Raw genomic sequence first — 57,671 nt, forward strand, 5'->3', positions numbered from 1 at the left:
GACATTCCTCACCTTCTTCTACGATCCCTCGATGGCCGAGACGCACTACGAGGGCAGCTACCTGCCCCTCCGCGGTGTCGAGATGTCCGTCGCCTACGCGTCCTCCCTGGATATCTCCTTCGATATCCGCGGCGGTCTGTTCATGCGGCAGATCCACCACTGGGCCGCACTCCTGTTCGTGGCCTCCGTGGCCGTGCACATGCTCCGGGTCTTCTTCACCGGCGCCTTCCGCCGCCCCCGTGAGTTCAACTGGGTCGTGGGCTGCACCCTCCTGATCCTGAGCCTTGCCGCCGGCTTCACCGGCTACTCGCTCCCCGACGACCTGCTCTCCGGCAACGGACTGCGCATCATCGACGGCGTCATGAAGGCCATCCCGGTGGTCGGTACCTACCTGAGCTTCTTCCTCTTCGGCGGCGAGTTCCCGGGGACCATGATCATCGGCCGCCTGTATGTCCTGCACATCCTGCTGATCCCCGCGGTGATCCTGCTCCTGATCGGTATCCACCTGTTCATGGTCGTGCTGCACAAGCACTCGCAGTTCCCCGGCCCCGGCCGGACCAACACGAATGTGGTCGGCTACCCCGTGGGCCCCGTGTACGCCGCGAAGGCCGGTGGGTTCTTCTTCATCGTGTTCGGTGTCCTGGCAGCCATTGCGGCCGCCTTCACCATCAACCCGATCTGGAACTACGGTCCGTACGACCCGTCACCCGTATCCGCCGGAACCCAGCCCGACTGGTACATCGGTTGGGTCGACGGCGCGCTGCGGCTGATGCCGGGGACGCTCGGGGACAATTTCACCTTCGAGTTCCTGCTTCCCTTCCCCTGGGGCGTCAACACGCTCTCGCTGAACGTCCTCATTCCCGCCCTGGTCCCCGCGATCATCGTGTTCACCGCGATGTTCGCCTGGCCGTGGATCGAGTCCTGGGTGACGAAGGACAAGCGTGAGCACCACCTGCTCGACCGTCCCCGCAACGCACCGACCCGCACCGCGGTCGGCGTCGCAGGAGTCACGTTCTACTGCGTCATGTGGGCGGCTGCGAGCTCCGACCTCATCGCCACGCACTTCATGGTGTCGCTGAACGATGTCACCTACTGGCTGCGCTTCCTCGTGATCTTCGGTCCGATCCTCGCCTTCATGGCGTCGCGCCGGATCTCCCTGGCCCTGCAGCGCAAGGATCGGGAGATCGCACTCCACGGCCGCGAGACCGGACGCATCGTGCGCCTGCCGCACGGCGAGTTCATCGAGGTCCACGAGCCGGTCGACGACTACAGCCGCTACAAGCTGGTTGCGTTCGAGTCACCCGAGGTCACCGTGCCGAGGCCGGACGAGAACGGCAAGATCTCGCTCCTGGACAAGGCCCACGGCCGAGTCTCCCGCTTCTTCTTCGAGGACCGCGTCGCGCCCGTGACGCCGAAGGAGCTCGAGGCGTCGCACGGCGATCACCATGATGAGGTCGCCGGAGCGAAGGACCGCGAGTCCATCGCCAGCCACTAGGGACCATATCCCCGCACGCTGAAAGGAGGGGCCCGGACGAGTAATCGTCCGGGCCCCTCCTTTTTGCCCTGCCCGGTCCGGGTACGCGGCCCGCTGCCGGCCGCGGTCCGGTGACGACCCTGGGGCACCTCCTGCTGCGGGGTGCTGCCCGCGCGGGCCCCGAAGGGCCCCAGGGGCTATCGGAGCCGATTGGCGCTGTAGGCGCGGGGCGTGCGGATGCCGGGGCGCTGCAGGGGCACCCACAGCTTGTACCGGTCGGCGCGATAGTAGGAGACGGAGTAGTCGACCATGCTGCGGGCCACGTACGCGTGCCGCTGGATCTTCAGCAGGGGCGCGCTCATCTCCACGTTGAGCAGGCGCGCGATCGACGGTGAAGCGGCAGTTGCCTCGATGGTGTCCTCCCCCCACTCCATGACCAGGCCGTACCGCTCACTCAGCACGTTGTAGAGCGACGTCGGAGGAGGATCGTCGAGGATTCCGGGCACGCAGTGGGCGGGGATGAAATTCTCGTCGACGCTCATGGGCTCACCGTCGGCGAGGAGCTGGCGTCGGAAACGCACCACGGGTTGGCCCAGCTCTATCTGGAGTTCCCTCGCGACAAGGGGCGAGGCCCCCTGCTGTTCGAAGCTGAGGACCCGTGCGTCGGGGACCATCCCCCGGCGGATCATCTCCTCGGTGTAGGACGTCATCTTCATGTGCAGGTCCATCTTGCTGCGCGCGACGAAGGTCCCGAGCCCCACGATGCGCTCCAGCACGTCCTCCGCCACGAGGGCGTCGATCGCGTGCCGGACCGTCATCCTGGCGACGCCGTAGTAGCTGCCCAGCTGCCGCTCGGACGGTATCCCGGCTCCGGGCTCACCGAACTGACGGATGTAGCGGCGCAGGCTCTCGCGTAGCTGGACGTGCTTCGGTGTTGCCGATGCGTCGTCGAGCGGTTCGGCGTCGAAGCGTCGCGGTACCACGGCCATGGATTCCCTCTCCTGTGATCGGGGCGTCGGACGACACTGCCTCTGTGTGACCGTACGACTGTACGATGCCGGACACACGAAAGGGAGCCCGCACGTGGCGGACTCCCTCTGCGTCGGATGAGCGGGTGGATCAGTGGGCGTGGTACCCACGGCTGTACTCGTAGACCCAGCCGATCAGGGCGATCGCTGCGAGCCCCATGCCGATGTAGAGGATCCAGAAGCCGACCGCCAGCCCGGCGAAGCTGGTGGCGGCGGCCAGGCCGAGCACCAGGGGCCACCAGCTCCAGGGGCTGAAGTGCCCCTGCTCGCCGGAACCCTCATGGATCTCCGCATCGAGGCGGTCCTCGGGGCGGTCACCGACGCGCTTGCCGGTGAAGCCGAGGTAGAAACCGATCATCCCGGAGAGGCCGGCCGTGAGGTAGAGGGCGAGGAACCCGACCGGTTCCATCCACTCCACCAGGAACCCGTACACCGTGCCCACCAGCAGGAAGAACGGCGTCAGGTAGGTGAAGAGCTTCGTCTCGATCCTCATGCGTCGGCGTCCTTTCGGTCAGCGGCACCCATGAAGCTGGCGGCGCTGTCATCGGGCGTGTGCGTCTGCTGCAGCTCGGGGTGGTGCAGGTCGAGCGCGGGGCGCTCGGACCGGATGCGCGGCAGGGAGGTGAAGTTGTGTCGCGGCGGCGGGCAGGACGTCGCCCACTCGAGGGAGGCGCCGAAGCCCCACGGGTCGTCGACCTCCACCTTCTTGCCGGTCCGCCAGGTGATGTACACGTTCCAGAAGAACGGGATCAGCGACGCGCCGAGTACGAAGGACCCGATGGTGGAGAACTGGTTCATCGCGGTGAAGCCGTCTTCGGGCAGGTAGTCCGCGTAACGGCGGGGCATGCCCTCGACGCCGAGCCAGTGCTGGATGAGGAAGGTGGCGTGGAAGCCGAGGAACAGCATCCAGAAGTGGATCTTGCCGAGGCGCTCGTTGAGCATCTTGCCCGTGAACTTCGGCCACCAGAAGTAGAAGCCGGCGAACATCGCGAACACCACGGTCCCGAAGACCACGTAGTGGAAGTGGGCGACGACGAAGTAGGTGTCGGAGACGTGGAAGTCCAGCGGCGGCGAGGCCAGGATGATGCCGGTGAGGCCTCCGAAGAGGAACGTCACCAGGAAGCCGAGGCTCCAGAGCATCGGGGTCTCGAAGGTGATCGAGCCGCGCCACATGGTGCCGATCCAGTTGAAGAACTTCACGCCGGTGGGGACTGCGATGAGCATGGTCATGAAGGCGAAGAACGGCAGGAGCACGGCTCCGGTGACGTACATGTGGTGGGCCCAGACGGTCACGGACAGGGCTGCGATGGCGATGGTCGCGTAGACGATGCCCTTGTAGCCGAAGATCGGCTTGCGGCTGAAGACCGGGAAGATCTCGGAGACGATGCCGAAGAACGGCAGCGCGATGATGTAGACCTCGGGGTGGCCGAAGAACCAGAAGAGGTGCTGCCAGAGGATGGCCCCACCGGCTTCCGGATCGAAGATGTGGGCGCCGAAGCGGCGGTCGGCGCCGAGCGCGAACAGTGCCGCGGCCAGCGGCGGGAAGGCCATCAGGACCAGGATCGCCGTGATCAGGGTGTTCCAGGTGAAGATGGGCATGCGCCACATCGTCATGCCCGGGGCGCGCATGCAGATGATCGTGGTGATGAAGTTGACGGCACCGAGGATGGTACCGAACCCGGAGAGCGCGAGCCCGAAGACCCACAGGTCCCCACCCACGCCCGGTGAGAACGTCGTGCTGGACAGCGGCGCATACGCGAACCAGCCGAACGACGCAGCGCCCTGCGGGGTGATGAAGCCGGAGACGGCGATGGTGCTGCCGAAGAGGAAGAACCAGAAGGCCAGGGCGTTCAGCCGCGGGAAGGCGACGTCGGGGGCGCCGATCTGCAGGGGCATGATCACGTTCGCGAAGCCCGCGAACAGCGGGGTGGCGAACATCAGGAGCATCACGGTGCCGTGCATCGTGAACAGCTGGTTGTACTGCTCCTTCGTCTGCAGGACCTGCATGCCGGGCTCGAACAGCTCCGCCCGGATGATCAGGGCCATCACGCCGGCGAAGCAGAAGAACACGAACGAGGCGATCAGGTACATGTACCCGATGGTCTTGTGGTCGGTGGAGGTGATCCAGTTGACGACGATGCGTCCCTTGGACCTCGGAACCACACGCGGAGCCGCGACGGTGCCGGCTTCCTCAAGGGTGTATTCGAAGGTGGACATCAGCTGCTGCTCCTGGCTGGGTCGGTATCGGGATCGTCCTCGGGGTAGGAGTCGCGGTCGTAGTCGTCGCCGAGCTGACCGTCCTCCAGCTGCTCCATCTGTGCGTCGAACTCCTCCTGCGAGACGACCTCCACGTTGAAGAGCATCTCGGAGTGGTATTGGCCGCACAGCTCCGCACACTTGCCGACGAACACACCCTCCTTCGTCGGAGTGAGGTTGATGTAGTTGGTGCGGCCCGGGTACAGGTCGCGCTTCATCAGGAATCCGGGGACGAAGAACGAGTGCTGCACGTCGCGTGCATTGAGCTGGAACTCGACGCTCCGGTTCACGGGGAGGTACAGCGTCGGGAGGTTCTCCGGCACGCCCTCCTCACCGTTCAGGTTGCCCTGGACGCCCGCCGAGTACTTGTCCTGCTTGACGTAGTTGAAGTCCCACGACCACTGCTTGCCGCGGACGTCCACGATGACGTCGGGATCCTCGACGCGCGCGTCGATGGTCGCGATGTCGCGCTCCGTGAAGTAGAAGAACACGAGCACCATGAACAGCGGGATGGTCAAGTAGAAGATCTCGAGCGGCAGGTTGTAGCTGATCTGCCGGGGGTAGCCGGTGTCGTTCTTGCGGCGACGGTACGCGACCATGCACCAGATGATCAGGCCCCACGTGATGATGCCGACGACCATGGCCGCGATCCACGAGTTGACCCACAGATCGGTGATGGCGCCGGTGTGGTTGGTGTTGTTCCGGTCTGCCGGAAGCCATCCATTTTGGGCTTCTGCTGAACAGCCGGTCAGTAGGAGGGCGCCGGCCAGCGAGATGCTGGAGATCTTCGTGATCCTGACGCGCTTGCTACCGGTTCGGTCCTGCGAACTCACAGACGGACCTTCCTTTTCTACGTGCGTTGCCACCCGCCCGTGAAGCGGCCCGGGGTGCACATCCAGTTTTACTACTCACTGTAGAGCTTACCCGGAAGACCCGCGATCCGGTGACACGCAAAAGGCCCGGAACACACCTCGTCGGTGACGTTCCGGGCCCTGCCGGCGTGCTAGTGGAAGGAGTCCCCGCAGGCGCAGGATCCGCCCGCATTGGGGTTGTCGATGGTGAACCCCTGCTTCGAGATGGTGTCCTCGAAGTCGATCGATGCTCCCGACAGGTACGGGACGCTCATCTTGTCCACGATGACCTCGACGCCGTCGAAGTCGCGGACGGCGTCGCCGTCGAGGACCCGCTCGTCGAAGTACAACTGGTAGATCAGGCCCGAGCAGCCGCCGGGCTGGACCGCGACGCGCAACCGGAGGTCGGTCCGGCCTTCCTGCTCGAGGAGGCTGCGCACCTTTCCTGCCGCGACGTCGGACAGGTTGACCTCGTGGGCGGTGAGTTCCGCGGCATCCTGGCCGGATCCGGTCTCGGTGGTCGATGTGCTCATGGTGTATCTCCTCGCTCGGACCTCACCGTGGTGTGTCCGCTCTCAGTGCCGTCCGCGGTATGGCGCGCACGGCTTTCCTTCATCGTACGCCGGGCCCGCACCAGTGATAACGGACGGCGGGGCTGAAACATTTCCGCCCCGCCGTCCCGTTCGCACTTCAGCCGCGGGTGAGTCCGCCGTCGTTGATGCGGGCGAGGAGGATCGCCTCGGCCAGGACCGCCTTCCGGAACTCGTCGAGGTGCAGTGATTCGTTCGCGCTGTGCGCGCGGGAGTCGGGGTCCTCCACACCGGTGATGAGGATCTGGGCGGACGGGAAGAGCTCGGTGAGGTCGGCGATGAAGGGGATGGAGCCGCCCATGCCCGCCTCCACGGGCCGCACGCCCCAGGCCTCCTCGAGCGCCGACAGCGCGAGCCGGGAGGCGGGTTCCGTGGTGTCGGTCCGGAAGGGACTCCCCGTCTCCCCCGGCGTGAACGTCACCCGGGCGCCGAACGGCGCGTGGGCTGCGACGTGGGACCGGACGGCGTCCATCGCGGCCAGAGGGTCCTGTCCGGGGGCGAGGCGCAGGCTGAACTTGGCGCGGGCACGGGGAAGGAGCGTGTTCGAGGACAGCGCGACCGACGGGATGTCCATGCCGATGATGGACAGCGCGGGCTTGTGCCACAGGCGCGAGGCGATGGACCCGGTGCCGGCGAGGCGTACGCCGTCGAGCACGGAGGCATCCGCCCGGAAGTCGTCCTCGTCGTAGTCCACGGTTGCGTGGTCCCCGCCGTGCAGTCCCGCGATGGCGACGTCGCCGGCGTCGTCGTGCAGTGTGGCGATCAGCCGGGACAGGAGCGTCGGGGCGTCCAGCACGGGGCCGCCGAACATGCCCGAGTGGACGGCGTGGTCGAGGACCTGCACCTCGATGGTGCCGTCCACGAGTCCCCGCAGGCTCGTCGTCAGGGCGGGCACGCCCACCTTCCAGTTGCTGGAGTCCGCGACCACGATGACGTCGGCCTGGAGGTCGTCCCGATAGGTCTCGAGGAAGGACCGGAAGGTCGGCGAACCGGCTTCCTCCTCCCCCTCGATGAACAGGGTCACGCCGACACCGAACGCGTCGCCGAGCACCTCGGTCAGGGCCCCGAAGGCGCCGATGTGCGCCATGATGCCCGCCTTGTCGTCGGCCGCGCCGCGGCCGTACAGCCGGCCGTTGCGCTCCGTCGCGACGAACGGCTCGGACTCCCAGAGCGCCGGGTCCCCGGGCGGCTGCACGTCGTGGTGGGCGTAGAGGAGGACGGTCGGCTGCCCGTCGGCCGCGGCGCGGCGGGCGACGACGGCGGGACCGCCCGGCGTGCCGTCGTTGTCGACGCGCAGGATGCGGACGTCGTCGATCCCCACGCCGCGGATCAGGTCCGCGACCGCCTCGGCGCTGCGGTCGAGCTCGTGGGCGTCGAATGCGTCCCAGGCGATGCCCTGGATGGCGACGAGGCTCGAGAGCTGCTCGACGATACGGGGGAAGGACGCGTCGACACTGGCGCGGAGGTCGTCGCCGACACGCGACGGATCGTACGGACGGTCGATCGAGGGGTTCACGGAAGTCATGCCAGAACCCTACACACGCCGCACTCCGGAGGCCGGAGGCCGCGCACCGGCGCGACCCGGTGGGTGGGGTCCGGTCTCCCGGCGGCGTGGACCCGGTATCCTGAAGGGGTGTTCGGACGAAACAAAGAAGCCCCCTCTGCCCAGGAAGCCGTTGACAGCGCTTCACGCACCCCCGAGGCGCAGCGCGCGCAGGGCAAGGGCGCTCCCACGCCCAAGCGCAGCGTGCAGCAGGCCGCCCGCAAGCGGCCCCTCGTGCCCAACGACCGCAAGGCGGCGCGCGACCAGAGCCGCACCACGGTGAGGGACGAGCGCGCGAAGATGCGGCGGGCGCTCGACACCGACGACGAACGCTACCTCCCGCTGCGCGACAAGGGCCCGAACCGCCGGTACATCCGCCAGTTCGTCGACGCCCGCGTCAACATCGGCGAGTTCCTCATGATCGCCGCCCTCGTGTTCGTGATCCTGAGCTTCTTCCAGTCCCTCGCGGTGCAGAGCGCCGTGCTGATGGCGTTCTGGGTCCTGATCGTCGCGGTGATCCTGGACTGCGTCCTGCTGCGCCGGAAGCTGAGGAAGAAGCTGAACGAGAAGTTCGGCTCCCCCAACCAGGGCGACCTCTGGTACGGCATCACCCGTGCCCTGCAGCTCCGGCGCCTCCGCCTGCCCAAGCCGCAGGTCCGCCGGGGCCAGTACCCCGACTGACCCGTCCGCTCGTTCCCGGCACCGGTCCAGGTGCTCCGAGCGTCGAAGGAGCCGGGCCCGAGGGCCCGGCTCCTTCGCGTCGACCCGCCGCTCAGGCGGCCGGGGTACGCCGGGACCGCAGGAGCCCGCGGTTGATGCGGTACGCCCAGAACGGCCCCTCGTAGAGGAAGCCCGTGTAGCCCTGGACGAGGGTGGCGCCGGCATCGAGCCGCTCGAGGACGTCCTCGGGCGTCTCGATGCCGCCGACGGCGATGATGGCCAGCTGATCCCCGACCGCCGACCGCAGCCGTGTGAGGACCTCCAGTGCGCGGGCCTTCAGCGGTGCTCCGCTCAGTCCGCCGACCCCCTTCGCCATGACGTCCTCGGGATCCGTGACGAGGTTCTCGCGCGTGATGGTGGTGTTGGTGGCGACGATGCCGTCCAGACCCAGGGCGAGGGCGAGGGCGCCGACGTCGTCGATGTCCTGATCGGTCAGGTCCGGCGCGATCTTGACCAGGAGCGGCACGTGCCGGCCCGCCGCGGCGTCCGCGGTACGGCGGACGGCTTCGAGGAGCGGGCGGAGCGACTCGACGCTCTGGAGCAGCCGGAGGCCCGGGGTGTTCGGGGAGGACACGTTGACCACGAGGTAGTCCGCGACGGCCGCCAGCTGCTCGGCGCTGACGAGGTAGTCGGCGACTGCGTCGACGAGGTCCACCTTCTTGGTCTTGCCGATGTTGACGCCGACCACGGGTCGTGGTCGTGACAGGTAACGGCGTGCCAGCCTGCGGCGCGCCGACCGGAGGCGGGGAGCGACGGCGGCTGCGCCGTCGTTGTTGAAGCCCATCCGGTTGATCACGGCCCGGTCCTCGACGAGCCGGAACAGGCGCGGCGCGGGGTTGCCCGGCTGGGCCTGGCCCGTGATGGTGCCGATCTCCACGTGGCCGAACCCCAGCGCGGTGAGGGCGAGCACCCCCTTGCCGCCCTTGTCGAAGCCCGCGGCGAGCCCGAACGGTGAGGGGAACTCGACACCGAAGGCGGTCGTGGCGAGGCTCGGGTCGGGTGCGCAGAAACGGCGCAGCGCCCAGCCGACCGGCGTGAGGTCGACCGCCCGGATCAGGCCGAAGCCGATGCGGTGGGCCCTTTCGGCGTCCATCCCGGAGAAGACGATCCGGAAGAAGGTCGGGTAGAAGCGCATGCCACCAGAATTCCACGCTCCCGCGGCGGGCACCAATCGGACGGGACCGGCCATGGGCGTCGGGAGGCGTGCGCCGGTAGGGTCGGGGCATGGACGAGAGCTGGTCGGAGGACATCCTCGGGGATCCCTTCCGTGCCCTGACCCTCCCGCTGGAATCCGACGACGAGGGCCCACGGGTGGCGACCCTGGTGGCCTACGAGCCGGACACTCCCCCGGATGCCGGCGGTGAGGCGCCGGGACCCGCCCGGGCCGTCCTCTACGTCCACGGGTTCAGCGACTACTTCTTCCACACGGAGCTCGCCGAAGCGCTCGCCGCGAAGGGCTGGGCGTTCTTCGCGCTGGACCTCCACAAGTACGGCCGCAGCCTGCTGCCGGGCCAGACTCCCGGCTTCGCGGTGTCCCTCGAGGAGTACGACACCGACATCGAGGCGGCACTGGCCGCGCTGCGGGCGCGGCTGGCGGCGCGCAGGGGGACGGCGACCGATCCGGAGGTGGTGCTCATGGCGCACTCGACGGGCGGGCTCACGGCGACGCTGTGGGCGGCGCGCCATCCGGGGCGGATCGCGGCCCTCGTCCTCAACAGTCCGTGGCTCGATACCCAGGGCAGTGCCCTCCTGCGCAGCGCCGCACAGGGCATCCTCGACACCCTCTCGCGCCGTCGGCCCAAGGCGCGCCTGCGCCTTCCCGCACTGGGGTTCTACTTCAGGAGCATCAGCGACACGCTCGACGGCGAATGGCCGATCGACCCGGCGTGGCGGCCGGAGACGGGATTCCCCATCCGGGCCGGGTGGCTCGCGGCCGTCCTCGCCGGCCATGCAGCCCTGTCCCGCGGCGTGACGGTCGACGTGCCCGTCCTCGTCCTGTGTTCCGCGGCGTCCTCGATCAGCGCCACCTGGAGCGAGTCGATGCTGGAGTCCGACAGCATCCTCGATGTGGTGCCGATGGTGCGCCGTGCGGCGGAACTCGGGCACCATGTCACCATCCGGCGCCTGCCCGGCGCCCTGCACGATGTCTTCCTGTCCCGACCAGGGGTCCGCGACGCGGCGGTCCGTGCGGCCACCGCGTGGATGGACGCGCAGGTCCCGGCGCGGTCCCGGCCGCCGGTCTCCCGGTCGGCCCCGTCCCGGCCCGGTCCGCCGCCCCGCTAGGAGGACACCCGGTCCGCCGTCTGGTCCACCGCTCCCCCGTACCGGCGGTCGCGGGAGGCGTACTCCTCGATGGCGCGCCACAGGGTGCGGCGATCGACGTCCGGCCACAGGGTGTCCATGAAGACCATCTCGGCGTAGGCGGACTGCCACAGCATGAAGTTGGACAACCGCTGCTCGCCGGAGGTGCGCAGGAACAGGTCCACGTCGGGGAGGTCCGGTTCGTCGAGGTAGCGCTGCACGGTCTTCTCGCTGACCGAGGAGGCCTTGAGGGTGCCGGCCGCGACGTCCTCGGCGATGGCCCGCGCGGCGTCGGCGATCTCCGCGCGCCCACCGTAGTTGACGCACATCGTCAGGGTGCAGGTCGTGTTGTCGACGGTGTACCGCTCGGCGTCCTCCAGCTCCCGGATGACCGACTGCCAGAGCTTCGGCCGGCGTCCCGACCAGCGGATCCGGACCCCCCACTGGTCGAGCTGGTCGCGCTGGCGCCTCAGCACGTCCTTGTTGAACCCCATCAGGAACCGCACTTCCTCCGGGGACCGCTTCCAGTTCTCCGTGCTGAAGGCGTACACGGAGACGTGCCGGACGCCGATCTCGATCGCCCCGGCCATGACGTCGAGCAGGGCCGCTTCACCGGCCCGGTGCCCCTCGGTGCGGGGCAGGCCGCGCTCGTTGGCCCAGCGGCCGTTGCCGTCCATCACGATCGCGACGTGCCGGGGGACGAACTGGCGCGGGATGGACGGGGCCTGCTCGCCGCTCGGGTGGGGCCAGGGCGCTGCGGGTCGGGCGGGGTTGTTCATACACGCTCCACGTGTTTGAGGGAGGCGACCCCGCGTTCGAGGTGCCACTGGAGGTAAGCGGCCACCAGGCCGGCGGCCTCACGCCGCGCACCGGTCTCCGAGGCATCCGCGACCGTCCAGTCGCCCGTGAGCAGCGCCCCGAGCAGTTCCATGGTCGCGGACGACGGCGACGCCGAGCCGGGCGGCCGGCAGACCGGGCAGACCGCGCCACCGAGCGGCGCGGAGAAGGCGGAGTGGGGGCCGGGCGCACCGCAGCGGGCGCACGCCGTGAAGCTCGGGGCCCACCCCGCCGTCGCCAGCGCGCGCAGCAGGTAGGAATCGAGGATGAGCTCCGAGGCGTGCAGGTCGCGGCTGAGGGCGGAGAACGCCCCGGCGACGAGCGCGTACTGCGCTCCCCCGGCCTCGCCGATGTCCGTGAGGCGCTCGGCGGTCTCGGCGATGGCGGTCGCGGCGGTGTACCGGCCGTAGTCGGAGGCGATGCCGTGACCGTAGGCACCCTTGGTCTGCGCCTGCGTGACCACGTCGAGGTTCCGCCCGTGCGCGAGCAGGAGATCCACGGCCATGAACGGCTCCAGGCGCGAACCGAACTTGCTGCTGGTCCGGCGCACACCCTTGGCGACGGCACGGACCTGCCCGTGCTCACGGGTCAGCAGGACGATGATGCGATCCGCCTCACCGAGCTTGTAGGTGCGCAGCACGACGCCCTCGGTGCGGTAGGTGCGGGATGCTGACGAGGAAGGCACTGGACCATTCTCCCACCTGCCACCCCCGCCGGACCGCTCGGAGCGGCACGGCGGGGGTGGCGGGCCGGGGGTCGGCGGGGCTCAGACGGCGTCGCGGATGGCCCGGTTGACCGCCGAGACGACGGCCTTGAGCGCGGCCATGGTGGTGTTCGCGTCGATACCGACGCCCCAGAGCACCCGTTCGCCGACGGCGCACTCCACGTACGCGGCGGCGCGCGCGTTGCCGCCGGAGGACAGGGCGTGCTCGGTGTAGTCGAGGACACGGACGTCCACGCCGTCCTGGCCGAGGATGGTGAGCAGGGCATCGATCGGGCCGTTGCCCTGGGCCGCCTTCCGCTGCTGCAGGCCGTCCACCAGGAGCGTCATGACCAGCTTGAACGAGCCGTCCTCGGCCGTATCCGTGTTGACGGAGGTGAGTTCGTAGTGGCCCCAGGCCTCCGCGCCGCCCTCGGTGCGCGTGGGCAGGTACTCGTCCTGGAAGACCGACCACAGCTGGGCACCGCTGACCTCGCCACCCTGGGTCTCCGTACGGCGCTGGATGACGCCGGAGAACTCGATCTGCGCGCGGCGCGGCAGGTCGAGGCTGTGCTCGTGCTTGAGCAGGTACGCCACACCGCCCTTGCCGGACTGCGAGTTCACCCGGATGACGGCCTCGTAGGACCGGCCGATGTCCTTCGGGTCGATCGGCAGGTACGGGACGGCCCACGGGAGGTCGTCGACACCGACGCCGGCCGCCGCGGCGTCGCGCTCCATGCTCTCGAAGCCCTTCTTGATGGCGTCCTGGTGGGAGCCGGAGAAGGCGGTGAAGACGAGGTCCCCACCGTAGGGGGAACGCTCGGGCACGCTGAGCTGGTTGCAGTACTCTGCGGTGCGGCGGATCGAGTCCATGTCGGAGAAGTCGATCTCCGGGTCGATCCCCTGGCTGAAGAGGTTCATCCCGAGCGTCACCAGGTCCACGTTGCCGGTCCGCTCGCCGTTGCCGAAGAGGCATCCCTCGATGCGGTCGGCGCCGGCCAGGTAGCCGAGCTCCGCCGCGGCCACCCCGGTGCCGCGATCGTTGTGGGGGTGCAGCGACAGGATGATGCTGTCCCGGTCCGTGAGGTTGCGGCTCATCCACTCGATGGAGTCCGCGTACACGTTCGGCGTCGCCATCTCGACGGTGGCCGGCAGGTTGAGGATCATCTGCCGGTCGGCGGAGGCCTCGAACACGGCCGACACCTCGTTGCTGATGCGGGCGGCGAATTCGAGCTCCGTCCCCGTGAACGATTCCGGGGAGTACTCGTAGGTGATCGCCGTGCTGCCCATGTTCTCCTCGAACTTGCGGCACAGCCGGGCGCCCTGGAGGGCGAGGTCGATGATGCCGTCCTGGTCCTGGTCGAACACGACGCGCCGCTGCAGCACGGACGTCGAGTTGTAGAGGTGCACGATCGCGCGGTCCGCCCCCTCGAGGGACGCGTAGGTCCGCTCGATCAGGTGTTCACGCGACTGCGTCAGGACCTGGATGGTGACGTCGTCGGGGATGCGGTCGCCTTCGACGAGCTGGCGGACGAAGTCGAAGTCGGTCTGCGACGCCGACGGGAAGCCCACCTCGATCTCCTTGAAGCCCATCCGGACGAGGAGGTCGAACATCTTGTGCTTGCGCTCGGGGTTCATCGGGTCGATCAGGGCCTGGTTGCCGTCCCGGAGGTCGACGGCGCACCAGCGGGGCGCCGTCGTGATGACGCGGTCCGGCCACGTCCGGTCGGGGAGCTCGACGGTGATCTGGTCCTGGAAGGGACGGTACTTGCCGAACGGCATACCGGAGGTCTTCTGTGCGTTTCGCATGGGGGGATCGGCCTTGTCTATGGGAACTGAGTGTGCCGGCGGCCGGGCGACGCGAACACCGCGGCGAGGGGTGGCCAATGGCTCTGAGTCCTAGATGGCCTCGCCGCGGCACCGAAGAAGAGTTCTCTGTGCACGCACATTTCCACGATAGCACGGCACATAGGATGGCTTCCGGGGGCGCTCGGACGAGTGCAGGCCCCGGAAGCACCACGAGGAATCAGGAAGCCACCATGACGATCAGCACCTTCGATCCGACCACTCTCGACACGACGATCCGGCCCCAGGACGACCTCTTCCGGCACGCGAACGGCGTGTGGCTGAGGGACACGGCCATTCCCGACGACCGAGCGCTCACGGGCTCGTTCACCGGCCTGCGCGATGCCTCCGAGCTCGCCGTGCGGACCATCATCGAGGAGGCCGCGGCGGAGGCGGCCGGCGGTTCCACCGACGGGCTCGACACGAAGATCGGCACCCTGTACGCGGACTTCATGGACACGGCACGCATCGAGGCCGCAGGGGCCGCGCCGATCAGGCCCCTGCTCGACCGCATCAGGGCGGTAACCACGGTCGAGGACCTCGTGGACCTCAGCGCCGGCCTCACCCGCTCGGGCATCCAGGGCTTCGTGGCGCCGTACGTGAGCAACGATGCCGGCAACCCCGAGCGCTACCTGCTGCACCTGTACCAGTCGGGCCTAGGCCTGCCCGACGAGTCCTACTACCGCGAGGAGGGCTTCGCCGAGACGCGCGACAGGTACCGGGAGCTCCTCGCGCGGCTCTTCGACCTCGCCGGGACGGCCGACCCGGCCGGCGCAGCGGCCCGTGTCCTCGCACTCGAGACGCGCCTCGCGGCGTCGTCGATGGGGTCCGTGGAGCGCAGGGACCCGCAGAAGACGTACAACCTGGTGCAGCACGACGCCGTCGCCGGGCTCTCGGACCATCTCGTCCCATGGCTGCGCATCGTCACCGACACCCCGGACCAGGCCGCGGAGCTCGTGGTCAACCAGCCCGGGTTCGTGCGCGGGCTCGACGGCGCGCTGCGCTCCGAGGACCTCGGCACCTGGCGGGAGTGGCTCGAGAGCCGGGTCCTGCTGCATGCGTCCGACTACCTGGACGAGCGGTTCGTCGACGCCGCCTTCGCGTTCTACGGCACGCACCTCGCGGGCACTCCCCGCATCAAGGACCGCTGGAAGCGCGGCGTCGCCCTGGTCGAGGGTGCGGTGGGCGAGGCGATCGGGCAGCGGTACGTCGAACGGCATTTCCCGGCCACGCACAAGGCCGCCATGCTCGACCTCGTCGGCAACCTCATCGCGGCGTACGAAGCGAGCATCACGTCCCTGGCGTGGATGACGGACGAGACCCGGGAGCGCGCCCTCGAGAAGCTGTCCCAGTTCACGACGAAGATCGGCTACCCGGAGACGTGGATCGACTACGGCCCGCTCGAGGTGCAGGCGTCCGACCTCCACGGCAACGTGCTGCGCGCCGCCGAGTTCGAACACCGCCGGCAGCTCGACAGGCTGGGTGGACCGATCGACCGGGGCACCTGGCTCATGACGCCGCAGACCGTCAATGCCTATTACATGCCCACCATGAACGAGATCGTCTTCCCGGCGGCCATCCTCCAGCCGCCCTTCTTCGACATCGAGGCCGACGACGCCGTCAACTACGGCGCGATCGGCGCGGTCATCGGCCACGAGATCGGTCACGGGTTCGACGACAAGGGGTCCCAGTTCGACGGCACCGGGCGCCTGCGGAACTGGTGGAGCGAGACGGACAGGACCGCCTTCGACGCGCTGACCGGGCGCCTCGTCGCCCAGTATGCCGCGCTGGAACCGTCCGAGGTGGCCGGACAGACCGTGAACGGCGAGCTCACCCTCGGCGAGAACATCGGCGACCTCGGCGGGCTCGGCATCAGCTACCGGGCCTACCTGCTGAGCCTCGGCGGCGCGGAGGCTCCGGTGATCGACGGGCTGACAGGGACCCAGCGTTTCTTCCTCTCCTGGGCCACGTGCTGGCAGCAGAAGATCCGACCGGAGGAGGCGAAGCGGCGGCTGACCGTCGACCCGCACTCCCCCAACGAGTTCCGCTGCAATCAGGTGGTCCGCAACCTGGACGAGTTCCATGCGGCGTTCGGCCTCGGCGCGGAGGACCGGCTGTGGCTGGAGCCCGAGGACCGCGTGCGCATCTGGTAGGCCGCGTCGCCGACAGGCCGGCCCCCCGTCTCAGGACGCGGGGGCCGGCCTGCGTCCCGGGACCCCTCCTAGAGGCCCGACGACGCCTGGCAGGTCACCTCGTCGGCCGTCTGGCCCTCCAGCGCGCTGCCGAGCGGCGGCACGACGACCCTGGAGCCGGTGGCCAGGTCCGCCCCGACGAGCAGCTGGACGCCGGCCGCCGACTCGTCGAGCGTGACCCGGCTCTGCGGCACACCGAACCGGTCGGCGACATCCGCGGCGGCCGCCTCGTACCCGGAACTGAAATAGACCTGTGACATCTCCGCCGGCACGGACGCGAAGGGCACGGCCTGCGTGTATCCGTCGGTGACGAGCAGCTCCTGCAGCTCGGCCGCCCGCTCAGGGTCCGAGGTGGCATTCACGACGAGGACGGGGACCGTCCCGGGTTCGGCCGCCGGGGCCTCGGGGGTGGCGGACGCGGCGGGCGCCTGCGTGGCGGGAGCTGCCGTCGCCGACGGTTCGGGCTCGTCCTCGGTGAGGCCGCGGTCCTCGCGCAGGGCGTCGAAGAGCGGCGCGGCCGCATCCTCGTCGAGCACCAGGCGGTTGGGATCCTCGACCCACTGCTCGGTGGGGACCGTCACGAAGGCGATGTTGCCGAGGTCGACGTCCTTCATGCGGTCCGCGATCTTCAGCAGCTCCGTGGGTCGCGACAGGTCTTCGTCCACCGTGAGGTTGCGCGTGACCGTGTCGGCGATCGAGTAGAGCCTGGGCAGGTTGGTCAGGGTGCCTTCGGCGCGCACCTTGCGCGCCATGGACGCCAGGAACGACTGCTGCGCCGCGATGCGCCCCGTATCGCCGCCATCGCCGAAGCTGTGGCGCGTCCGCAGGAAGGCCAGCGCCTGGTCACCCTCGACCTCGCTGGTCCCCGCGGGCAGGGTCAGACCGGAATACTCGTCGTCGACGGGTTCCTCGACGCAGACCTCGACGCCGCCGAGGGTGGAGGACAGCTCCTTGACCGCGTTGAAGTCCGCCATCATGAAGTGGTCGATCGACAGTCCGGTGAGGTTGTTGATCGCCGCGACCGTGCACCCGGGCCCTCCCTCACCGAGCGCGCCGTTCAGCTGGCCCAGGTCCATCGCCTGGGAGGCCTCGCCGGTCTCGGGGTTCACGCAGCTGGGCAGGGGAACGAGCAGGTCGCGGGGGAAGGAGACGACGGTGACGTCCTCCCGGTCGGCCGAGAGCGTCAGGAGCATCATGACGTCCGAGTTGCCGTCCCCGGCCGAATCGTCCTCGCTGCCGAAGAACTCCCCCGCGTTGCCTGTGCGCGTGTCCGTGCCGAGGACGAGGATCTGGAGCGGATCGGTGCGGGAGTCCACGGGGAGCGCCGTTTCCCCGTTCTCGCCCAGGTTCAGCGGGGAGGTCGCGACGTTCGCCTGCAGGCGGAACACCTGGACCGCGACGAACGCCACGGCGGCGACGAGGACGGTGGCCATGACCATGGCGGCGATCACGAGCCCCCGGTGCCGGCCCCCGCGGCCGAGATGCCGTCCTGCCGGGGCCGCATCGCCGTGCGCATCGGTGGTGACTGCCGCAGCGGCGTCGCCGGCGTTCTGCGCGCCATCACTGGACGGTCGGCGGGTCATGCCCGGGCTCCTTCGGGTGGTCGGACGTGGATACTGCCGGCGGCATCGGGGACGGCGCGTCGGTACCCGGTGGCGGGTGAGGACGTGGGGCGACCGGCTGGGCGGCTGGTGGGCGTGTCCCGGCGGTCCAACGAACGGTGCCGGGAAGTAGTGCCTGCTAGAACCCTAGCTTGACCAGCTGCTTGGGGTCGCGCTGCCAGTCCTTGGCCACCTTGACGTGGAGGTCGAGGTAGATGCGGGTGCCGAGCAGGGCCTCGATGCCCCGGCGTGCGTTCGTCCCCACGTCCCGGAGCCGCGCCCCGCCCTTGCCGATGATGATGGCCTTCTGGGAAGGACGTTCGACATACAGGTTCACATGGACGTCGAGCATCGGATTGTCCTCGCTGCGCCCCTCCCTCGGGATCATCTCCTCCACCACGACGGCGAGGGAGTGCGGGAGCTCGTCACGGACGCCCTCCAGGGCGGCTTCGCGGACCAGCTCGGCCACCATGACGGCCTCCGGTTCATCCGTGAGCTGCCCGTCGGGGTACAGGACGGGAGATTCCGGCATGTGCCTGCTGAAGACCTCGGCGACGGTGGCCACCTGGAAACCGTCCGCGGCGGAGACGGGCACGATGTCGGCCCACCCGTCCTCACCCGCCACCTCGGTGCCGAGCCTCGCGACGGCCAGGAGCTGCTCCGTGAGGGCCTGCCGGTCCACGAGGTCGGTCTTGGTGACCACCGCGATCAGGGGCTTGCGGTTCAGCCGGGCGAGCTGCTCGGCGATGAAGCGGTCCCCGGGGCCGATCTTCTCGTTCGCGGGCAGGCAGAACCCGACGGCGTCCACCTCGGAGAGGGTGTCGGCGACGAGGTCGTTGAGCCGCTGGCCCAGCAGGGTGCGGGGGCGGTGGAGCCCGGGGGTGTCGACGAGGACGATCTGCGAGTCCTCGCGGTTCACGATGCCCCGGATGGTGTGGCGTGTGGTCTGCGGCTTGGCCGACGTGATGGCGACCTTCTGCCCCACGAGGGCGTTCGTCAGGGTCGACTTGCCCGCGTTCGGCCGTCCGACGAGCGAGACGAATCCTGCCCTGTGCTTAGCGTCGCTCATTGTCAGCCTCTATCGTCTCTCGTTCGTCGTGCGCTGCATGCCCTGTCGGCAGGCGGTAGGTGATCACGTGGGAGACCCTGTTGCGGCGGCCCTCCACGCGTTCGGCCCGCAGGCCGATACCGTCAATTGTGACCTCTGATCCGACGATCGGCACCCTGCCCAGGGTCTTGGCCAGCAGGCCGCCGACCGTGTCCACCTCCTCGTCGTCGAGGTCGAGACCGAACAGCTCCCCGAGGTCGTCGATCCCCATGCGGGCGCTCACCCGATACTCGCCGCCGGCGAGCTGTTCCTGCTCCGGTACCTCGGAGTCGTACTCGTCCACGATCTCGCCGACGATCTCCTCGATGAGGTCCTCGAGCGTGACGAGGCCCGCCGTGCCACCGTATTCGTCGATGACGATGGCCACATGGGTCGACTCGCGCTGGAGCTCCCGGAGCAGGTCGCCGACCGGCTTCGACTCCGGGACGTACCGTGCGGGCCGGCATTCGGCGTCGACGGGGCGGGCCAGGTTCGACGCCGGCCGGCCGTGGAGGCTCGCCACGACGTCCTTCAGGTACAGGAGCCCGCGGATGTCGTCCGAGCTCTCGCCGATGACGGGGATGCGGGAGTAGCCCGAGCGGAGGAAGAGGGACATGGCCTGGCTGAGCGTCGAGCCGGACTCGATCGTGACCATGTCGGTGCGCGGGACCATGACCGAGCGGACCTTGGTGTCGCCGAGTTCGAACACCGAGTGGATCAGCTCCGCCTCGTTGTCCTCGATCATCTCGGCGTCGGAGGCGCGGGAGAGGAGCTCACGGAACTCCTCCTGCGTGAAGAACGCTGCCTCGTCGCGCGCTGCGCCCGGCGTGATGGAGCTGCCGATGCGCACGAGCCACCGCGGAATCGGGCCGAGGACCGTGCACAGGAAGGACACGAGTCCTGCGGTCAGGCGGACCACGCCGGGAGCGTGGGTGCGCCCGAGCTGCCGGGGCGACACGCCCACGATCACGAAGCCGACGCCGGCCATCACCGCGGTGGCGAGGAGGCCGGCCAGCCAGACGCTGTCGAGGAGGTCGTGGAAGAGGATCGCGACGGCGACGGCCCCGGCCATCTCGAACCACACCCGCCAGAACCGGAGCGCGTGCATATGGGCGACGGGCGCATCGAGGATGCGCCGGATCGAGTGCGTCCGGGACTCGGCCACGAGGGCCTCGCCCTCCTGGCGCGGCAGGTAGCTGAAGGCCGCCTCGGCGGCCGTGACGAGGGCGGCCGTGAGGGCGAAGAGCAATCCCATCAGCGCGAGGAGCCAGATGGTCAAGCGCGCGTCTCCTGGGGGGCGTCCCCGCCGAGGAAGTCGGAGAGGAGCTGGCGCTGCAGGCCGAACATCTCCTTCTCGTCCTCGGGCTCCGCGTGGTCGTACCCGAGGAGGTGGAGGACCCCGTGCGTGGTCAGCAGCAGCAGCTCGTCCTTCGTGCCGTGCCCTGCGGCGGCGCCCTGGGATGCCGCGACGTCCGGGCACAGGACGATGTCGCCGAGGAGACCGGCAGGTGTCACGCGGCCGGGCGTTCCCGGCCGCAGCTCGTCCATGGGGAAGGAGAGCACGTCGGTGGGACCGGGCTCGTCCATCCACTCGATGTGCAGCCTCTCCATCGCGGCGGTGTCCACGAGGATGATCGACAGTTCGGCCTCGGGGTGGACGAAGAGCGATTCGAGCAGGAAGTTCGCCAGGCGGACGAGGGAGGCCTCATCGACGTCGTGCCCGGATTCGTTGTTGACCTCGACGCTCATCGGGCGGCCGCCGGCCGACCGGTACGGGCCTGCGCGGCACGCTGGGTCTCGTCCCAGTCGCCGTAGGCGCTCACGATGTCCCCGACGAGGCGGTGCCGCACGACATCGGTGGCGTCGAGCTCGCTGAAGTACACGTCGTCGACGTCGCGGAGGATCTCGCTGACGACGCGCAGGCCCGAGCTCGTGCCGCTGGGCAGGTCGACCTGCGTGACATCGCCCGTCACGACCATCTTCGAGCCGAAGCCGAGGCGCGTGAGGAACATCTTCATCTGCTCGGGGGTGGTGTTCTGGGCCTCGTCCAGAATGATGAACGCGTCATTGAGCGTCCGGCCGCGCATGTAGGCCAGCGGGGCCACCTCGATCGTCCCGGCCGCCATCAGGCGCGGGATGGAATCGGGATCCATCATGTCGTGCAGGGCGTCGTACAGGGGGCGCAGGTACGGGTCGATCTTGTCGTTGAGTGTGCCGGGCAGGAAGCCCAGGCGCTCCCCCGCCTCGACGGCGGGCCGGGTCAGGATGATCCGGTTGACTTCCTTGTGCTGCAGCGCCTGCACGGCCTTGGCCATTGCGAGGTAGGTCTTGCCGGTACCCGCCGGGCCGATGCCGAACACGATGGTGTTGCGGTCGATCGCGTCGACGTACGTGCTCTGGTTGAGGGTCTTGGGGCGGATCGTCCTGCCGCGCGAGGAGAGGATGTTGACGGACAGCACCTCCGCCGGACGGGCCGCGCTCTGCGTCTTCAGCATGGTGACCAGCTGCTCCAGCACCTGGGGCGAGACGGGCGCGTTGTTGGCGGCCATGGAGCGGACCTCGGCGACGAGCCGCTCGGTCCGTAGCACGTCGGCCGAGGGGCCGGTGATGGTCAGCTCGTTGCCGCGGGCGTGGAGGCCCACGCCGGGGAAGGACTCCTCGATCAGCCGCAGCGCCTCGTCGTTGGATCCCAGCGCCTGCACCATCTGCTCCGTCGAGTCGAAGAGGAACACCCTGGTGTCGAGTCCTGCCGCGTTGATGCCTGTTGAAGTTTCGCTCATACCTCGGCCGTCCGGCCTTCGATCGCCCCTCATCCGAATTCTCGTACTGGTGGTGTTGTCCCGCATCCGCCCATGAGGCAGGGATGTCAATGGTACGCCATCCCGCCTGTCCCGGCCCTTTCGTCAACACGCCCAGCGGGGCCTTGATTCCCCGGAATCGGCCGGAACGCAAGCGATTTCTCGGACCCCCGTCCCCGCTCTCCGTGCGTCGCGGAATTCGTAGCGAATCGGCCACGGCTTCGTATCGATCAGGTTTCAGTCATCCCCCGCGTCGATATTCGGCCGGGCAGCGCTGCCGCATTGTGCCAAGCTGAAATACGTCCGCCCTGAGCGATCCGCCCGGCGGCCGCGCCGGGGTCGGCGCCGCCGGTGCCATGCTCCGGGGACCGGACGACACCACCCATCGCCGGGCACCACTGATCGTCCCGCGCGCACCGAGGAAAGGAGGAGAGCATGAACCACCAGGACCCGCTGAAGAAGAGCCGGCTGGGACTCGGCGGAATCCTCCTCGTCTCCGGTGGCGTGCTGGTGGGCAGCGGCGCCTTCCTCCTCCCCGATCTGGGGCGCCTGGCGGGCAGTGCGCAGATGGCCCCCCTTCCTGATCCCCGCGCCACGACGGCGACCGACGGCGCCACCACCGATCCGGCCGATGCCGCGCTCCGGCGGGGCCCCGCCGCGGGCCCCTCGGATGCCGCCCGGCCGCTGGTGCCCGTCTACTGGCTCGGTGGCGACGACGGCGCCGAGCGGCTCTTCCGCGAGTACCTGACGACGCCGGAGGAGTCCGCGGGCGATCCGATCGCGGATGCCGTCCGGCTGATGACCTCCGGCCGCCCGCTCGATCCCGACTACCACTCGTCCTGGCGGGCGGCATCGAGCATCAGCTCGTCCGTCTCGACGAAGAACGTGATCACCCTCGACATCTCCTCCGATGCCTTCGCGCAGCGCCTCGACGAGGAGCAGGCGCGCCTCGCCCTGCAGCAACTGGTGTACACGGCCACGGCGGCGGCCTCGGATGCGGGGCTCATCGCGGGCGGTGAGGCGAGTTCCGTCGTCGTCCTGGTGGACGGCGCGGCGGACCACCGGGCCTTCGGGTCCGTGGACCTGGGCGGTGAGTGGACCCGGGATGCCGCGACCCTCGCCCCGCTGTGGATCATCGATCCGCAGGAGGGCACGCGGACCGACCCCGGGAGCCTGACCGTCCACGGGATCGGCCCGGCGTCCGAGGACGAACTGGCCTGGCGCATCGAACGCAGCATCGACGGCTCGGCGGAGGGCGGCACGGAACTCTACCGGGACGGCTCGGTGGCCATCGCACGCCAGGACGGTGCGCCGGGGGCCTACTCGTTCCCGGTGACGCTGCCTCCGGGCCGGTACGAGATCACCGTCTCCGTCCCCTCCGATGACGGCGACTCCGTCGACTCGAAGACCGTCGTCGTCGGCTAGGTGTCCTGCCGGCAGAGGCGTGCGTCGGCCGGCCGTCGAACGCCCGGGAGGCGGACTACCAGCGTCCGAGCAGGTGGTTCAGCAGCGCCAGGGCCGCCGGGCCGGCCGTCGAGGAGCGTAGGACATGCGGGCCCAGACGCGCGGTCCCGGCGCCCGCGGCGCTCAGCTTTCCCAGTTCCGCGTCGCTGATCCCGCCCTCCGGTCCGACGACGACGGCCGTCGACGTCGCACCCGACGGAGCGCCCGCGAGCAGCGCGGACACCTGGTCGGCGAGCGGGAGGTCGGCGTCCTCGTGCAGGACGATCATGCTCTCGACGGTCTCCGCCCACGCGGCCAGGCGGGAGGTGTCCATCACGGCGTGCACCTCCGGCACGAACGAGCGGCGCGACTGCTTCGCCGCGGCGCCGACGAGCGACACCCACTTCTGCCGGCCCTTCTCGGCCTTGTCGCCGCGCCAGCGCACGATGCTCCGCTCCGCATGCCAGGGCACGACGGCGTCGATCCCGAGTTCGGTCGCCGCCTCCACGGCCTGCTCGTCGCGGCCGCCCTTGGCCAGGGCCTGCACGAGGATCAGCCGGTGCCGCGGTGCGGGCTCCTGGCCGGCTGTCTCCACCGTGATCTCCACGGTGCCGTTCCCGACCGCGCTGATGGTGCCGCCGATGCGGTAGCCCGCACCGTCGGAGACGTCGAGGCGCTCGCCCTCGCCGAGGCGGCGGACGGTGGCGGCATGGCGCCCCTCGTCACCGCCGAGCACGAAGACGCCGCCGGGGGTCGCCGCACGGACCGCCTCGCCCGGCCCGAAGAACAGGGGACGCGTCATGGTCAGCGGTTTCCGAGCCGCTCCCGCAGGCGGGCGAAGACGCCGGAGCCGCTGCTGGCGAGCTGGCCGTCCGTGTACTCCTCGTTGCGCAGTTCGGCCAGCTTCCGCAGGAGCTCTTCCTGCTGAGGGTCCACGTTGCGCGGGGTCTCGACGTTGAGGTGGACCCGCAGGTCACCCCTGCCCTGGCTCCGCAGGTGCGTCACCCCGAGGCCCCGCAGGGTCAGGATCTCGCCGGGCTGCGTGCCGGGCTTGATGTCGAGCTCCTGGTCGCCGTCGTAGGTGTCCAGGTGCACCGTGGTGCCGAGCGCCGCCGCGGTCATCGGGACGCTCAGGGTCACGTGCAGGTCGTCGCCGTCCCGCAGGAAGGTGGAGTCGGTGGCCACCCGGATCTCCACGTACAGGTCGCCCTGCGGTCCGCCGGCCGTCCCGGCCTCGCCCTGGCCGGCCAGCTGGATGCGCGTGCCGGTGCTGACGCCCGCGGGGACCTTGATGGTCAGGGTGCGGCGGGCACGGACACGGCCCTCGCCGCTGCACTCGTGGCAGGGGCTGGGGATGACGGTGCCGAAGCCCTGGCAGGTGCCGCAGGGGGCGCTCGTCATGACCTGGCCGAGGATCGAGCGCACGGCCCGCTGGACCTGACCCGAGCCGCCGCAGATGTCGCAGGTGCGCGGTGACGTGCCGGGCTGGCAGCAGCTGCCGTCGCACGTGGGGCACATCTCCGCGGTGTCCACCTCGATCTTCTTGTTGGTGCCGAAGACGGCGTCCTTCAGGTCGATGCGCACGTTGATGAGCGCGTCCTGCCCGCGGCGCGTCCGCGACGGGGCACCGGCCTGCTGGCCGCCACCGCCGAAGAAGGTCTCGAAGATGTCCTGGAAGGCGAAGCCCGAGCCCGAGTACCCCGAGCCGTAGCCGCTGTCCGTCCCGTTCTCGTTGCCGGTGGTGTCGTAGACCCGCCGCTTCTGGGGATCGGAGAGCACCTCGTAGGCGTGGCTGACGGCCTTGAACTCCTCCGACGCGTCCGGTCCCGGGTTCACGTCGGGGTGGAGCTTACGGGCGAGCTTGCGGTAGGCCTTCTTGATTTCCTCCCCGGTCGCGCCCTGCGCCACACCGAGGACCTCATAGTGATTACTCACTCGTGCACATCACTTCCTGTTGACTGTTCTGTCGTCTGCTCGCCGGCTGAACCGGCGGAAAGGCCATGGTCGGCACCGGGGTGCCGTCGACAACCCAGAACCGCTGCCCGCTCCCCCGTTATTCCTCGAGGATCCTCGAGAGGTAGCGGGCGACGGCGCGCACCGCCGCCATCGTGGTCGGATAGTCCATGCGGGTGGGGCCGAGGATCCCGAGCTTCGCTCCGGCGTCCGGCCCGTACCCTGTTGCCACCACGGAGGCCTCCGACAGCCCTCCGTAGGGATTCTCGCTCCCGATCCGCACCGAGATGCCGCGCGCGTCGTATTCCATCTCCGAGAGCAGCCGCAGCATGACCACCTGCTCCTCGAGCGCCTCCAGGACGGGGCCGATGCTCAGCGGGAAGTCCCCCGTCGAGCGGGCCAGGTTGGCCGTCCCGGCAAGCAGGATGCGGTCGTCCCGCCCGAGCCCGGCAAGCTGTTCGAGCACCCTCACGATCGTACCCCCGTGGGCACGCAGCCCCGGGGGGAACTGGGAGAGGGCGGCACCGAGCTCGCCCGGCAGCGCCGCGAGCTTCACGCCCGACACCGCTGACAGGATGCGCTGCTTGAGCTCGGCGAGCTCGGACTCCTCGATGTCCACGTGGGTCCGCACGATGCGCTGCTGCACGGCGCCGTTCGACGCGATCAGGACGACGAGGACCTGCTGCGGGGCCAGCAGCACGCATTCGATGTGCCGCACGGACGCGCCACCGACGCGGGGGAACTGGACGACGGCCACCTGGTTGGTGATCTGCGCGAGCAGCCTCACGGTGCGGTCCATCACGTCGTCGAGGTCCTCGGCACCCTCCAGGAGGGTCTGGATGGCCTTCTTCTCCGGCGCGGACAACGGTTTCACCTCGGAGATGCGGTCCACGAACAGGCGGTAGCCCTTGTCGGTGGGGATGCGTCCGGAACTGGTGTGCGGCGCGGTGATCAGGCCCTCCTCCTCGAGGACGGCCATGTCGTTGCGGATGGTGGCCGAGGAGACGCCGAGGCGATGGCGGTCCACCAGGGCCTTGGACCCGACGGGCTCCCGGGAATGGACGTAGTCCTCGACGATGGCCCGGAGCACCTCCAGGCGTCGCGGTTCACTCATACCTGTGTCACCTCCGGATCCGTTCCTCTCCCCTGGGTCCGCGCAGCGAATGGCCCGCGGTTAGCACTCGACACATCCAAGTGCCAAGTCTAGTACGTCCTCTTCGATTGTTAGCATTGGGATCCCGGGCTGCGGCAGACCGCCGGAGCCCCCGTGGGAAGGACGGACCCGGATGGACTACGGCTGGGGAGCCCACGACATATCGGCTCCGAAGCGGGTGGAACTCGCCGATGTCCCCGTGGAGAAGGACATGGTGCTCGAGGACGTGCAGAGCGGGTTCGTCGGCGCGGTGGTCCGCGTGGAGAAGTCCGGCGGCCTCCACGTGATGGTGCTCGAGGACCGGCGCGGCAAGACGCGGACGTTCCGCCTCGGCCACGGCTTCCTCCTCGACGGCAGCCCTGTCCACGTCGTCGCGCCCGTCCGGGGCGCAGCCCGTACCGCCGACCCTGCCGCCACCCGCACCGCCTCCGGTTCCGTGCGGGTGCAGAACGCGCGGGCGAGGACGGCCCGCGCGAGCAGGATCTGGGTGGAGGGCCAGCACGACGCCGAACTCGTCGAGAAGGTGTGGGGCGACGACCTGCGCCTGGAGGGGATCGTCGTGGAACCGCTGCACGGCGTGGACGACCTCGAAGGCGCGATCCGGGACTTCGGTCCCGGTCCGCAGCGCAGGCTCGGCATCCTCGTGGACCACCTGCTCCCGGGCACGAAGGAGTTCCGGATCGCACAGCAGGCGATGACCGCTCCCGGGGCCCGCGGCAACGTGCTGATCGTCGGCCACCCGTACGTGGACGTCTGGCAGGCCGTGAAGCCGGCGGCGATGGGCCTGTCGGCCTGGCCGGTGGTCCCCCGCGGCCAGGACTGGAAGACGGGCATCCTGGCCGGCCTCGGCTGGCCCCACCATGACCAGGCCGCCGTGGCCAACGGATGGAAGCGCATCCTGGGCCGGGTCGGCACCTACGCGGATCTGGAGCCGTCGCTGCTCGGCCGGGTCGAGGAAGTGATCGATTTCCTCACCGCCACCCCGGGCACTCACTGAGCCCCGCGGTGCCGGTCACCACGTATCCTTGGAGCACACTCCGGGGGAAGATTCCCGACAGCCAGCAAAGGAATTGACGTTGTCCAACACCGCCGACCGACAGCAGCACGGACGGGGCGAGTCGCAGCCCCCGTTCGAAGGCACTCCGGCCAACGCCCTTCCCCTGACGGCGTCCGAGGACCGCCAGTACGCCACCCTGGCCCACTTCGGGGGGATCCTCGGTTTCATCCCGTCCCTGCTGATCTTCCTGATCTTCAAGGACCGCGGTCCCTTCACGGCCCAGGAGTCCAAGGAGGCGCTGAACTTCACGCTGCCTCCCACGATCCTCGCGCTGGTCGCCTGGCTGCTCTCGCTGATGCCCGTCATCGGCGGGGTGTTCGCGGTCGTGAACGCCCTCATCTGGCTGACGATCACCGTCTTCTCGGTGAACGCGGGCATCCAGGTGAACCGCGGACGCCCGTACCGTTACCCCGTGAATCTCCGCCTCATCCGCTGAACCACCCGCCGCGCCCCTGATGGGCCGGTCCGCGGCCGCGGGGTCAGTCGGGCAGCAGCCGGCGCACCACGGCGTCCGCGAGCAGCCGACCCTTGAAGGTCAGGATCACGCGGCCCGCGAAGGCCGCGGCGGGCTCGACGAGTCCGTCCGCGATCAGGCCTGCAACGGCCTGACGGCCCGACGAGGTCAGGGTGTCCGTCGCGAGACCCTCCCGCAGGCGCACCCGCAGCATCACGTCCTCGACGTAGCGGTCCCCGTCCGGCAGGACCTCGCGTCCGGCCGCCGGGGAACGGCCCGCCGCCAGGGCATCCGCATAGGGGCGCGGGTGCTTCACGTTCCACCAGCGTGTCCCGCCGACATGGGAGTGGGCTCCCGGGCCCGCTCCCCACCAGTCGCTGCCCCGCCAGTAGGCCAGGTTGTGCCGGCAGGCATCGGCCGGGGTCCGCGCCCAGTTGCTCACCTCGTACCAGTGCAGGCCGCCCGCGGTGAGCATCTCGTCCGCGAGGGCGTACTTGTCGGCGTGGTCGTCGTCGTCGATCGGCGGCACCTGCCCGCGGCGGATGCGCGACGCGAGCTTCGTCCCGTCCTCGATGATGAGGGCGTAGGCGGAGATGTGGTCGGGTCCGTAGGACAGCGCGGTGGCGAGTGATGTCCGCCAGTCCTCCAGTGACTCCCCCGGGGTGCCGTAGATCAGGTCGAGGCTGACCTTCAGCCCGGCCTCCCGGGCCCACTGCACGGCCTGCGGGACGCGCTCCGGGGAGTGGGTGCGGTCGAGGACCGCCAGGACGTGGGGCACCGCGGACTGCATGCCGAAGGAGATCCGGGTGAAGCCGGCGTCCCGGAGGACGCGCAGCGATGCGGGGGTGACCGAGTCCGGGTTCGCCTCGGTGGTCACCTCGGCGTCCGGCGCCAGGCCCCAGTGGTCGCGGGCGGCCCGCAGGATCGCCGCGAGGTCCTCGGCGGGGAGCAGCGTGGGCGTGCCGCCGCCGAAGAAGACCGTCGAGAGCCGGCGGGGCGGCACCCCGGAGGCTTCCAGCGCCTGTACCCCGAGGGCGAGCTCGGCGAGGACCGAACCGGCGTAGGCGTCCTGCGACGCGCCGCCGCCGAGCTCGGTGGCCGTGTACGTGTTGAAGTCGCAGTAGCCGCACCGGACGGCGCAGAACGGGATGTGGACGTAGAGGCAGAAGTCACGGTCGAGGGCTCCCTCGGCCGCGGAGGACGGCAGGACGCCGTCCTCCGGCGCCGGCAGGCCGAGCGGCAGCGCGCTAGGCATGGTGCGTCGTCCGCCCGGAACCGTGGCGCGTCACTTCTTGGCTTTGTCCTTCGACTCGTCGGAGGACAGGGCGGCGATGAAGGCTTCCTGGGGTACTTCCACGCGCCCCACCATCTTCATGCGCTTCTTGCCTTCCTTCTGCTTCTCGAGCAGTTTGCGCTTCCGTGTGATGTCACCGCCGTAGCACTTGGCGAGGACGTCCTTGCGGATCGCGCGGATGCTCTCCCGTGCGATGATGCGCGCGCCGATCGCGGCCTGGATGGGCACCTCGAACTGCTGGCGCGGGATCAGCTCGCGGAGCTTGCCCGTCATCATCACGCCGTAGGCGTAGGCCTTGTCGCGGTGGGTGATGGCGCTGAAGGCGTCCACCTGCTCGCCCTGCAGGAGGATGTCGACCTTCACGAGGTCGGACACCTGGTCGCCGTCGGCCTTCCAGTCCAGGGACCCGTACCCGCGGGTCTTCGACTTCAGCAGGTCGAAGAAGTCGAAGACGATCTCCGCGAGGGGCAGCCGGTACCGGATCTCCACGCGCTCCTCGGACAGGTAGTCCATGCCGCCGAGGACGCCGCGGCGCTGCTGGCAGAGCTCCATGATGGCGCCCACGAATTCCGACGGCGCGAGGATGGTCGCGGACACCATGGGTTCGCGCACCTCGGAGATCTTGCCCACGGGGTATTCGCTGGGGTTGGTCACCTTCAGCACCTGCTTGTCCTCGAGGGTCACCTCGTACTCGACGTTCGGCGCGGTGGAGATGAGGTCGAGGTTGTACTCGCGCTCGAGGCGCTCGCGGGTGATCTCGAGGTGCAGGAGACCGAGGAAGCCGACGCGGAAGCCGAAGCCCAGCGCGGCCGACGTCTCGGGCTCGTAGACCAGGGCGGCGTCGTTCAGGGTGAACTTCGCGAGGGCGTCGCGCAGCACGGGGTAGTCGGTGCCGTCCAGCGGGTAGAGGCCGGAGAAGACCATGGGCTTCGGGTCCTGGTACCCGCCCAGCGACTCCGCTGCCGGCTTGGCCAGGTTGGTGACGGTGTCGCCGACCTTGGACTGGCGGACGTCCTTCACGCCGGTGATGAGGTAGCCCACCTCGCCCACGCCGAGGCCCTTCGACGGCTTGGGCTCCGGCGAGCTGACGCCGATCTCGAGCAGCTCGTGGCTGGCCCGCGTGGACATCATCTGGATGCGCTCGCGAGGGCTCAGCTTGCCGTCGACGACCCGGACGTAGGTCACGACGCCGCGGTAGGTGTCGTAGACCGAGTCGAAGATCATGGCGCGGGCTGGTGCATCCGGGTTCCCGGTGGGCGCGGGCAGGTCGCGGACGATCTTGTCCATGAGCACCTCGACGCCCATGCCGGTCTTCCCGGACACCCTCAGCACGTCCTCCGGTTCGCCGCCGATCAGGCTCGCCAGTTCCGCCGCGTACTTCTCGGGCTGGGCCGCGGGCAGGTCGATCTTGTTCAGCACCGGGATGATCGTGAGGTTGTTCTCCATCGCGAGATAGAGGTTCGCGAGGGTCTGGGCCTCGATGCCCTGCGCCGCGTCGACGAGGAGGACCGCGCCCTCGCAGGCGGCGAGGGACCGCGACACCTCATAGGTGAAGTCCACGTGGCCGGGAGTGTCGATCATGTTGAGCGCGTAGGCGGTGCCGTCGACCTCCCAGGGCAGGCGGACCGCCTGGGACTTGATGGTGATGCCTCGCTCGCGCTCGATATCCATCCGGTCGAGGTACTGCGCCTTCATGTCCCGCTGCTCGACGGCTCCCGTGAGCTGCAGCATGCGGTCGGCCAGCGTGGACTTCCCGTGATCGATGTGGGCGATGATGCAGAAATTCCTGATGATCGCCGGATCGGTGGCGGCAGGCACCGGAGCGGTGCGGGCCATGGGTGACACGTAGCTTCCTCACTCTTGCGGAACAGGGTCTCTGGACGGAACGGGGTCGTGCATGGAACGGGTCCGGCGTGCGGTGGCCGGGCGGGCGGGCCCGGGTCCGGTGGCACCGGTCCGCGGCGGCCTCCCCTAGTGTCCCATGACGCCGCGTGGCTACGGCAATCGCCCGCATCGGCGGCCGCCGCCCGCGGGGCCGCCCGCTCGCCGGCACGGCGGGTCTGCTCGCTAGGATTCGATCATGGCGATCACCCTGCGTTCCTTCCTGTCCCTCGCGAACCGCGTCGTCCGCGCCGTCAGCAGCACCGCGCCCGCCGAACGGACGGGCGCCCCCGCCCGACGTCGGCCGGCCGGACGCTCGGGGACCTCCCCGTCCCCGTCCGCCCGGGGCGGTCGCCGGACGGCCCTGCTCGCGTACTCCCCCACCGCGGACGGCAAGCCCGATCCCGGGGAGATCGTGTGGACCTGGGTGCCGTACGAGGACGACCCGTCGCAGGGGAAGGACCGACCCGTGCTGCTGGTGGGCCGGGAGGGCGGCACCCTGCTCGGCCTGATGCTGACGAGCCGGGACCGCAACAACGCCGGCGACCATGACGACCGTTACGTCGACATCGGGACGGGGGCGTGGGACCGGCAGGGGCGCCCGAGCGAGGTGAGGGTCGACCGCCTGCTCCGCATCCTGCCGGACGACATCAGGAGGGAGGGCGCCGTCCTTCCGCGTCCGCGCTACGAACGGGTTGTCGCGGAGGTCCCCGCGCACCTGCTCGGCTGACGGACGCGTCGCCGGGCAGCTGCCCCTGCCGCGGCCGGAACCGGGGTCAGACGCCGGGTCGCTCGGGTTGCGGGCAGGTTTCTGCTAATCTGTATAGCTGTGTGTCCGCGCAGGTCTTCGGGCACTTTGGCCGATCGCCACACGGTATCCCCACGCCGCTCAGTCTTCGGTTGGCCGAACTACCCTCACGACCAGTCCGCAATACAAAGAAAGTTCTCATACGTGGCAAATATCAAGTCCCAGAAGAAGCGCATCCTCACCAACGAAAAGGCGAGGCAGCGTAACAACTCGGTCAAATCCGAGCTCAAGACCGCCATCCGCGCCGTGAACACGGCCGTCGATGGCGCGGACAAGGATGCTGCCGCTACGGCGCTGCAGGCGGCCAGCCGCAAGCTCGATAAGGCTGTCACCAAGGGTGTGCTGCACAAGAACAACGCAGCGAACCACAAGTCCGCGATCTCCAAGAAGGTCAACGCGCTCTAAGCTGCGGAACCTTCGACGAAGGGCCGGCTCCTCACGGGGCCGGCCCTTCGTCGTTCCTCGGGCGTCGTCGTTCCGGGACCGCGGGTGCCCGGTCAGCCGTCTCCGAGCGCGATGACGGTGACCGCACGCTCGACCGCGTAGACGGGGTCCCGGGACTCGCCCTTCACCTGGGCATCGGCCTCAGCGAGGGCCCGCACGCAGCGGGCGAGGGCGTCGGGGCTGAAGCGCTGCGCTTCCTTCCGCGCCTGGTCCACCTGCCAGGGGGCCATGCCCAGGTCCTTGGCCAGCTGCATGGAGGAGCCCCGAACACCGTGGACCTTCGCCACGGCCCGGACCTTCATCGCGAGGGCGGCGACGATGGGGACGGGGTCGGCGCCCGTGGCCAGGGCGTGGCGCAGCATGGACAGCGCCTGGGCCGTGCGTCCCGCCAGCGCCGCATCGGCGACCTTGAAGCCCGTCGCCTCGACGCGTCCTCCGTAGTACTTCTCCACCGTTTCGACGGTGACGTCACCGGTCATGTCGGCCATGAGCTGCTGGCAGGCGGCCGCGAGCTCCGGTAGCTGCGATCCGACGGCGGCGACGAGGGCCCGGACGGCATCCGGGTCGATGCGCCGGCGCGCGAGGCGGAACTCGGTCGTGACGAATTCGGCCTTCTCGCCGTCCTTCTTCAGCGGCTGGCAGTCGACCACGGTGGCCCGGGCGGCCTTGATCGCGTCCAGCAGCTTCTTCCCGCGGTTGCCGCCCGAGTGGCGCAGCACCAGCACGACGTCGGGTGCCGGGTCGGCGAGGTAGGACAGCGCGTCGACCAGGAAGGCGTCGCTCATCTGCGCCAGCCCGGCCACCTCGATGATCTTCCAGTCCCCGAACAGTGACGGGCTCGCCTGCATCGTCAGATGGCCCGCTTCGTAGGATCCGGCGTCGAAACGGACCAGCTCGGCTTCGGGCTGCGCCGTCCGGACCTGCTGCCGGATGGACTCTGCCGCCTTCGATGCGAGATAGTCCTCCGGGCCGGCGAGCAGGACGACTCCCGCCGGTTGCACCTCGCGCCAGGAGGATGTCTGCTGATGGGCGGCGCCGGTCCGGCCGGCCGGTGATCTGGTTGCCACGTGGCGGGGTTCCTTCCTTCGAAACACCTCCTACTGTTGCACGGCGCCGACGCGCCTCAAAGTCGCCGTCCTCCCGGTCCGGGAAGCGTCATCGGAGCGGGCGGACTTCGACGGTCGCGCCGACGACGTCCACCGTGAAGGACCCCAGTTCGTCCGTTCGGGCCGCCACGATCCCTGCCCGGCGGAGCGCGTCGAGGATGCCCGGATGCGGGTGGCCGTACTCGTTGTCCTGACCCGCCGAGATGAGCGCCAGTCGCGGGCCGAGTGCGTCGATCAGCGTCGTGCCCCCGTTCCTCGCCCCATGGTGGGCGATCTTGAGGATGTCGACCCCCCTGTCCGCGAGGCCGGCATCGACGCCGAGCAGCGCCGCGGCGGCGTCCTCCTCGAGGTCGCCGGTCAGCAGGATCCTGATCGGACGGTCGGGGGCCGGGACCTCCACCTCCAGCACGGCGCTCGCGTTGTTCTCCTCCGTCAGATCCGCCGTCGTCGTGGGCCAGAGGACGTCGACCCGGAGCGGGGCGAGGTCGAGGGTCGTCGTGGCGTCCAGCCGCTCCGGGGCGACGCCGCTCGCGGCCGCCGCCCGGGTCACCGCCGGCGGAAGGCCGTCCTCGCCGCTGGAGTAGTAGAGGGCGGCGAGGGTCCGTCCGCGGACGACGCCCTCGACGCCGCCGTAGTGGTCGTCGTGCAGGTGGGTGATGACGAGGGCATCGATCACCTCCACGTGCAGGGCGTCCAGGCAGCGGTCCATGGCATCCGGGTCGGGTCCGGCATCGACGACCAGTGCGTGGCCCGGCGTCGTCTCCAGCACCATGCCGTCCCCCTGGCCGACGTCGCACATCGCCAGGTCCCACTCCTCTGCCGCGGGTCCCGCCCTCACCCGGACGACGGCTGCGGCGACCAGGCACAGGACCAGGACCGCGAGGACGACCGCCGTCGTCCGGCTGCGGCGGGCCCGCGCGGGAGCCATGGGCCGCTGTCCCGGAGAGCCGGCCGCCAGGGACGAACGTCGCCGGCGGCCGACGGTGCGTCCCCGGGCGGCAACGGCCGGTCCCCGGGCTGCCAGGATCAGCAGGACCGCCAGCGACACCACCGCCGCGGCGGCTGCTCCGGGTACTCCGGGGAGCCACGGCACGGCCGCGCCCGGGCCGGTGGACAGCACCTCCGCCACGCGGGCCACCCACCGCGTACCCCACTGGGCGGAGCCGATCAGCGGCGGCGCCAGGGCCGGTGCACCGACGAGCGCCAGGACGGCGAGCATGCCCAGCAGCGTGATCGCGGGGACCACGGGCGATGCGAGGACGTTCGCGGGCAGTGAGTACAGCGGGAGCGTGGGCTGGATCAGCACGAGGACGGGCGTGCAGAACAGCTGCGCCGTCAGCGGGATCGCCAGCAGCTGGGCGGCGGGTCGCGGCATCACCCGCTGGAGGGTCTCCGACACCCGGGGTCCGGCGGTGACGAGGCCCAGGGTCGCGGCGACCGACAGCACGAAGGCGTAGGACACGGACAGCCAGGGATCCGCTGCGAGCAGGACGATGACGGACAGCATCAGGAGGGTCAGCGACACCCTGCCGCGCCCGGACAGGACGGCCGCGACACCGATGGCGCCCATCACCGCTGCGCGGAGGACACTCGGTTCGGGCCGCACCAGCAGCACGAAGCCCACGAGGGCGATCACGGCGCCCAGGGCCGCCGGCAGCCGCGGGGCGCGCACGAGACGCAGGGCCAGGAAGGCGAAGGCCACGACGTAGGAGCAGTTCGCCCCGCTCACGGCCGTCAGGTGCGTCAGGCCGGTCGTCCTCATGGCATCCCCCAGGCCCGGGTCCAGGCCCGTCCTGTCACCGAGTGCCATCCCCGGGAGCAGTCCTCCGTCGCGGCCGTCGCGCAGCGAGAGCTCCCGGAACCGGGTCCTCAGTCGATCGGTGTAGCCCAGCCACCCGCCCGCCTCGTCGACACTCGGTGCACTGGCGGGCAGGAAGACGGCCCTCGCCCTGCCGGGACGGTCGGACGGCTTCGCGGTCCCCAGCACGCGCACCGTGTCTCCGGTCCCCATGCCGCCCCACCGCTCCGAAGCAAGGACCACGACCGGCGTCGTGGCGGCGAAGCGTCGTCCCTGAAGGACGCCCCCGATCACGTCGGCGTCCACCAGATAGCGGTCGCCGCCACCGGAGGCACCGGCCGGCAGGAGCGTCGGCTCGCCCGAGATCCGCAGGATCGCGGTGAACGGTATCCCGGCCCGCACCGCGCGGTCGACCGGTCCGGATTCGGCCCGGGCGAGGCTGCCGCCCGCGGCCAGCAGGACGAGCGCCAGCGCGGCGGCCGGGGCGAGGGCCTGTACCGATACCACCACCGCCGTGGGCGCCCGCCCGCGAGGCGCCAGGAGGAGCACGCACCCGATGACGAGGCCGGCCGCGGCGGCGAGGAGACCGGCCGCCGTCGCGCCGGTCGCTCCGCCGTGGACGGCGGCCGCGGCGGCGATCCACGCGGCCGCCGCGGAGGGCACGAGCCTGAGATCGCCTCTCCAGCGCGGGGGGCGCCGCCGCTCCGACACGGCGCGGTCCGACGCCGTGCCGTCCGGCAGGGCGTGGTCCGGCAGGGCGTGGTCCGGCACGGCGTGGTCCGGCACGGCGTAGTTCGGCACGGCGTGGTCCGGCACGGCGCCGGGAGGCCGGTCCCGCCCCGATCCGCCGCCGGAGGTCGTGGCGGGCAGGGTCGCCCCGCTCACCGGACCGTGACGAGGGGCAGCATCCCCTCGAGCAGCGCGGGACCGATGCCGGGCACGGCGTCGACGTCGGCGGCCTGGGCGAAGGGGCCGTGCTCGTCCCGCCAGTCGATGATCCGCTGCCCGAGGACGGGCCCCACCCCTGGGAGCGTCTCGATCTGCGCCAGCGTGGCGGTGTTGATGTCGATGATCCCCGGCGACGCACCGTCGGCACCGCTGGCGTCCGGACCGGTCCGGGGTCCCGGTCCACCGGCAGGGGCGGGCACGGGCGGCTCCCCGACGCCGGGGCGCGGCTCCTCGCCCACCGCCAGGAGATGGATGTGCTGACCGTCGGTCGGGATGCCGGCGAGATTGATCCCTTCGAGGTCGGCCTCCGGGAGGGCGCCGCCCGCGCGCTCGATGACCTCGACGAGGCGGGTGCCGGCAGGAACCGTGATGACGCAGGGCGTCGCCACCGCCCCGGTGACGTACACGATCACCGGGGCCTCCCCTGCGCCCGTCCCGGCCGCCGCAGCCGGCCCGCCCCGGCCGCCCTGGAGCGAGCTTCCGTCGGGCGAAGAGCCCTCAGCCTGGCTTGGATCCTCCTCCACAGCGTTTCGATCAGCGCCACCCGTACCCCGTGCGGCCGAACGGGAGCCGGTATCCGACGCACCGTCACCGTCTGGACCCGTGGGACGGGCGTCGAGCTGCACCGATACCGCGGCGGCCGACGGCTCCGAGCTCCGGACGAGGAACAGCGCCGCTCCGACCGCCAGCGCGACGCCGAGGAACACGAGCGCGGCGGAGCGCGCGACGCGCCACCGGACACCCCCGGGCCGGGGAGGTTCGCCGTCGTCCCCGCAGGCGGGGCGATGACCATCCACGGCATCGCCGTCGGGCTCGTCGGGTGGGAGGGTGCGGCGCGGCGGCGCCCCGGCGTCCCCGGCTGTCGGCCATCGGTGCTTTCCCATGCAGCCACCCTAGGAAGGGGGCGGTCGGCGCCCGGGGGCCGATGCGGCTATGTGGACATCTCCGGCAGGTCCCGCCGCCCTCAGGCGGGGCCGGTCTGCTCCCCACTGACCGTGACGGCCACGACGCCGAGACCGGCATGGGCGGCGAGCACAGCGGGGCAGGGTGCCAGGGAGACCTGCCCCGCCCCGACGGAGAGCTCGAGCCGCTGGACGAGGGATGCGGCCTCCTCCTCGTTGCCGAAGTGGTGCACGGTCAGCAGGACTCCCCCGCCCCGGCGCGCGACGTCCGCCTCGGCCAGTTCCTGCAGCCGCTGGATCCCCCGGGCGGCCGAGCGCATCCGTTCCAGCGGCACCAGGCGCCCGCCCACTACATGGAGGATCACCCGGACGGAGAGCAGCGTCCCGAGCCAGCCGGCGGCGCCGGAGATCCGCCCCCCGCGCCGCAGCTGCTCGAGGTTCGGGACGTAGAAGTAGAGCGCCGACCCGCGCGCCGCGATGGCGGCGGCGGCGGCCGAGGCCTGCAGGTCCCCGCCGCGGCGGGCGGCCGCGAGGGCGGCGAGGGCGGCCCGGCCCTGCGCCATGGCGGCCGTCCGCGTGTCGATGACCTCGACGGGCAGCGCCGCCCGGGAGGCCGCGAGCCGCGCCGCGTCCACCGTCCCGGACAGCAGCCCCGAGAGGTGCACGGAGACGATGCCGTCGTAGCCGTCGTCCTCGAGCCGCCCGTACAGCCTGTCGAACTGACCGGGCGACGGCCGCGAGGTGCGCACGTCCGCCCCGGCGGCGAGGGCCATCATCAGCGGCGCGGTGACGTCGTCGTACTCGCCGGTGAGGATCTCGTCGCCCACGAGCACCGGCATCGGGACCACCTCGATCCCCTCGGCGGGCGCCCCGGGCAGGCGCCAGTCGGGCGGGAAGCCCGCGGCGGAATCGGTGACGACGGCTATGCGCACGGCACGCCGCCGTCCGATCCGCCGTCCGTCGATGCCCGGCTCATCGGGACCCCATCAGGCGGGGACGATGTTGACCAGCTTGGGCGCGCGCACGATGACCGTCCGAACGCCGCGGCCGTCCAGGACACGCTGCACCTGCTCGCTGGCCAGCGCCAGCTCGCGGAGGGCGTCCTCGTCGATGTCCGGCGAGACCGTGAGGCGGTCGCGCACCTTGCCCTGCACCTGCACGACGGCGACGACGGAGTCCTGCGTCAGCAGGCCCGGGTCGACGACGGGCCAGCCCGCCGTGGCCACGGTCGCCTCGTGCCCGAGCCGCTCCCACAGGTCCTCGGCCGTGTAGGGCGCGAAGAGCCCGAGGATGACGGCGACGGCCTCCGCCGCCTCGCGGACGGCCGGATCCCCGCCGCCCACCCCGGAGTCGATCGCCTTCCTCGTCGCGTTGACGAGTTCCATCAGCTTGGCGATGACGACGTTGAACTTGTTGGCCTCCATCAGCTCGGAGGCGTCGGCGACCGTCCGGTGGGTCACGGAGCGCAGCGCCCGGTCACCCGCCGACGGGTCCGCGCCGACGGCGCTCGTCACGTCGCCGCCGAGCCGCCACGCGCGGGCCAGGAACTTCGCGGAGCCCGACGGCGAGACGTCCGCCCAGTCGACGTCGTCCTCCGGCGGCGAGGCGAACACCATGGTGAGCCGGACGGCGTCGACACCGAAGCGGTCGAGCTGCTCGCCGAGATCCACGCCGTTGCCGAGGGACTTGCTCATCGCCTTGCCACCGTTGAGCACCTGGCCCTGGTTGAGCAGCGCGCTGAAGGGTTCCGTGAAGGAGACCATGCCCAGGTCGAACAGGACCTTCGTGAAGAACCGGCTGTAGAGCAGGTGGAGGATGGCGTGCTCGACGCCGCCCACGTACTGTCCCACCGGCAGCCAGCGGTTGACGGCCTCGGTGTCGAACGGTGCGGTGTCCAGGTGGGGGTCGATGAAGCGCAGGTAGTACCAGGAGGAGTCCACGAAGGTGTCCATGGTGTCGGTGTCCCGCCTCGCGGCGCCTCCGCAGGACGGGCATGCCACGTTGACCCATTCCTCGACGGCGGCCAGCGGCGAGGTGCCCTTCGGGGCCAGGGACTCCCCCCGGAGTCCCTCGGGCAGCGTGACCGGCAGCTGCTCGTCGGGGACGGGGACCTCTCCGCAGGTGGGGCAGTGGATGATCGGGATGGGCGTGCCCCAGAAGCGCTGCCGCGACAGCAGCCAGTCGCGCAGCCGGTAGTTGATGGTGTGCTCGCCGGTGCCCTGCGCCTCGATCAGGTCGACGGCGCGGCGGATGGCGGTCGCCTTGTCCAGGCCGGTCAGTTCCCCCGAGTTGACGAGGGTGCCCTCGCCCGTCGTCGCGATCCCGGTGGCGGCGGCGTCCTCGGCGCCGGTGTCGACGACGGTGCGGACGGGCAGGTCGAAGGTCCGTGCGAAGTCGAGGTCGCGCTGGTCGTGCGCGGGGACGGCCATGATCGCGCCGGTGCCGTAGTCGGCCAGCACGTAGTCCGCCGCCCACACGGGCAGCTTCTCGCCGTTGAGGGGGTTGACGGCGTACCGTCCGGTGAAGACGCCCGTCTTCTCCCGCTCGGTGGCCTGCCGCTCGATCTCCGAGAGCCCCTTGACCTGCTCGCGGTACGCGTCGAGGGCGGCGCGGTGCTCCGGGGTGACCAGCTCGAGCGCCAGGTCGGCGTCCGCCGCGACGACGAAGAAGGTGGCCCCGTACAGGGTGTCGGGTCGCGTCGTGAAGACGGCGACGTCGGTGTCCGGAAGATCGCCGTCGGCCCCGATCCGGAAGCGGACGTGGGCCCCCTCGGACCGGCCGATCCAGTTGCGCTGCATGGCGAGCACGCGCTCCGGCCAATGGCCCTTGAGCTGGTCCATGTCGTCGAGCAGGCGGTCCGCGTAGTCCGTGATCTTGAAGTACCACTGGTTCAGGCTCTTCTTGGTGACCAGGGTCCCGCAGCGGTCGCAGGCGCCGTTGATGACCTGCTCGTTCGCCAGCACCGTCTGGTCCTTCGGGCACCAGTTCACCGGCGAGTCCCTGCGGTACGCCAGGCCCTTCTGGAAGAACCGCACGAACAGCCACTGCGTCCAGCGGTAGTACTCCGGGTCCGAGGTGTGCAGCCGGCGGTCCCAGTCCGCGCTGATCGCGTAGCGACGGAAGGAGTTCGCCTGGGTCTCGATGTTCGCGTACGTCCACTCGGCGGGGTGCGCGTTGCGCTTGATCGCCGCGTTCTCGGCCGGGAGACCGAACGAGTCCCAGCCGATCGGGTGCAGGACGTCGAAGCCCTTCTGCCGGTAGAAGCGCGCCGCGACGTCGCCCATGGCGAACGCCTCGGCGTGGCCCATGTGCAGGTCGCCCGACGGGTAGGGGAACATGTCCAGCACGTAGCGCCGCTCGCGCGACCCGTCGTCGGCCGGGGCGAACGCCTGGAGCCTGTCCCAGACCGCCGGCCACTTCGCCTCGATGGCCGTGAAATCGTAGGTGTTGTCGTCCGGCTGAGCGACCTCGGGGTTGCTGCTCACTGTATCTTGGCCTGTCCTGTCGGTGGAACGTGGTTCTGCGGTGATGCGTCGCCGTCCGGCTCGTGCTGCGCCCCGGCGGCCGCTGGCGGCGACGGGGACGGTCCCTGCGCCGGACACACAAAAGCCCCTCGCAGACGGGAGGGGCTGGCCGCACGGCGGAAACCGTGCGGCTACGTAAGGAGCATGGCGCGCAGCATGCCTTCACTTTAGCAGTGCGGGCGGGACGGTGTCCGGCCGCGGTACCGCATGGAGAGGGGATCCCCGGTCCGTCGGACGACGGACCGGGGATCCCCTCGATCCACCCGTGCTAGCGCACGTCCTCGTCGACCCAGTCGAAGGTCTTCGTGACGGCCTTCTTCCACATGCGGAGCTGACGGTCGCGCTCGGCGTCGTCCATCGCCGGATTCCAGCGCTTGTCCTCGGCCCAGTTGGTCGCGAGCTCGTCGGTGTCCTTCCAGAAGCCGACGGCGAGGCCCGCGGCGTAGGCGGCGCCGAGGGCCGTGGTCTCCGTGACCTTCGGACGGATGACCGGGATGCCGAGGATGTCCGCCTGGAACTGCATCAGGGCGTCATTGGCGACCATGCCGCCGTCGACCCTGAGGTCCTCCATGTTCACCCCGGAGTCGGCGTTGGCCGCGTCCAGCACCTCGCGGGTCTGGAAAGCCGTCGCCTCCAGTGCGGCACGGGCGATGTGACCCTTGTTCACGAAGCGGGTCAGGCCGACGATCGCGCCGCGGGCATCGGAACGCCAGTACGGTGCGAAGAGGCCGGAGAACGCGGGGACGATGTAGACGCCGCCGTTGTCCTCGACCGTCGTCGCGAGCTGCTCCACCTCGGGCGCGCTCTTGATGATGCCCAGGTTGTCCCGGAGCCACTGGATCAGCGAACCGGTGACGGCGATCGACCCTTCGAGCGCGTAGACCGGCTTCGCGTCCCCGAGCTTGTAGCAGACGGTCGTCAGCAGGCCGTTCTTCGAGTGGACGATCTCCTCGCCGGTGTTGACGATCATGAAGTTGCCGGTGCCGTAGGTGTTCTTCGCACCGCCCTTCTCGAAGGCGGCCTGGCCGAACGTCGCGGCCTGCTGGTCGCCGAGGATGCCGGCGACCGGCACCTCGCGGAGGAGCTGCGAGGTGTGGACGGTGCCGTAGACCTCCGAGGAGGACTTGATCTCGGGCATCATCGAGCGCGGGACCCCGAAGTCGGCGAGGATCGACTCGTCCCAGGACAGCGTCTCGAGGTCCATGAACAGCGTGCGGGAGGCGTTGGTGACGTCGGTGATGTGCACGCCGCCGTCGGTGCCGCCCGTCAGGTTCCAGGTGACCCACGAGTCGGTGTTGCCGAACAGGAGGTCGCCCGCCTCGGCCTTCGCACGCGCACCCTCGACGTTGTCGAGGATCCACTTGATCTTGGTGCCGGAGAAGTAGGTGGCCAGCGGGAGGCCGACCTTGGCCTTGTAGCGCTCGACGCCGCCGTCCTGGGCGAGCTCGTCGACGATGTTCTGGGTCCGTGTGTCCTGCCAGACGATGGCGTTGTACACGGCCTGGCCGGTGGTCCTGTCCCAGACGACGGCGGTCTCACGCTGGTTGGTGATGCCGACGGCGGCGATGTCGTGCCGGGTGAGGTTGGCCTTCGCCAACGCGTTGCCGATGACCTCGCGGGTGTTGTTCCAGATCTCGGCGGGGTCGTGCTCCACCCAGCCGGCCTTCGGGAAGATCTGCTCGTGCTCCTTCTGCCCGGAGGACACGATATCGCCCTTGTGGTCGAACACGATGGCCCTGCTGGAAGTGGTGCCCTGGTCGATGGCGATGACGTACTGCTGCGACATGTCTTACTCCTTCATTGGATGACGACGTGGAGAAGCGGGCGGCCCTGGGGCCGCCCGAGGCGATGCTCCCTAGGCTGCGGGCGGGAAAGAGACGTACTGGATGACGATGCCTGCGAGGACGCCGCCGATGATCGGCCCGACGACCGGGACCCACGCGTAGCCCCAGTCGCTGCCGCCCTTGCCCTTGATGGGCAGCAGGGCGTGGGCGATACGGGGGCCGAGGTCGCGGTTCGGGTTGATGGCGTAGCCCGTGGGACCACCGAGCGAGGCGCCGATGCCGACGACGAGGAGTGCGACGGCGAGCGGGCCGAGACCGGACGGGGTACTGCCGAAGGACAGGATCACGAACACGAGGACGAAGGTGCCGATGATCTCGGTGACGAGGTTCCAGCCGTAGTTCCGGATGGCGGGACCGGTCGAGAAGACGCCGAGCTTGTTGGCGGGCTCGGGCTCCTCGTCGAAGTGCTGCTTGTAGGCGAGCCAGCAGAAGACGGCGCCGAGGATGGAGCCGAGCATCTGTGCGGCGAGGTAGCCCATGGCGTTGACGAAGTCCTTGTCGACGCCGGGGGCGAACTCGGCGACGTCGGAGTTGACCCAGAGGCCCATTGTGACGGCGAAGTTCAGGTGGGCGCCGGACAGCGCGGCGACGTAGACACCGGCGAAGACGGCGAGCCCCCACCCGAAGTTGACCATGAGAAAACCGCCGTTGTTGCCCTTGGTCCGGGCGAGCGCGACGTTCGCGACCACCCCGGTACCGAGCAACAGCAGCATGAATGTGCCGAATGTTTCGGCTACGAATACGTCCAGAGACATCTTTGACTCCTTTGTCTATTCACTTGTCGAAGGGTGCCGCCGCCTCGACGGCACCCGTTCGCTTCCCCCCGGCAACCACTGCCGTTGGCACTGCACCGCTGCTGGAAGCTGCGGTTCGACCCCGATGCGGCGGGTGCCGCTACGGCGTCAAGTTCTTGACGTGCACCCGGTGCGCGTCCGCGAGGACCTTCTCGGCGAGCTTGACCTCGGATGCGGATCGCGCTGCATCCCATCCGAGCAGGGGCGCCAGGGTGTCGGCGAGTTCCGCGAGCAGCTCGCCGGTGACGAGTCCCCGGAAGGCGAGCGATGTACGGCGGATCAGGACGTCGATCAGGTGGCCGATCTGCTCGTTCTCCACCATGTAGGCGAGTTCGCGCGTGCTCAGCTCCTTCGTGGAATTGAACACCCTGTCGGGGCCCGCAGTCACGTATTCGATGACGTCCGTGGCGCGTGTCCCGTAGCGGGTCAGCAGCACCTCGACGCGGGCCTCGTCGACTCCGGGGCGCACGGCCTTCCTGACCCAGGCACGCTCGGCGGCCTCGTCGGTCGGGAAGTCCAGGCCCCCGCCGATCGCCACACCCGCCGTCGAGGTCCTGCGCGTGGCGCCGAGGGCGGCCAGGGTCTCGTCGGTGAGGTGCTCCGACAGTGCGCGGAACGTGGTCCACTTGCCGCCGACGAGGCTCAGCGTCGTGACCTTCCGGTCGCCGAGCTTCTCCTCGCGCTTCTCGATGCGGTAGTCCCGCGAGACGAAACCGGGCTGCGTCTCGTCATGCCGCGGCAGGGGGCGCACACCCGAGAAGCTGTAGACGATGTCCTCGTTGGAGACCTTGATGTCCGGGAAGACGTGCCCGATCAGCTCGAAGAAGTAGTCGATCTCCTCGTCGGTGCACACGGCCTGCTCGTTGACGTCCACGTCGATGTCCGTGGTACCGACCAGGACGCGATCGCCCATGGGGTAGATCAGGACGATCCGCCCGTCGACGTGTTCGAAGAAGATCTCGGTGCCGTTGCAGGCCTTGAGCAGCTCAGGGTGGTCCAGCACGATGTGCGAGCCCTTGGTGCCGCCCATGAAGCGGGTCTCCGTGCCGAGGGTGGCGTTGGTTCCGTCGGTCCACGCGCCGGTGGCGTTGACGACGACGTCGGCCTGGAAGGAGAAGGTCTCGCCGGTGAGCTCGTCGCGCAGCAGCACGCCGTCCTCGCCCGTGCCGATGGCGCTGACGTAGTTCGCGGCGCGGGCGGCCGGGTTGGCGACCTTCCCGTCGCGCAGGACGTCGAGGGTCAGGCGCTCGGGGTTGTGCACCGAGGCGTCGAAGTAGGTCGCCGCGTACTTGATGTCCTTGCGGACGTCGGGCATCGCGGCGAGGGCCTTCTTGCGGCCGACGAACGAGTGGCGGGGGACGTTGCCGCCGTCGCGCGAGAAGAAGTCGTACATGGTGAGACCGGCCTTGATGAGCACGGCGCCGCGCTCGACCTGCTTGCCCTGGCGGTGCGTCAGGAAGCGCATGGGAGCGGAGAGGATGCCCGAGAACGTCGTGTAGATCGGGATGGTGGTCTGCAGGGGCTTCACGTAGTGGGGGGCGATGCGCATGAGTGCGTTGCGCTCGACGACGGACTCCTGGACCAGGCGGAACTCGCCGTTCTCGAGATACCGGATGCCTCCGTGGATCATGTGCGAGGACGCGCCAGATGCGCCCTGGCAGTAGTCGCCGCGCTCGACGAGCGCGACATCGATCCCCTGGAGTGCGAGGTCGCGGAACGTACCGACCCCGTTGATGCCGCCACCGATGATCAGGACCGTTGCCCGGGGGGTGTCCCGGAGCTCCTGCACCACCTTGCGGGTCGATGTCATCGTGCCTTCACCGTTGATCCGGTCGGCTGGAATGCTCAAGGTACTACTCCGTAACGTCAATGTCGGGATTGGTTACTGCACTCCTCATTCTTCGAGCACTGGGAATAGCAGTCAACCGCATTGCACAAACGTGCAGCCGGGGTCACACTGACGGAATGACGACGACGAGGGGCAGTATCGAGGCGGACGAGCCGGCACGGGAGCGCTCGCCGGGGTCCCGGTCCCGGGACGCCCTGAGGGCCGCCCAGATGTACTACCTGCAGGACCTGACCATGAACGCCATCGCCCGGGAACTGCGCACGTCGCGGTCCACCGTGTCACGGCTCCTCTCGATGGCCCGGGAGACCGGGCTGGTGCAGATCCAGGTCAACAATCCGTCCGAGCGGGCGCCCGCACTGGAGCAGCAGATCCGGCGCCGCTTCGCCGTGGAGGCGCATGTGGTGCCGGTGGCGGATTCCGTGAACGACTCCGAGGTGCTCGACCGCGTGGCGATCCAGGCGGCCAGGACCATCGGGCCGCTCGTCGACTCCAACGCGATCATCGGCGTCGCCTGGGGCTCGACGCTCAGCGCGGTCAGCCACCATCTCACGCGCAAGCAGACCCATGACAGCACGATCGTCCAGCTCAACGGGGCAGGCAACACCCAGACCACCGGCATCACGTATGCGAGCGAGATCCTGCGCCGCTTCGGGCAGGCCTACGGGGCCCGCGTGGAGCAGTTCCCCGTGCCCGCGTTCTTCGACCACGCGGAGACGAAGACGGCGATGTGGGACGAGCGCAGTGTCCGGCGCATCCTCGATCTGCAGCGCCGGATGACCATGGCGATCTTCGGTGTCGGTTCCATCGGTGCGGGGGTCCCCAGCCACGTGTACAGCGGCGGGTACCTCGACCGCGAGGACCTCGACACCCTGGAGAGGGACGAAGTGGTCGGGGACGTGGCCACCATGTTCTTCAGGGCCGATGGCAGCCACCGCGACATCCTCCTGAACGGGCGCAGCACGGGACCGGACCTCGACGCCCTGAGCCGGGTCCGGCGGCGCATCTGCGTGGTGTCCGGCGAGTCGAAGATCGACGGCCTGCGCGGCGCCCTTGCCGCGGGCCTCGCGACGGACCTCATCCTCGACGAGGGATCGGCCCGCCGCCTCCTGCACGCCTGACCGGCTGCACGCCCGGACCGCGCACCGATCGCCCGTGCAGCAGGCGGCCCCCGGGCCGGTCCGGCTAGAGCGTGAGGACGATCTTCCCGCGGACCTTTCCCGACGCGAGATGGTCCAGGGCCTGGGCGGCCTCGCCGAGCGCGAACGTCCGGTCGATGCTGGGCACGATCGCGCCGGCGTCGATCAGGGGCAGGAGCCGCTCGAGGCCGTCCGCCCGGACGAGGGCCAGCAGCGTCGTCAGCCTCTGCGGAACGAACGGGGACAGCGCGAGCGCGGCGAACTGCCGGTGCAGGCCGCCCGTGAACCGGCCGCCCCCTTCCCCTCCGACGATGACCGCGGTGCCCCTGCGGGTGAGGGATCGGCGGAGGCGCGCCACCGAGGGGTTCCCGCCGATGTCGAGGACCACGTCGTAGGCCTCCCGCCCGTCCGCGAAGTCCCCGGACTCGTAGTCGACGGCGCGGTCCGCACCCAGGGCGAGCACGTAGTCGCGCTTCGCGCCGCTGCAGACCGCTGTGACGTGCGCTCCCGCCGCCTTCGCGAGCTGGACGGCGTAGCTGCCGACACCGCCGGAGGCGCCGAGGATCAGCACCTGCTGGCCCTCGACGACGCGTCCGACGTCCTGCACCGCCTTCAGGGCGGTGACCGCCGACACCGGGACGGCCGCCGCCTGGGTGAAGGACAGGCCCGCCGGCTTGTGCGCGAGGGACTGCTCCGAGGCGGCGGCGTAGTCGGCGAAGGTGCTCCGCCCGCCGCCGAAGACGTCGTCGCCGACGGCGAAGCGCGTGACCTGTGCGCCGACCGCGACCACGACGCCCGCGAGATCCGTGCCGGGGACGGGATGTTTGGGGCGACGCAGACCGAAGGCGAGCCGTCCCAGGTAGGGCAGGCCGGTCATGGTGTGCCAGACCCCCCTGTCGACACCCGCCGCCCGCACCTGCACCAGCACCTCGTCCTCGGCGATGTCCGGCACCGGGACCTCGCCGAGGTGCAGCACGTCCGGTCCACCGAAGACGTCCTGCAGGACGGCCCGCATGGTCCCCGTCGTCGTCGCGCGCCTGCCAGGGAATCGCCGCATGACCGCCTCCTCCGGGCCGCGCACGGTGCGCTGTCCCGATTGCGGGACAGCGTATCCCCGGCCGCAGGACACAGGGCGCCCCGCGCGGAGGCGTCCGCGGCGCCACGGGCCCCGCAGCCTCGGTAGAGTTCCCCCATGATCTCCTCCGTCCCCCGCGCGCCGCTCGCCGATGGCCGTTCGATCGACGTCATCGGGTACGGCGTCTACAAGGTGCCGCCCGCGGACACCGCGGCACTGTGCTCGACGGCGCTCGACACGGGGTACCGGCTCCTCGACACGGCGGCCCTGTACGGCAACGAGGACGGCGTCGGCGCCGCCGCACGGGCCTACCCCGGCGAGCGCGAGGACCTCTTCATCACCTCCAAGGTGTGGAACGACGACCACGGGTACGACGCCACCCTCCGGGCCTTCGACGCCAGCCTGCGGCTGCTGGGCCTCGAGTACCTCGACCTGTACCTCATCCACTGGCCCTGCCCGTCCAGGGACCTGTACGTCGATTCCTGGCGGGCCCTCGAACGGCTCCGGGCCGACGGGCGCGTCCGGTCCATCGGCGTCTCCAACTTCCAGCAGGCCCACCTCGAGCGCCTGCTCGCCGAGACCGGGGTGGTCCCGGTCCTCAACCAGATCGAACTGCACCCCTACCTGCAGCAGCGCGCGCTCCGCTCCTTCCACGAGCAGCACGGCATCGCGACGCAGGCCTGGAGCCCGCTCGGGCGCGGCAACGTCCTCACCGATCCGGTCATCGCCCGGATCGCGGACGAGCTGGGACGCACGCCCGCGCAGGTGATCCTGCGGTGGCACCTGCAGCACGGCATCCTGACCATCCCGAAGGCCAGCTCGCGCGAGCGGATCAGCTCCAACCTGGACATCTTCGGGTTCCGGCTCGACGACGGCCGGGTCGCGGCACTCGACGCGCTGGAGCGCGACCAGCGCTTCGGCTCGCACCCTGACAGGGTGGGCTGATGCGGCAGGCCGTCGTGCACACCCTGGCATGGGAGGGCACCCTCCAGCGCGTCTGGGACTTCCCGGCGATCGAGGCGCCCGGCGCCCCGCAGGGCCCGCCGATCGTCATGGTGCACGGGTTCCGCGGCGACCACCACGGGCTGCTGCGCCTCGTGGAGGAACTGCCCCGCCACCGCGTCCTCCTGCCGGACCTGCCCGGCTTCGGCCAGGGCGAGGAACTGCCCGGTACGCACGACGTCGGCGCCTACGCGCGCTTCATCACCGACTGCTCGCGGCGCCTCGCCCCGGAGCCCCGTGTGCTGCTCGGGCATTCGTTCGGCTCGATCGTCGCGGCGGAGGCCGTGGCGCTCGCTCCGGACCTCGCGGCCGCCCTGATCCTGGTCAACCCCATCAGCGCCCCCGCCCTCGAAGGACCGAGCCGCACCGCGTCCCGTGTCGCGGAGGCCTACTACGTGGCAGCGGACCGCCTGCCCGAGGCCGCGGGCCGGGCCCTGCTCTCCCACCCCGCGATCGTCCGCGGCATGAGCGCCTTCATGGCCAAGACGACGGACCGGGCGCTCCGCCGCTGGATCCACGACCAGCACCGCGCCTACTTCAGCTCCTTCGCCAGCCGCCGGGTGGTCCTCGAGGCCTTCCGCGCCTCCATCTCCGGGACCGTCCGCGATCGCGCCCGCGCACTGGAGCCGCCCGTCCTGCTCGTCGCCGCGGCGGAGGACGACATCGGGTCGGTGGAGAGCCAGCGGGAGCTCGCCGCGCTCATCCCTACGGCGACCCTCGAGATCCTCCCCGCCGTCGGCCACCTCGTCCACTACGAGAAGCCGCGCGAGGCGGCACTCCTGATCGGGAAATTCCTGGAGGCCGTCCCCGCATGAGGATCCTCTTCGACGCCCGCTTCACCCGTACCGACCACCACGACGGCATCAGCCGGTACGGGGCGAGCCTGATCGCCGCGCTCGCCGCGACCGACGACGTCGTGATGCTCATCAGCGACCGCCGCCAGCTCGCCCTCTTGCCGGAGGTCCCGCACGTGCTGATCAACAGCCCGCTCTCCCCCGCGGAGCTGTTCGTCGCGGCACGCATCAACCGGCTGGAGCCCGACGTCGTCGTCTGCCCGATGCAGACCATGGGCTCCTGGGGCCGCCGGTACCCCCTGGTGCTCACGCTGCACGACCTGATCTACTACCAGAATCCGGCGCCCCCGTCCTTCCTGCCGCTGCCGGTGCGCGCGCTCTGGCGGCTCTACCACCTCGCCTACTGGCCCCAGCGGCTGCTGCTGGACCGGGCGGACGTCGTCGCCACGATCTCCGCGACGACGGCGGAGCTGATGCGCCGCCACCGGCTGACCCGGCGGCCCGTCCTGCTCGTGGGCAACGCACCCCAGCCGACGCGGCGGCGCCGCGACCCCGCCGCGCCGCGGTCCGCGTCGCTGCTCTACATGGGTTCCTTCATGCCGTACAAGAACGTCGAGACGATCGTCCGCGCCATGGAGGCCCTCCCCGGGCACACACTGCACCTGCTGAGCAGGATCTCGCCCGCACGCCGGTCGGAGCTCGAGGCGCTCGTCCCCGCGGCGGGGCGCGTGGTCTTCCACGACGGCGTCACCGACGCCGAGTACGAGGATCTCCTCGGTGGGTCGACCGCGCTCGTGACCCTCTCCCGGGCCGAGGGCTACGGCCTCCCGCTCATCGAGGCGATGGCGGCCGGCACTCCCGTGATCGCCAGCGACATCCCGATCTTCCGCGAGGTCGGCGGGACAGCGGCCCTGTTCGTGGACCCCGACGATCCCGGTGCGCTCGCGGACGCCGTCCGGTCCCTCGACGATCCCGGCCGCTGGGCCGAGGCCTCCCGCGCGGGGCTGGAGCAGGCGGCGACGTACTCGTGGGCGGAATCCGCCGACCAGCTCCGGGACGCCTGCCGCCGCGCCGTCGGGGAGTTCACGCGCCGCCGGACCCCGCGCCCCTTCCGCGCGTCGTCCCGTGCGTCGTCCCGTGCGTCGTTCCGTGCGTCGTCCGGACGAAGCGGCCCATGACGGACCTGCAGTGCCCGGCCACGGCGATCCTCCTCGACGCAGGCGCCGAGCCGCCGCCCTGGCTGGGCCGCCACAGGCTCGCCGCCCGTTTCGATCTGGCGGATCCCTGCGACGTGGCGGCCGTCGTCGAGGAGACGGCGGACCGCTTCCGGGGCGAGACGTTCGCCATCGCCGCGCCGGCCGACGCCATCGCGCTCGCCCTCCGCCGCCGGGGGCTGCCGGGCGGGCCGCCACTCCTGGTGGACGTCGACTCGGACGGCTGGCGCCTCGCGCCCTGACCGGCGGAGACGGCGCGCTACGTCCGCGCCGACGTCCAGCCGCGGGCGTGGAGGCCCTCGATGCCGTCCAGCAGCAGGTCGAGGGCGAATTCGAACTCGTACTGGTCATCGCACCCGCGCCCGACCACGCCGTCGTCGTGCGCCGCTGCCATCGCGATCCGGAGGACGTTCGGGAACCGCCGGGCCATCGCCTCGAGCCGCGCGGCGTCGGGGGGAGCCGAGCCTGCTGACGCGCTGTCGGCAGCAGCATCCCCTGCCGGGGTCTCCGGAGCGTCGAAGAGTTCCTGGGTGAAGCCCCACATCCGGCTGCCCAGCGCATGCATGACGTGGTGCGTCAGGTCGACCGAGAACCCCCGGTCGAGGAACATGCCGATGAACGAGTCCGTATAGGCGAGCACGGCCGGGGTCCTGGTGGTCCGGGTCTCGAGGACCTGGCGCGCCCAGCGGTGCCGCTGGAGGACGGTGCGGGCCGAGAGGACCCGGCTCCGGACGGTGGCCCTCCACTCCTGCCCCTCGAGCGGCGGATCGATCTCGGCCACGACCACGTCCACCATGCCGTCGAGCAGGTCCTCCTTGCTGGAGACATGCTTGTAGAGCGCCATCGGCACCACCCCCAGGTCCTCGGCGAGTGTGCGCATGTTCAGGCCACCCACGCCCTGCTCGTCGGCCAGGGCGACAGCGGCGGTGAGTACCGCGGTCCTGCTCAACCGCATCCGCGGCGACGTCCTGTGTCCTGCCATCATCTCCCCGTTCCCGGCCGGCCCTTGACGGGTGTACAGCGTACACCTACGCTGATGTCCACGAAGTGTACGCCGTACACTCTACCCCGGGCCGACGGCCCTCCGACATCGGACCGGGACCACCGGCGCACGGCGGGGCGGACAGCGCAGAAGGGCAGGACGGCCGTGACGAGCACCCGACGAGCCGCGGAAGCCGCACCCGGGCCGCAGGGCACCACCCCGCATCGGCCGGCGTGGCTGGTCCCCGCGGGACTGATCCTGCTGGGACTCATCCCCGTCCTGGCCGGCGCCGCCCGCCTCTCGGAACTGGCCGGCGGGGCCGAGGTCACCGAGCGGAACGCGCGCTTCGTCGAGTCCCCCGTCCCCGTCGTCCTGCACATCCTCGGCGCCACCCTGTACACCGTGCTCGGAGCCTTCCAGTTCCTCCCCTCCCTGCGGCGGGGCGGGCGGAGCTGGCACAGGGTCTCCGGCCGGATCCTCTTCCCTGCCGGGCTGGTGGCGGCGCTCACCGGCCTGTGGATGGCCTGCTTCTCCGCGCTCCCGCCCGGTGACGGCCGGCTCCTCCTCGCCTTCAGGCTCCTCTTCGGGACCGCGATGGTCCTCGGCCTCGTGCTCGGCGTCCGCGCCGTGGTCCGCGGGGACACCAGGACCCACGGCGCGTGGATGACCCGCGCCTACGCGATCGGACTCGGCGCGGGCACCCAGGCCCTGATCCTGATCGTCCCGGAGCTCCTCGGCAGTCCGCCCGGAGTGACGCTGCGGGCACTGCTCATGGGTGCGGGGTGGATGATCAACCTGGGCGTGGCGGAGGTCGTCATCCGCCGGCGGGACGGTCAGTCTTCCCGGCGGGCATCGGAGGCCGGACGCTGACCTTCCCGTCGGACAGCGGCGGAGCTACCGTTGATGCGGAGGTCGCCATGGAGGAATTCGACCAGCTGGTTGCCGATGGACGCGCGGCATACGAGCGCGGGGAGTGGCAGACCGCATACCAGCAGCTGGAGCAGGCACGGCTACAGGCGGGGCTTCCCTCCGAGGACCTCGGCCTGCTCGGCGGAGCGGCGTGGTGGACCGGGCGGGTCAAGCAGTCGCTGGAGATCGTCGAGCACGTCTACCACCGGCTGTACGACGCCGGTGATGCGCTCGGCGCCGCCCGGAAGGCCCTGGACGTCGGACTGGTCTGGTTCATCCGCGGCGACCTGGTGATCGCCTCCGGCTGGGCCAACCGTGCCCGCCGGATCCTGCAGGACCTGCCCGAGGGCGTGGAACACGGCTATCTGCTCTACCTCGACGCCGCCCTCACGCTCGATGTCCGCGACCTCGGTCCGGCCAGGGAGGCCGCCGCGCGACTGGACGAACTGGGACGGCGTCTACGCGCTCCGGCGCTCACGTCGTTCTCCCTCGTGCTCGCCGGCCTGGCGGACCTGCGCAGCGGCAGGACCGCCGCCGGGTTCTCCCAGCTGGATGAGGCGATGCTGCCGGTCCTCGCCGGCGGGCTGCCGCCTGAGTGGGCCGGAGAGATCTACTGCATCGTCATCCACGCCTGCTACGACGTCAACGACCTGCACCGGATGCGGGCGTGGACGCGCGCCACCGAACAGTGGTGCGAGCAGTTCTCCGGTGACGTGGTCTACTCGGGCATCTGTCGTATCCACCGCCTGCAACTCTCCAGCATCGAAGGGGACTGGGCCGCCGCGGAGGACGCGATCGAGAGAAGCGGGGCCGAGCTCGTGGACCGCAACAACTGGGTGGCGGGCGAGGCGTTCTACCAACTCGGCGAACTCCGCCGGTTGCGAGGGGACACCGCCGGCGCCCGGGCCGCCTACGGGCGGGCGCGACGACTGGGAGCCGATCCCCAGCCCGGTGAGTCCCTGCTGCAGCACGCAGCGGGAGACAAGGACGCCGCGTGGTCCGGCGTGAGCGCGGCCCTGGCCGGGCGCGACCCGCTCGCATGCGCACGACTGCTGCAGGCCGCCGTCGACATCGCCCTGGCGATGAGGCTCGAGGACGAGGCGGATCGGCTCTGCAGCCAGCTGGAGGAGACCGCCGCGGTCTTCGACACCCCCGGGCTCCGCGCCTGGGCCGGGCACGCACGGGCCACGGTCCTCATCGCCCGGTCGCGATATGCGGAGGCCATGCCCGTCCTGCAGGCCGCAGCTCGCGAGTACCGCGGGATGCAGGCCCGTTACGAGATCGCCAGGGTCCACGAGCTTCTCGCCCGGGCCCACCGCGGGGCGGGTCAGGCCGCGGCCGCGGCCGCGGACTCCGCGACAGCACTGGCGATCTACCGCCAACTCGGCGCGCTGCCGGACATCCTCCGGCTCGACGGCGGACGGCTGCCCGGCGGGTTGACGCAGCGCGAGGCGGAAGTACTCGCGCTGGTCGCCGCCGGCGCCAGCAACAAGTCGGCGGCCGAAGCCCTTTTCATCAGCCAGAAGACGGTCGGCAGGCACCTCGCCAACATCTTCGCCAAGATCGGCACGTCCTCGCGGACGGCGGCCGCGGCGTGGGCCCGTGACCACGGGGTCCTCCCCCGCTGACGACGGCCGACGCGGCGCCCCGGTGGGCGCCTGCATCATTCGCCCCATCGGAGCGCCGCGCAGGACGCATCGTTCGCCCGATGTCCGGCAGGGCCCGGATTCCTAGAGTCGTATGAACCGGACAGACAGACGCCGGTAACCGACAAGGGAGAAAATCATGACCAGCAACCAGGGCACAACGCTCGAGGACCTGACCGTCGAGGAGTTCGATACCGAGGCTTCAGCCGCCCTTGCAGCGCGCTTCGTGGGCATCCTCAATGACGCAGCGATCGCCGTGCTGACGAGCATCGGACACCAGACCGGGCTCTTCGAGACACTGGCGGCCCTGCCGTCGGCCACGAGCGAGCAGATCGCCGACGCCGGGAACCTCGATGAACGCTACGTCCGCGAATGGCTCGGCGGCATGACCGCAGCGCGCGTGGTCCACTATGACCCGAAGACCGGGACCTACCGGCTCCCCCGCGAGCACGCGGCAGTGCTCACGAGCGCTGCGGGTCCCAACAACCTGGCCATCCTCATGCAGCACACGTCGATGATGGGCGAGATGGAGCAGAAGGTGATCGAGCGTTTCCGGCGTGGCGGTGGACTCTCCTACGAGGACTACCCCCACTTCCACCGGAACATGGCGGAGACCAGCGCTGCGGTGCACGACATCGCCCTGGTGGACGGCATCCTCCCGCTGGTGCCGGAACTGCCGGCACGGCTCGGGGACGGCATCGACGTCGCCGATATCGGCTGCGGAAGAGGGCATGCGGTCAATCTGATGGCGCAGGCCTACCCGTCCAGCCGGTTCACCGGCTACGACTTCTCCGACGCGGCCATCCGAGCCGCCCGGGCAGAGGCCGACCGGATGGGCGTGGCGAACGCGACGTTCGAGCTGCTCGACGTCGCTCGGCTGGACATCGTGGACGGCTTCGACGCCATCACCGCTTTCGACGCCATCCACGACCAGGCGCACCCGGCAACCGTGCTCCGGAACATCCAGCGGGCCCTGCGGCCCGGCGGGACGTTCCTGATGGTGGACATCAAGGCGTCCAGCCAGGTCGAGGACAACGTCGACCTGCCCTGGGGCAGCTATCTCTACGCGATCTCCACGGTCCACTGCATGAGCGTCTCGCTCGGACTCGGAGGCGACGGGCTCGGAACCGTGTGGGGCGAGCAGCGCGCTCTGTCGATGCTGGCCGACGCCGGCTTCCGGGACATCGAGTCGAAGGGCGTCGACTCCGATCCGTTCAACGCCTACTTCATCGCCCGGACGTAGCTCATGGCCGAACGACACCGGTGGTCCGGGATCTCCCGGACCACCGGGATCCTTCGACAGCGCCATCTGCGATCCGGTTCGTGCTGCACGGCCCACGCGGGGGTCAGAGCACGTCGAGTGCGTCGAGCCTGATGTGGACCGGCTCGCCCGTCCGCCGGGCCGAGAGGGCCGCCCGGCGGGCCCGGAGCACCTTCGTGACGCCGGCGGCCGCCCGGTAGGAGAAGAAGAGCAGCACGCGATGGCTCCCCTGCCCCGCCAGTGCGTCCGCGGGGGCCGGGGCGCCGCGGTCGGTACCGCGCTTCGGGCCGGCGAGGGCCCGCGCGGCCAGCACGGCCTCCCGGCGGACATCCGGCGGGACCGGCGCGGGGCCGACGACGCGCACGGCGCCCTCGGTCTCCAGCCCGTCGAGGAAGTGGGTGAGGGCCTCCCGGGTGCCCGTGAGCACCGCGTACCGGACGGCCGGCGGAAGTCCGAGCTCGTGCCGCTCGGCCAGTTCACGCGAGGCGGCCCCCGCGGGATCCCAGCGGACGAGGTGGCCGACGGCGACGTCGTCGTCCCCCGTGATCACCACGGTCCCACCGGCGGTGGCGGGACGCGCGAGGATCGCCGCGGAGAACCAGCGGCGCAGCGCGTCCTCCCCGGCCCGCATCGATTCGCGGTTGAGCAGGGCGTTGCCGTCGAGGAGGATGACAGCCGCGTACCCTCCCGCGGCCACGGGTTCGGCCCCCGGGGTGGCGACGACGACTGCGGGTACGTCCCGGACGTCGTCGACGATGTGCTCGCCGGCGGAGGAGATGACCGGGACGCCGGGGAACGCACGTCCCAGTTCCTCGGCAGTCCGGGTGGCGCCCGTGACGGTGGCCCGCATCCGGGTGCCACCGCATTCCGGGCAGGCCCAGTGGTTGTCCGGGCGCCCGCACCATCGGCACGCCGGCGGTGCGTGGTGCCCGGGTTGGGCCAGCGGCCCCGCGCAGGCCGTGCAGCGTGCGGCGTGGCGGCACCGGTCGCAGGCCAGGGCCGGGGAGAAGCCCGTGCGCGCGACCTGCAGGAGGACGGGCCCGGTCTTCAGCCCCGCCTGCGCCGCGGCCCAGGCGGCATGGGGGATGCGGGCCTGCGCGGCCAGCGGGTCCCGCTCCATCTGGTAGGCGTCGGCGGCGTGGATGACGCGGGGCGCCGACCGACGGACCTCGTTGCGGTCGGCCTGGATGGCGTGCGCCCAGCCGGTGTCCACGAGGCGCTGCGCCTCGGTGGTGCGCCCGAAGGAGGAGAGCAGCATCGCGGCTCCCTCCTGCTCCGCACGCAGCAGCAGGACGTCGCGGACGTGCTGGTACGGTGCACGCTGTTCGACGTGCTGGTCGTCGCCGTCGTCCCACAGGCAGACGAGCCCGAGGTCCCGCACGGGCGCGTACGCGGCGGACCGCGTGCCGACGGCGACGGTCGCCGACCCGTGGAGGATGCGCATGAAGTTGCGGTACCTCGGTGTCGCGCCGTCCTCGCCCGTCAGCCGGGCCACCGCCGCCGCCCCGAGGCGGGCCACGAGGGCGGCCTCCATGCGCGCGAGATCCCGCTGGTCGGGGACGACGACCACCGCCCCCCGGCCCGCGGACGCGGCAGCCGCGACGGCATCGGCGATCTCCTCGTGCCAGCCCGTGGGACCGTACCCGCCGAGGCTCGTCAGGACGGCGCGGGGCGACTCGCCGGAGCGGAGGTGCTGCAGGTAGGAGAGGCCGTTCGGGTAGCGCCGGAAGCTGCCGGAGGAAGGCCGTCCCACGGCGACCGGCAGCATGCCCGCGGCAGCCTCGGCAGCCTCGGGGTCGACGGGGTCGACGGGGTCGACGGGATCGATGCGGGCGTCCGGGGGCTCCGGCGCGCCCTCCCCCGCAGCGGCCGGGTCGTCGAACTCCGCCTCGACCCGCGCCATGCGCGGAGGGACGGCCGACCGCAGGACATCGCTCACGGTGCCGACCGACCGCGCGGCGACGGCCGTCGCGAGGGCGAGGACCTCGGGGGTGAGGACCTGTTGGGGGGAGACGACCTTCGCGAGCGGCAGGAGTGTCGCCGTCGTGCTGGCCTCCTGGACCCGCTCCGCGAGGAAGCCTGCGTGCTCGCGCCCGGCGAACCGCACCTTGACCCGCACGCCGGGCTGGGCCTCGGCGTCCATGGCGGCGGGCACCGCGTAGTCGAAGAACCGGTCGAGATGGGGAAGCTGCGCATCCAGGATCACCCGGGCGATGGGCAGCGACGAAGCCCGCTCGGGATCGGCCTGCGGCAGCCGGGCAGCCCCGAAGCCGTGCAGCAGCGACAGCTGCCCGTCCGTCGCGTCGGACATGCGGGTGGTGTGCGTCATGATGTTCGGCCGCCCCCTCCCGTGTCAGGCGTTGAAGTAGCTCCTGAGTTTGTCCACGCGGTCGATGCGCTCCCAGGTGAAGCCGTCCTCCTCGCGACCGAAGTGCCCGTGGGCCGCGGTGCGCTGGTAGATGGGCCGCTTGAGATCGAGGGCGTTGATGATGCCGAGCGGGCGGAGGTCGAAGACCTCGCGGATCGCCGAGCCGATCTTCAGCGGATCCACGGTCTCGGTGCCGAAGGTCTCCACGT

General features: G+C 70.5%; 49 protein-coding genes (2 of these 49 cut by a window edge). 17 read left to right on the forward strand and 32 right to left on the reverse strand.

Annotated features, from left to right (window positions below; all coding sequences use genetic code 11):
- Positions 1-1,495: the 3' portion of a cytochrome bc1 complex cytochrome b subunit gene (qcrB, locus tag MWM45_RS09130; protein WP_247826186.1), read on the forward strand. The gene continues 191 nt to the left of window position 1, outside the view; only the last 1,495 of its 1,686 coding nucleotides appear in the window; the start codon falls outside the window, past its left edge; its stop codon occupies positions 1,493-1,495.
- A gap of 176 nt (positions 1,496-1,671) precedes the next feature.
- Here the strand turns inward: qcrB and MWM45_RS09135 are convergent, their stop codons facing one another.
- The 6 genes from MWM45_RS09135 to MWM45_RS09160 form a co-directional block, all read right to left on the reverse strand.
- On the reverse strand, positions 1,672-2,463 hold the full coding sequence (locus tag MWM45_RS09135) for a GntR family transcriptional regulator (RefSeq protein WP_247826187.1): 792 nt from the start codon (positions 2,461-2,463) through the stop codon (positions 1,672-1,674).
- Positions 2,464-2,593: 130 nt separating this feature from the next.
- On the reverse strand, positions 2,594-2,995 hold the full coding sequence (locus MWM45_RS09140; protein WP_247826188.1) for a cytochrome c oxidase subunit 4: 402 nt from the start codon (positions 2,993-2,995) through the stop codon (positions 2,594-2,596).
- A complete protein-coding gene (gene ctaD / locus MWM45_RS09145) occupies positions 2,992-4,719 on the reverse strand; it encodes an aa3-type cytochrome oxidase subunit I (RefSeq protein ID WP_043445431.1) in 1,728 nt (575 codons plus the stop codon). Before ctaD ends, MWM45_RS09140 begins: the two co-directional genes overlap by 4 nt.
- The gene (gene ctaC / locus MWM45_RS09150) at positions 4,719-5,591 is read right to left on the reverse strand and encodes an aa3-type cytochrome oxidase subunit II (protein ID WP_043445433.1); all 873 of its coding nucleotides are present in this window, start codon (positions 5,589-5,591) and stop codon (positions 4,719-4,721) included. Before ctaC ends, ctaD begins: the two co-directional genes overlap by 1 nt.
- A gap of 170 nt (positions 5,592-5,761) precedes the next feature.
- Entirely contained in the window at positions 5,762-6,142 is a 381-nt protein-coding gene (locus MWM45_RS09155; RefSeq protein ID WP_247826189.1) for a HesB/IscA family protein, read from the reverse strand.
- A 157-nt stretch (positions 6,143-6,299) separates the two neighbouring features.
- A complete protein-coding gene (locus tag MWM45_RS09160; RefSeq protein WP_247826190.1) occupies positions 6,300-7,724 on the reverse strand; it encodes a dipeptidase in 1,425 nt (474 codons plus the stop codon).
- 108 nt (positions 7,725-7,832) lie between these two features.
- On the opposite strand from MWM45_RS09160, the gene MWM45_RS09165 reads away from it, so the two are divergent.
- Complete coding sequence (locus tag MWM45_RS09165; RefSeq protein WP_247826191.1) at positions 7,833-8,423, forward strand: DUF3043 domain-containing protein; 591 nt, start codon at positions 7,833-7,835, stop codon at positions 8,421-8,423.
- Between the two features lie 91 nt (positions 8,424-8,514).
- Here the strand turns inward: MWM45_RS09165 and MWM45_RS09170 are convergent, their stop codons facing one another.
- Positions 8,515-9,597, reverse strand: a complete 1,083-nt coding sequence (locus tag MWM45_RS09170) for a quinone-dependent dihydroorotate dehydrogenase (RefSeq protein WP_247826192.1) — start codon at positions 9,595-9,597, stop codon at positions 8,515-8,517.
- 89 nt (positions 9,598-9,686) lie between these two features.
- Here MWM45_RS09170 and MWM45_RS09175 point away from each other — a divergent pair, with 89 nt between their 5' ends.
- Positions 9,687-10,745: an alpha/beta hydrolase gene (locus MWM45_RS09175; RefSeq protein ID WP_247826193.1), complete on the forward strand. Its 1,059-nt coding sequence runs from the start codon at positions 9,687-9,689 to the stop codon at positions 10,743-10,745.
- Here the strand turns inward: MWM45_RS09175 and MWM45_RS09180 are convergent.
- The 3 genes from MWM45_RS09180 to leuA all read right to left on the reverse strand — a co-directional run bounded on the left by MWM45_RS09180 (position 10,742) and on the right by leuA (position 14,109).
- The gene (locus MWM45_RS09180; RefSeq protein WP_247826194.1) at positions 10,742-11,542 is read right to left on the reverse strand and encodes an isoprenyl transferase; all 801 of its coding nucleotides are present in this window, start codon (positions 11,540-11,542) and stop codon (positions 10,742-10,744) included. The two genes, MWM45_RS09175 and MWM45_RS09180, sit on opposite strands and share 4 nt — an antisense overlap.
- Positions 11,539-12,285, reverse strand: a complete 747-nt coding sequence (gene recO / locus MWM45_RS09185; protein ID WP_247826195.1) for a DNA repair protein RecO — start codon at positions 12,283-12,285, stop codon at positions 11,539-11,541. The genes MWM45_RS09180 and recO overlap by 4 nt, the downstream gene beginning before the upstream one ends.
- 81 nt (positions 12,286-12,366) lie before the next feature.
- Positions 12,367-14,109, reverse strand: a complete 1,743-nt coding sequence (leuA, locus tag MWM45_RS09190) for a 2-isopropylmalate synthase (protein WP_247826196.1) — start codon at positions 14,107-14,109, stop codon at positions 12,367-12,369.
- 230 nt (positions 14,110-14,339) lie between these two features.
- Here leuA and MWM45_RS09195 point away from each other — a divergent pair, with 230 nt between their 5' ends.
- Entirely contained in the window at positions 14,340-16,298 is a 1,959-nt protein-coding gene (locus tag MWM45_RS09195; RefSeq protein WP_247826197.1) for a M13 family metallopeptidase, read from the forward strand.
- A 68-nt stretch (positions 16,299-16,366) separates the two neighbouring features.
- On the opposite strand, the gene MWM45_RS09200 is transcribed toward MWM45_RS09195, so the two are convergent.
- From MWM45_RS09200 to MWM45_RS09220, 5 genes are all read right to left on the reverse strand, one after another.
- A complete protein-coding gene (locus MWM45_RS09200) occupies positions 16,367-17,920 on the reverse strand; it encodes an LCP family protein (protein WP_247826198.1) in 1,554 nt (517 codons plus the stop codon).
- A gap of 157 nt (positions 17,921-18,077) precedes the next feature.
- The gene (gene era, locus MWM45_RS09205) at positions 18,078-19,007 is read right to left on the reverse strand and encodes a GTPase Era (RefSeq protein WP_247826199.1); all 930 of its coding nucleotides are present in this window, start codon (positions 19,005-19,007) and stop codon (positions 18,078-18,080) included.
- A complete protein-coding gene (locus MWM45_RS09210) occupies positions 18,994-20,304 on the reverse strand; it encodes a hemolysin family protein (protein WP_247826200.1) in 1,311 nt (436 codons plus the stop codon). Before MWM45_RS09210 ends, era begins: the two co-directional genes overlap by 14 nt.
- Positions 20,301-20,774: an rRNA maturation RNase YbeY gene (gene ybeY, locus MWM45_RS09215; RefSeq protein ID WP_247826201.1), complete on the reverse strand. Its 474-nt coding sequence runs from the start codon at positions 20,772-20,774 to the stop codon at positions 20,301-20,303. The genes MWM45_RS09210 and ybeY overlap by 4 nt, the downstream gene beginning before the upstream one ends.
- Positions 20,771-21,805, reverse strand: a complete 1,035-nt coding sequence (locus MWM45_RS09220) for a PhoH family protein (protein WP_052274310.1) — start codon at positions 21,803-21,805, stop codon at positions 20,771-20,773. Before MWM45_RS09220 ends, ybeY begins: the two co-directional genes overlap by 4 nt.
- A gap of 453 nt (positions 21,806-22,258) precedes the next feature.
- Between MWM45_RS09220 and MWM45_RS09225 the strand changes: the two genes are divergently transcribed.
- Positions 22,259-23,248: a GerMN domain-containing protein gene (locus MWM45_RS09225; protein ID WP_247826202.1), complete on the forward strand. Its 990-nt coding sequence runs from the start codon at positions 22,259-22,261 to the stop codon at positions 23,246-23,248.
- Between the two features lie 55 nt (positions 23,249-23,303).
- Here the strand turns inward: MWM45_RS09225 and MWM45_RS09230 are convergent, their stop codons facing one another.
- The 3 genes from MWM45_RS09230 to hrcA form a co-directional block, all read right to left on the reverse strand.
- A complete protein-coding gene (locus MWM45_RS09230; RefSeq protein WP_247826203.1) occupies positions 23,304-24,068 on the reverse strand; it encodes a 16S rRNA (uracil(1498)-N(3))-methyltransferase in 765 nt (254 codons plus the stop codon).
- 2 nt (positions 24,069-24,070) lie between these two features.
- Positions 24,071-25,201 carry a molecular chaperone DnaJ gene (gene dnaJ, locus MWM45_RS09235; RefSeq protein ID WP_247826204.1) on the reverse strand — a complete coding sequence of 377 codons (1,131 nt, stop codon included), beginning with the start codon at positions 25,199-25,201 and terminating at the stop codon, positions 24,071-24,073.
- A 118-nt stretch (positions 25,202-25,319) separates the two neighbouring features.
- Positions 25,320-26,333 (reverse strand): heat-inducible transcriptional repressor HrcA, encoded by a 1,014-nt coding sequence (hrcA, locus tag MWM45_RS09240; RefSeq protein WP_247826205.1) that lies wholly within the window; start codon positions 26,331-26,333, stop codon positions 25,320-25,322.
- Between the two features lie 172 nt (positions 26,334-26,505).
- On the opposite strand from hrcA, the gene MWM45_RS09245 reads away from it, so the two are divergent.
- Both MWM45_RS09245 and MWM45_RS09250 read left to right on the forward strand, forming a co-directional pair.
- Positions 26,506-27,369: a DUF3097 family protein gene (locus MWM45_RS09245; protein ID WP_247826206.1), complete on the forward strand. Its 864-nt coding sequence runs from the start codon at positions 26,506-26,508 to the stop codon at positions 27,367-27,369.
- A gap of 79 nt (positions 27,370-27,448) precedes the next feature.
- Positions 27,449-27,865, forward strand: coding sequence for a DUF4870 domain-containing protein (locus tag MWM45_RS09250; RefSeq protein WP_247826207.1), 417 nt, complete (start codon positions 27,449-27,451; stop codon positions 27,863-27,865).
- Between the two features lie 43 nt (positions 27,866-27,908).
- On the opposite strand, the gene hemW is transcribed toward MWM45_RS09250, so the two are convergent.
- Both hemW and lepA read right to left on the reverse strand, forming a co-directional pair.
- Positions 27,909-29,138 (reverse strand): radical SAM family heme chaperone HemW, encoded by a 1,230-nt coding sequence (gene hemW / locus MWM45_RS09255; protein WP_247826208.1) that lies wholly within the window; start codon positions 29,136-29,138, stop codon positions 27,909-27,911.
- Between the two features lie 30 nt (positions 29,139-29,168).
- Entirely contained in the window at positions 29,169-31,022 is a 1,854-nt protein-coding gene (gene lepA, locus MWM45_RS09260) for a translation elongation factor 4 (protein ID WP_197060671.1), read from the reverse strand.
- A 235-nt stretch (positions 31,023-31,257) separates the two neighbouring features.
- Here lepA and MWM45_RS09265 point away from each other — a divergent pair, with 235 nt between their 5' ends.
- Entirely contained in the window at positions 31,258-31,788 is a 531-nt protein-coding gene (locus MWM45_RS09265; RefSeq protein WP_247826209.1) for a type II toxin-antitoxin system PemK/MazF family toxin, read from the forward strand.
- Positions 31,789-32,010: 222 nt separating this feature from the next.
- Positions 32,011-32,271 carry a 30S ribosomal protein S20 gene (gene rpsT / locus MWM45_RS09270; protein ID WP_043445483.1) on the forward strand — a complete coding sequence of 87 codons (261 nt, stop codon included), beginning with the start codon at positions 32,011-32,013 and terminating at the stop codon, positions 32,269-32,271.
- A gap of 92 nt (positions 32,272-32,363) precedes the next feature.
- Here rpsT and holA read toward each other — a convergent pair whose 3' ends face one another.
- The 8 genes from holA to MWM45_RS09310 all read right to left on the reverse strand — a co-directional run bounded on the left by holA (position 32,364) and on the right by MWM45_RS09310 (position 45,036).
- On the reverse strand, positions 32,364-33,377 hold the full coding sequence (gene holA / locus MWM45_RS09275) for a DNA polymerase III subunit delta (RefSeq protein ID WP_043445486.1): 1,014 nt from the start codon (positions 33,375-33,377) through the stop codon (positions 32,364-32,366).
- 88 nt (positions 33,378-33,465) lie between these two features.
- Complete coding sequence (locus tag MWM45_RS09280; RefSeq protein ID WP_247826210.1) at positions 33,466-36,099, reverse strand: ComEC/Rec2 family competence protein; 2,634 nt, start codon at positions 36,097-36,099, stop codon at positions 33,466-33,468.
- Positions 36,096-37,046, reverse strand: coding sequence for a ComEA family DNA-binding protein (locus MWM45_RS09285; protein ID WP_247826211.1), 951 nt, complete (start codon positions 37,044-37,046; stop codon positions 36,096-36,098). The genes MWM45_RS09280 and MWM45_RS09285 overlap by 4 nt, the downstream gene beginning before the upstream one ends.
- A gap of 80 nt (positions 37,047-37,126) precedes the next feature.
- A complete protein-coding gene (locus MWM45_RS09290; protein WP_247826212.1) occupies positions 37,127-37,996 on the reverse strand; it encodes a DegV family protein in 870 nt (289 codons plus the stop codon).
- A gap of 54 nt (positions 37,997-38,050) precedes the next feature.
- Positions 38,051-40,549, reverse strand: a complete 2,499-nt coding sequence (gene leuS, locus MWM45_RS09295) for a leucine--tRNA ligase (RefSeq protein ID WP_247826213.1) — start codon at positions 40,547-40,549, stop codon at positions 38,051-38,053.
- A 307-nt stretch (positions 40,550-40,856) separates the two neighbouring features.
- Positions 40,857-42,374, reverse strand: a complete 1,518-nt coding sequence (glpK, locus tag MWM45_RS09300) for a glycerol kinase GlpK (RefSeq protein ID WP_043445494.1) — start codon at positions 42,372-42,374, stop codon at positions 40,857-40,859.
- Between the two features lie 69 nt (positions 42,375-42,443).
- Positions 42,444-43,187 carry an MIP/aquaporin family protein gene (locus tag MWM45_RS09305; RefSeq protein ID WP_247826214.1) on the reverse strand — a complete coding sequence of 248 codons (744 nt, stop codon included), beginning with the start codon at positions 43,185-43,187 and terminating at the stop codon, positions 42,444-42,446.
- 139 nt (positions 43,188-43,326) lie between these two features.
- Positions 43,327-45,036, reverse strand: coding sequence for a glycerol-3-phosphate dehydrogenase/oxidase (locus tag MWM45_RS09310; RefSeq protein WP_247826215.1), 1,710 nt, complete (start codon positions 45,034-45,036; stop codon positions 43,327-43,329).
- Positions 45,037-45,191: 155 nt separating this feature from the next.
- Between MWM45_RS09310 and MWM45_RS09315 the strand changes: the two genes are divergently transcribed.
- A complete protein-coding gene (locus MWM45_RS09315) occupies positions 45,192-46,193 on the forward strand; it encodes a sugar-binding transcriptional regulator (protein ID WP_052274316.1) in 1,002 nt (333 codons plus the stop codon).
- A gap of 64 nt (positions 46,194-46,257) precedes the next feature.
- Here MWM45_RS09315 and MWM45_RS09320 read toward each other — a convergent pair whose 3' ends face one another.
- On the reverse strand, positions 46,258-47,268 hold the full coding sequence (locus tag MWM45_RS09320; RefSeq protein WP_247826216.1) for an NAD(P)-dependent alcohol dehydrogenase: 1,011 nt from the start codon (positions 47,266-47,268) through the stop codon (positions 46,258-46,260).
- 138 nt (positions 47,269-47,406) lie between these two features.
- Between MWM45_RS09320 and MWM45_RS09325 the strand changes: the two genes are divergently transcribed.
- From MWM45_RS09325 to MWM45_RS09340, 4 genes are read left to right on the forward strand one after another with little or no spacing between them, the layout of a single operon-like run.
- Complete coding sequence (locus tag MWM45_RS09325; RefSeq protein WP_247829189.1) at positions 47,407-48,231, forward strand: aldo/keto reductase; 825 nt, start codon at positions 47,407-47,409, stop codon at positions 48,229-48,231.
- The gene (locus MWM45_RS09330) at positions 48,231-49,103 is read left to right on the forward strand and encodes an alpha/beta fold hydrolase (RefSeq protein WP_247826217.1); all 873 of its coding nucleotides are present in this window, start codon (positions 48,231-48,233) and stop codon (positions 49,101-49,103) included. The genes MWM45_RS09325 and MWM45_RS09330 overlap by 1 nt, the downstream gene beginning before the upstream one ends.
- Positions 49,100-50,260: a glycosyltransferase family 4 protein gene (locus MWM45_RS09335; RefSeq protein ID WP_247826218.1), complete on the forward strand. Its 1,161-nt coding sequence runs from the start codon at positions 49,100-49,102 to the stop codon at positions 50,258-50,260. The genes MWM45_RS09330 and MWM45_RS09335 overlap by 4 nt, the downstream gene beginning before the upstream one ends.
- Entirely contained in the window at positions 50,257-50,538 is a 282-nt protein-coding gene (locus tag MWM45_RS09340) for a hypothetical protein (protein ID WP_247826219.1), read from the forward strand. The genes MWM45_RS09335 and MWM45_RS09340 overlap by 4 nt, the downstream gene beginning before the upstream one ends.
- A 17-nt stretch (positions 50,539-50,555) precedes the next feature.
- On the opposite strand, the gene MWM45_RS09345 is transcribed toward MWM45_RS09340, so the two are convergent.
- Entirely contained in the window at positions 50,556-51,251 is a 696-nt protein-coding gene (locus MWM45_RS09345; RefSeq protein ID WP_247826220.1) for a TetR/AcrR family transcriptional regulator, read from the reverse strand.
- A gap of 192 nt (positions 51,252-51,443) precedes the next feature.
- Between MWM45_RS09345 and MWM45_RS09350 the strand changes: the two genes are divergently transcribed.
- The 3 genes from MWM45_RS09350 (at position 51,444) to MWM45_RS09360 (ending at position 55,076) form a co-directional block, all read left to right on the forward strand.
- A complete protein-coding gene (locus MWM45_RS09350) occupies positions 51,444-52,148 on the forward strand; it encodes a DUF2306 domain-containing protein (protein WP_247826221.1) in 705 nt (234 codons plus the stop codon).
- A gap of 47 nt (positions 52,149-52,195) precedes the next feature.
- On the forward strand, positions 52,196-53,815 hold the full coding sequence (locus tag MWM45_RS09355; RefSeq protein ID WP_247826222.1) for a helix-turn-helix transcriptional regulator: 1,620 nt from the start codon (positions 52,196-52,198) through the stop codon (positions 53,813-53,815).
- A gap of 157 nt (positions 53,816-53,972) precedes the next feature.
- Positions 53,973-55,076: a class I SAM-dependent methyltransferase gene (locus MWM45_RS09360; RefSeq protein ID WP_247826223.1), complete on the forward strand. Its 1,104-nt coding sequence runs from the start codon at positions 53,973-53,975 to the stop codon at positions 55,074-55,076.
- A 103-nt stretch (positions 55,077-55,179) separates the two neighbouring features.
- Here the strand turns inward: MWM45_RS09360 and MWM45_RS09365 are convergent, their stop codons facing one another.
- Complete coding sequence (locus tag MWM45_RS09365) at positions 55,180-57,423, reverse strand: primosomal protein N' family DNA-binding protein (RefSeq protein WP_247826224.1); 2,244 nt, start codon at positions 57,421-57,423, stop codon at positions 55,180-55,182.
- A gap of 24 nt (positions 57,424-57,447) precedes the next feature.
- Positions 57,448-57,671 carry the 3' portion of a methionine adenosyltransferase gene (gene metK / locus MWM45_RS09370; RefSeq protein WP_272496049.1) on the reverse strand. Its footprint extends 988 nt past the window's final position, so 224 of the gene's 1,212 nt are visible here — the last part of the coding sequence; the start codon falls outside the window, past its right edge; the stop codon is at positions 57,448-57,450.

The sequence above is a fragment of the Arthrobacter antioxidans genome (assembly GCF_023100725.1).
Lineage (GTDB): Bacteria > Actinomycetota > Actinomycetes > Actinomycetales > Micrococcaceae > Arthrobacter_D > Arthrobacter_D antioxidans.

Excerpts from the sequence above, each read along its gene's own strand:
- MWM45_RS09135 (WP_247826187.1), bottom strand. The coding sequence starts at position 2,463 with ATGGCCGTGGTACCGCGACGCTTCGACGCCGAACCGCTCGACGACGCA.
- MWM45_RS09140 (WP_247826188.1), bottom strand. The coding sequence starts at position 2,995 with ATGAGGATCGAGACGAAGCTCTTCACCTACCTGACGCCGTTCTTCCTG.
- ctaD (WP_043445431.1), bottom strand. The coding sequence starts at position 4,719 with ATGTCCACCTTCGAATACACCCTTGAGGAAGCCGGCACCGTCGCGGCT.
- MWM45_RS09155 (WP_247826189.1), bottom strand. The coding sequence starts at position 6,142 with ATGAGCACATCGACCACCGAGACCGGATCCGGCCAGGATGCCGCGGAA.
- MWM45_RS09160 (WP_247826190.1), bottom strand. The coding sequence starts at position 7,724 with ATGACTTCCGTGAACCCCTCGATCGACCGTCCGTACGATCCGTCGCGT.
- MWM45_RS09170 (WP_247826192.1), bottom strand. The coding sequence starts at position 9,597 with ATGCGCTTCTACCCGACCTTCTTCCGGATCGTCTTCTCCGGGATGGAC.
- MWM45_RS09175 (WP_247826193.1), top strand. The coding sequence starts at position 9,687 with ATGGACGAGAGCTGGTCGGAGGACATCCTCGGGGATCCCTTCCGTGCC.
- MWM45_RS09180 (WP_247826194.1), bottom strand. The coding sequence starts at position 11,542 with ATGAACAACCCCGCCCGACCCGCAGCGCCCTGGCCCCACCCGAGCGGC.
- leuA (WP_247826196.1), bottom strand. The coding sequence starts at position 14,109 with ATGCGAAACGCACAGAAGACCTCCGGTATGCCGTTCGGCAAGTACCGT.
- MWM45_RS09195 (WP_247826197.1), top strand. The coding sequence starts at position 14,340 with ATGACGATCAGCACCTTCGATCCGACCACTCTCGACACGACGATCCGG.
- MWM45_RS09200 (WP_247826198.1), bottom strand. The coding sequence starts at position 17,920 with ATGACCCGCCGACCGTCCAGTGATGGCGCGCAGAACGCCGGCGACGCC.
- era (WP_247826199.1), bottom strand. The coding sequence starts at position 19,007 with ATGAGCGACGCTAAGCACAGGGCAGGATTCGTCTCGCTCGTCGGACGG.
- ybeY (WP_247826201.1), bottom strand. The coding sequence starts at position 20,774 with ATGAGCGTCGAGGTCAACAACGAATCCGGGCACGACGTCGATGAGGCC.
- MWM45_RS09220 (WP_052274310.1), bottom strand. The coding sequence starts at position 21,805 with ATGAGCGAAACTTCAACAGGCATCAACGCGGCAGGACTCGACACCAGG.
- MWM45_RS09225 (WP_247826202.1), top strand. The coding sequence starts at position 22,259 with ATGAACCACCAGGACCCGCTGAAGAAGAGCCGGCTGGGACTCGGCGGA.
- MWM45_RS09230 (WP_247826203.1), bottom strand. The coding sequence starts at position 24,068 with ATGACGCGTCCCCTGTTCTTCGGGCCGGGCGAGGCGGTCCGTGCGGCG.
- hrcA (WP_247826205.1), bottom strand. The coding sequence starts at position 26,333 with ATGAGTGAACCGCGACGCCTGGAGGTGCTCCGGGCCATCGTCGAGGAC.
- MWM45_RS09245 (WP_247826206.1), top strand. The coding sequence starts at position 26,506 with ATGGACTACGGCTGGGGAGCCCACGACATATCGGCTCCGAAGCGGGTG.
- hemW (WP_247826208.1), bottom strand. The coding sequence starts at position 29,138 with ATGCCTAGCGCGCTGCCGCTCGGCCTGCCGGCGCCGGAGGACGGCGTC.
- MWM45_RS09265 (WP_247826209.1), top strand. The coding sequence starts at position 31,258 with ATGGCGATCACCCTGCGTTCCTTCCTGTCCCTCGCGAACCGCGTCGTC.
- MWM45_RS09285 (WP_247826211.1), bottom strand. The coding sequence starts at position 37,046 with ATGGGAAAGCACCGATGGCCGACAGCCGGGGACGCCGGGGCGCCGCCG.
- glpK (WP_043445494.1), bottom strand. The coding sequence starts at position 42,374 with ATGTCGCAGCAGTACGTCATCGCCATCGACCAGGGCACCACTTCCAGC.
- MWM45_RS09305 (WP_247826214.1), bottom strand. The coding sequence starts at position 43,187 with ATGTCTCTGGACGTATTCGTAGCCGAAACATTCGGCACATTCATGCTG.
- MWM45_RS09310 (WP_247826215.1), bottom strand. The coding sequence starts at position 45,036 with ATGACATCGACCCGCAAGGTGGTGCAGGAGCTCCGGGACACCCCCCGG.
- MWM45_RS09315 (WP_052274316.1), top strand. The coding sequence starts at position 45,192 with ATGACGACGACGAGGGGCAGTATCGAGGCGGACGAGCCGGCACGGGAG.
- MWM45_RS09320 (WP_247826216.1), bottom strand. The coding sequence starts at position 47,268 with ATGCGGCGATTCCCTGGCAGGCGCGCGACGACGACGGGGACCATGCGG.
- MWM45_RS09330 (WP_247826217.1), top strand. The coding sequence starts at position 48,231 with ATGCGGCAGGCCGTCGTGCACACCCTGGCATGGGAGGGCACCCTCCAG.
- MWM45_RS09335 (WP_247826218.1), top strand. The coding sequence starts at position 49,100 with ATGAGGATCCTCTTCGACGCCCGCTTCACCCGTACCGACCACCACGAC.
- MWM45_RS09340 (WP_247826219.1), top strand. The coding sequence starts at position 50,257 with ATGACGGACCTGCAGTGCCCGGCCACGGCGATCCTCCTCGACGCAGGC.
- MWM45_RS09345 (WP_247826220.1), bottom strand. The coding sequence starts at position 51,251 with ATGCGGTTGAGCAGGACCGCGGTACTCACCGCCGCTGTCGCCCTGGCC.
- MWM45_RS09355 (WP_247826222.1), top strand. The coding sequence starts at position 52,196 with ATGGAGGAATTCGACCAGCTGGTTGCCGATGGACGCGCGGCATACGAG.
- MWM45_RS09360 (WP_247826223.1), top strand. The coding sequence starts at position 53,973 with ATGACCAGCAACCAGGGCACAACGCTCGAGGACCTGACCGTCGAGGAG.
- MWM45_RS09365 (WP_247826224.1), bottom strand. The coding sequence starts at position 57,423 with ATGACGCACACCACCCGCATGTCCGACGCGACGGACGGGCAGCTGTCG.